The organism is Pseudoalteromonas sp. UCD-33C, assembly GCF_001306895.1.
In the GTDB taxonomy this organism is placed as follows: Bacteria; Pseudomonadota; Gammaproteobacteria; order Enterobacterales; family Alteromonadaceae; genus Pseudoalteromonas.
Genome location: NZ_LJTB01000001.1, coordinates 633826 through 691496 on the forward strand (window position 1 = coordinate 633826; position 57671 = coordinate 691496).

The 57671-nt window shown below is 40.9% G+C and carries 58 protein-coding genes, 4 tRNA genes and 1 riboswitch (2 of these 63 only partly in view); of the genes, 22 read left to right on the plus strand and 40 right to left on the minus strand.

The window, feature by feature from the left end; genetic code table 11:
- Together AOG26_RS02805 and AOG26_RS02810 are read right to left on the minus strand one after the other, a co-directional pair.
- Window positions 1–223: the 5' portion of a hypothetical protein gene (locus AOG26_RS02805; protein ID WP_130166181.1), read on the minus strand. Its footprint begins 200 nt before the window's first position; 223 of the gene's 423 nt are visible here — the first part of the coding sequence; the start codon lies at window positions 221–223; its stop codon lies off the left edge, out of view.
- Between the two features lie 155 nt (window positions 224–378).
- Window positions 379–999, minus strand: coding sequence for a MarC family protein (locus AOG26_RS02810; protein WP_054561119.1), 621 nt, complete (start codon window positions 997–999; stop codon window positions 379–381).
- A 94-nt stretch (window positions 1000–1093) separates the two neighbouring features.
- On the opposite strand from AOG26_RS02810, the gene AOG26_RS02815 reads away from it, so the two are divergent.
- The 3 genes from AOG26_RS02815 to AOG26_RS02825 all read left to right on the plus strand — a co-directional run bounded on the left by AOG26_RS02815 (window position 1094) and on the right by AOG26_RS02825 (window position 2491).
- A complete protein-coding gene (locus AOG26_RS02815) occupies window positions 1094–1528 on the plus strand; it encodes a transcriptional repressor (protein WP_054554141.1) in 435 nt (144 codons plus the stop codon).
- A gap of 73 nt (window positions 1529–1601) precedes the next feature.
- The gene (locus tag AOG26_RS02820) at window positions 1602–2069 is read left to right on the plus strand and encodes a chemotaxis protein CheX (RefSeq protein ID WP_054554140.1); all 468 of its coding nucleotides are present in this window, start codon (window positions 1602–1604) and stop codon (window positions 2067–2069) included.
- Window positions 2066–2491 carry a secondary thiamine-phosphate synthase enzyme YjbQ gene (locus AOG26_RS02825; RefSeq protein WP_054561120.1) on the plus strand — a complete coding sequence of 142 codons (426 nt, stop codon included), beginning with the start codon at window positions 2066–2068 and terminating at the stop codon, window positions 2489–2491. The genes AOG26_RS02820 and AOG26_RS02825 overlap by 4 nt, the downstream gene beginning before the upstream one ends.
- Window positions 2492–2561: 70 nt before the next feature.
- Here the strand turns inward: AOG26_RS02825 and AOG26_RS02830 are convergent.
- The 4 genes from AOG26_RS02830 to orn form a co-directional block, all read right to left on the minus strand.
- Window positions 2562–2637 (minus strand) — tRNA-Gly (locus tag AOG26_RS02830).
- 92 nt (window positions 2638–2729) lie between these two features.
- Window positions 2730–2805, minus strand: a tRNA-Gly gene (locus AOG26_RS02835).
- A gap of 85 nt (window positions 2806–2890) precedes the next feature.
- Window positions 2891–2966: transfer RNA gene (locus AOG26_RS02840), tRNA-Gly, on the minus strand.
- A 259-nt stretch (window positions 2967–3225) separates the two neighbouring features.
- Window positions 3226–3771, minus strand: a complete 546-nt coding sequence (gene orn, locus AOG26_RS02845; RefSeq protein ID WP_054554138.1) for an oligoribonuclease — start codon at window positions 3769–3771, stop codon at window positions 3226–3228.
- A gap of 122 nt (window positions 3772–3893) precedes the next feature.
- On the opposite strand from orn, the gene rsgA reads away from it, so the two are divergent.
- Entirely contained in the window at window positions 3894–4952 is a 1059-nt protein-coding gene (gene rsgA, locus AOG26_RS02850) for a small ribosomal subunit biogenesis GTPase RsgA (protein WP_054561121.1), read from the plus strand.
- An 18-nt stretch (window positions 4953–4970) separates the two neighbouring features.
- Window positions 4971–5837, plus strand: coding sequence for an archaetidylserine decarboxylase (gene asd / locus AOG26_RS02855; protein WP_200907852.1), 867 nt, complete (start codon window positions 4971–4973; stop codon window positions 5835–5837).
- A gap of 64 nt (window positions 5838–5901) precedes the next feature.
- On the opposite strand, the gene AOG26_RS02860 is transcribed toward asd, so the two are convergent.
- The 8 genes from AOG26_RS02860 to AOG26_RS02895 form a co-directional block, all read right to left on the minus strand.
- On the minus strand, window positions 5902–6657 hold the full coding sequence (locus tag AOG26_RS02860; RefSeq protein ID WP_054561122.1) for a HesA/MoeB/ThiF family protein: 756 nt from the start codon (window positions 6655–6657) through the stop codon (window positions 5902–5904).
- A 1-nt stretch (window position 6658) separates the two neighbouring features.
- Window positions 6659–8182 (minus strand): thiamine phosphate synthase, encoded by a 1524-nt coding sequence (gene thiE, locus AOG26_RS02865; RefSeq protein WP_054561123.1) that lies wholly within the window; start codon window positions 8180–8182, stop codon window positions 6659–6661.
- A gap of 15 nt (window positions 8183–8197) precedes the next feature.
- The gene (locus tag AOG26_RS02870) at window positions 8198–8980 is read right to left on the minus strand and encodes a thiazole synthase (protein WP_054561124.1); all 783 of its coding nucleotides are present in this window, start codon (window positions 8978–8980) and stop codon (window positions 8198–8200) included.
- A 1-nt stretch (window position 8981) separates the two neighbouring features.
- Entirely contained in the window at window positions 8982–9179 is a 198-nt protein-coding gene (thiS, locus tag AOG26_RS02875) for a sulfur carrier protein ThiS (RefSeq protein ID WP_171041525.1), read from the minus strand.
- Between the two features lie 2 nt (window positions 9180–9181).
- On the minus strand, window positions 9182–10192 hold the full coding sequence (locus tag AOG26_RS02880) for an FAD-dependent oxidoreductase (protein WP_054561126.1): 1011 nt from the start codon (window positions 10190–10192) through the stop codon (window positions 9182–9184).
- A 72-nt stretch (window positions 10193–10264) separates the two neighbouring features.
- Window positions 10265–12217 (minus strand): phosphomethylpyrimidine synthase ThiC, encoded by a 1953-nt coding sequence (gene thiC / locus AOG26_RS02885; RefSeq protein ID WP_054561127.1) that lies wholly within the window; start codon window positions 12215–12217, stop codon window positions 10265–10267.
- Window positions 12218–12361: 144 nt separating this feature from the next.
- Window positions 12362–12463: riboswitch (TPP riboswitch) on the minus strand.
- A gap of 64 nt (window positions 12464–12527) precedes the next feature.
- A complete protein-coding gene (locus AOG26_RS02890; RefSeq protein ID WP_327077984.1) occupies window positions 12528–12887 on the minus strand; it encodes an META domain-containing protein in 360 nt (119 codons plus the stop codon).
- Between the two features lie 166 nt (window positions 12888–13053).
- On the minus strand, window positions 13054–13443 hold the full coding sequence (locus AOG26_RS02895; RefSeq protein ID WP_054561129.1) for an acyl-CoA thioesterase: 390 nt from the start codon (window positions 13441–13443) through the stop codon (window positions 13054–13056).
- 123 nt (window positions 13444–13566) lie between these two features.
- Here AOG26_RS02895 and AOG26_RS02900 point away from each other — a divergent pair, with 123 nt between their 5' ends.
- The gene (locus AOG26_RS02900; RefSeq protein ID WP_054561130.1) at window positions 13567–15666 is read left to right on the plus strand and encodes a TonB-dependent receptor; all 2100 of its coding nucleotides are present in this window, start codon (window positions 13567–13569) and stop codon (window positions 15664–15666) included.
- 75 nt (window positions 15667–15741) lie between these two features.
- On the opposite strand, the gene epmA is transcribed toward AOG26_RS02900, so the two are convergent.
- Both epmA and efp read right to left on the minus strand, forming a co-directional pair.
- Complete coding sequence (gene epmA, locus AOG26_RS02905) at window positions 15742–16716, minus strand: elongation factor P--(R)-beta-lysine ligase (RefSeq protein WP_054561131.1); 975 nt, start codon at window positions 16714–16716, stop codon at window positions 15742–15744.
- Between the two features lie 67 nt (window positions 16717–16783).
- Window positions 16784–17350: an elongation factor P gene (gene efp, locus AOG26_RS02910; RefSeq protein WP_054554126.1), complete on the minus strand. Its 567-nt coding sequence runs from the start codon at window positions 17348–17350 to the stop codon at window positions 16784–16786.
- A 41-nt stretch (window positions 17351–17391) separates the two neighbouring features.
- Between efp and epmB the strand changes: the two genes are divergently transcribed.
- Window positions 17392–18405 carry an EF-P beta-lysylation protein EpmB gene (epmB, locus tag AOG26_RS02915; RefSeq protein WP_054561132.1) on the plus strand — a complete coding sequence of 338 codons (1014 nt, stop codon included), beginning with the start codon at window positions 17392–17394 and terminating at the stop codon, window positions 18403–18405.
- Here the strand turns inward: epmB and AOG26_RS02920 are convergent.
- Window positions 18402–18614 carry a hypothetical protein gene (locus AOG26_RS02920; protein WP_054561133.1) on the minus strand — a complete coding sequence of 71 codons (213 nt, stop codon included), beginning with the start codon at window positions 18612–18614 and terminating at the stop codon, window positions 18402–18404. The genes epmB and AOG26_RS02920 overlap by 4 nt on opposite strands.
- A 72-nt stretch (window positions 18615–18686) precedes the next feature.
- On the opposite strand from AOG26_RS02920, the gene AOG26_RS02925 reads away from it, so the two are divergent.
- The gene (locus AOG26_RS02925; protein WP_054561134.1) at window positions 18687–18977 is read left to right on the plus strand and encodes a hypothetical protein; all 291 of its coding nucleotides are present in this window, start codon (window positions 18687–18689) and stop codon (window positions 18975–18977) included.
- 183 nt (window positions 18978–19160) lie between these two features.
- Here the strand turns inward: AOG26_RS02925 and AOG26_RS02930 are convergent, their stop codons facing one another.
- Complete coding sequence (locus tag AOG26_RS02930; protein ID WP_054561135.1) at window positions 19161–19664, minus strand: DUF3016 domain-containing protein; 504 nt, start codon at window positions 19662–19664, stop codon at window positions 19161–19163.
- 230 nt (window positions 19665–19894) lie between these two features.
- Here AOG26_RS02930 and galE point away from each other — a divergent pair, with 230 nt between their 5' ends.
- Window positions 19895–20908, plus strand: coding sequence for a UDP-glucose 4-epimerase GalE (gene galE / locus AOG26_RS02935; protein ID WP_054561136.1), 1014 nt, complete (start codon window positions 19895–19897; stop codon window positions 20906–20908).
- A 241-nt stretch (window positions 20909–21149) separates the two neighbouring features.
- Here galE and AOG26_RS02940 read toward each other — a convergent pair whose 3' ends face one another.
- From AOG26_RS02940 to AOG26_RS02950, 3 genes are read right to left on the minus strand one after another with little or no spacing between them, the layout of a single operon-like run.
- Window positions 21150–21719 carry a hypothetical protein gene (locus AOG26_RS02940; protein ID WP_054561137.1) on the minus strand — a complete coding sequence of 190 codons (570 nt, stop codon included), beginning with the start codon at window positions 21717–21719 and terminating at the stop codon, window positions 21150–21152.
- Between the two features lie 5 nt (window positions 21720–21724).
- A complete protein-coding gene (locus AOG26_RS02945; RefSeq protein ID WP_054561138.1) occupies window positions 21725–22228 on the minus strand; it encodes an RNA polymerase sigma factor in 504 nt (167 codons plus the stop codon).
- A 21-nt stretch (window positions 22229–22249) separates the two neighbouring features.
- Window positions 22250–22957: a hypothetical protein gene (locus AOG26_RS02950; protein ID WP_054561139.1), complete on the minus strand. Its 708-nt coding sequence runs from the start codon at window positions 22955–22957 to the stop codon at window positions 22250–22252.
- A gap of 467 nt (window positions 22958–23424) precedes the next feature.
- Here AOG26_RS02950 and AOG26_RS02955 point away from each other — a divergent pair, with 467 nt between their 5' ends.
- Complete coding sequence (locus tag AOG26_RS02955) at window positions 23425–24741, plus strand: tyrosine-type recombinase/integrase (RefSeq protein ID WP_054561140.1); 1317 nt, start codon at window positions 23425–23427, stop codon at window positions 24739–24741.
- Window positions 24742–24807: 66 nt separating this feature from the next.
- On the opposite strand, the gene AOG26_RS02960 is transcribed toward AOG26_RS02955, so the two are convergent.
- From AOG26_RS02960 to AOG26_RS02980, 5 genes are all read right to left on the minus strand, one after another.
- The gene (locus AOG26_RS02960; protein WP_054561141.1) at window positions 24808–25557 is read right to left on the minus strand and encodes an NYN domain-containing protein; all 750 of its coding nucleotides are present in this window, start codon (window positions 25555–25557) and stop codon (window positions 24808–24810) included.
- A 607-nt stretch (window positions 25558–26164) separates the two neighbouring features.
- Window positions 26165–26953: a replication initiator protein A gene (locus tag AOG26_RS02965; protein WP_054561142.1), complete on the minus strand. Its 789-nt coding sequence runs from the start codon at window positions 26951–26953 to the stop codon at window positions 26165–26167.
- Between the two features lie 8 nt (window positions 26954–26961).
- Window positions 26962–27162, minus strand: a complete 201-nt coding sequence (locus AOG26_RS02970; RefSeq protein WP_033032042.1) for a helix-turn-helix transcriptional regulator — start codon at window positions 27160–27162, stop codon at window positions 26962–26964.
- Between the two features lie 517 nt (window positions 27163–27679).
- The gene (locus AOG26_RS02975) at window positions 27680–28057 is read right to left on the minus strand and encodes a hypothetical protein (RefSeq protein ID WP_054561143.1); all 378 of its coding nucleotides are present in this window, start codon (window positions 28055–28057) and stop codon (window positions 27680–27682) included.
- Between the two features lie 60 nt (window positions 28058–28117).
- A complete protein-coding gene (locus tag AOG26_RS02980) occupies window positions 28118–28327 on the minus strand; it encodes a hypothetical protein (protein ID WP_054561144.1) in 210 nt (69 codons plus the stop codon).
- Window positions 28328–28441: 114 nt separating this feature from the next.
- Here AOG26_RS02980 and AOG26_RS02985 point away from each other — a divergent pair, with 114 nt between their 5' ends.
- The 4 genes from AOG26_RS02985 (at window position 28442) to AOG26_RS03000 (ending at window position 32636) form a co-directional block, all read left to right on the plus strand.
- Window positions 28442–28708 (plus strand): helix-turn-helix domain-containing protein, encoded by a 267-nt coding sequence (locus AOG26_RS02985; RefSeq protein WP_054561145.1) that lies wholly within the window; start codon window positions 28442–28444, stop codon window positions 28706–28708.
- Between the two features lie 127 nt (window positions 28709–28835).
- Window positions 28836–29993 (plus strand): metallophosphoesterase family protein, encoded by a 1158-nt coding sequence (locus AOG26_RS02990; protein WP_054561146.1) that lies wholly within the window; start codon window positions 28836–28838, stop codon window positions 29991–29993.
- Complete coding sequence (locus AOG26_RS02995; protein WP_054561147.1) at window positions 29990–31747, plus strand: ORC-CDC6 family AAA ATPase; 1758 nt, start codon at window positions 29990–29992, stop codon at window positions 31745–31747. The genes AOG26_RS02990 and AOG26_RS02995 overlap by 4 nt, the downstream gene beginning before the upstream one ends.
- The gene (locus AOG26_RS03000) at window positions 31734–32636 is read left to right on the plus strand and encodes a hypothetical protein (RefSeq protein ID WP_054561148.1); all 903 of its coding nucleotides are present in this window, start codon (window positions 31734–31736) and stop codon (window positions 32634–32636) included. Before AOG26_RS02995 ends, AOG26_RS03000 begins: the two co-directional genes overlap by 14 nt.
- A 108-nt stretch (window positions 32637–32744) precedes the next feature.
- Here the strand turns inward: AOG26_RS03000 and AOG26_RS03005 are convergent, their stop codons facing one another.
- Window positions 32745–33521 carry a phage integrase N-terminal domain-containing protein gene (locus AOG26_RS03005; RefSeq protein ID WP_054561149.1) on the minus strand — a complete coding sequence of 259 codons (777 nt, stop codon included), beginning with the start codon at window positions 33519–33521 and terminating at the stop codon, window positions 32745–32747.
- 504 nt (window positions 33522–34025) lie between these two features.
- Between AOG26_RS03005 and AOG26_RS03010 the strand changes: the two genes are divergently transcribed.
- Window positions 34026–34715 carry a hypothetical protein gene (locus AOG26_RS03010; RefSeq protein ID WP_054561150.1) on the plus strand — a complete coding sequence of 230 codons (690 nt, stop codon included), beginning with the start codon at window positions 34026–34028 and terminating at the stop codon, window positions 34713–34715.
- 75 nt (window positions 34716–34790) lie between these two features.
- Here AOG26_RS03010 and AOG26_RS03015 read toward each other — a convergent pair.
- Window positions 34791–34867: transfer RNA gene (locus AOG26_RS03015), tRNA-Ile, on the minus strand.
- Window positions 34868–35141: 274 nt separating this feature from the next.
- Here AOG26_RS03015 and hemN point away from each other — a divergent pair.
- Window positions 35142–36515, plus strand: coding sequence for an oxygen-independent coproporphyrinogen III oxidase (gene hemN / locus AOG26_RS03020; RefSeq protein ID WP_054561151.1), 1374 nt, complete (start codon window positions 35142–35144; stop codon window positions 36513–36515).
- A 62-nt stretch (window positions 36516–36577) separates the two neighbouring features.
- Here hemN and AOG26_RS03025 read toward each other — a convergent pair whose 3' ends face one another.
- From AOG26_RS03025 to AOG26_RS03035, 3 genes are all read right to left on the minus strand, one after another.
- Complete coding sequence (locus AOG26_RS03025) at window positions 36578–37093, minus strand: DUF2489 domain-containing protein (RefSeq protein ID WP_054561152.1); 516 nt, start codon at window positions 37091–37093, stop codon at window positions 36578–36580.
- Window positions 37090–37689, minus strand: a complete 600-nt coding sequence (gene yihI / locus AOG26_RS03030) for a Der GTPase-activating protein YihI (protein WP_054552854.1) — start codon at window positions 37687–37689, stop codon at window positions 37090–37092. The genes AOG26_RS03025 and yihI overlap by 4 nt, the downstream gene beginning before the upstream one ends.
- 751 nt (window positions 37690–38440) lie before the next feature.
- A complete protein-coding gene (locus tag AOG26_RS03035; RefSeq protein WP_054561153.1) occupies window positions 38441–39073 on the minus strand; it encodes a c-type cytochrome in 633 nt (210 codons plus the stop codon).
- 283 nt (window positions 39074–39356) lie between these two features.
- On the opposite strand from AOG26_RS03035, the gene yihA reads away from it, so the two are divergent.
- Complete coding sequence (gene yihA / locus AOG26_RS03040) at window positions 39357–40004, plus strand: ribosome biogenesis GTP-binding protein YihA/YsxC (RefSeq protein WP_054561154.1); 648 nt, start codon at window positions 39357–39359, stop codon at window positions 40002–40004.
- A gap of 4 nt (window positions 40005–40008) precedes the next feature.
- Here yihA and AOG26_RS03045 read toward each other — a convergent pair whose 3' ends face one another.
- Together AOG26_RS03045 and AOG26_RS03050 are read right to left on the minus strand one after the other, a co-directional pair.
- Complete coding sequence (locus AOG26_RS03045) at window positions 40009–40527, minus strand: DUF1285 domain-containing protein (protein WP_054561155.1); 519 nt, start codon at window positions 40525–40527, stop codon at window positions 40009–40011.
- On the minus strand, window positions 40527–41114 hold the full coding sequence (locus AOG26_RS03050) for a YceI family protein (protein ID WP_054561156.1): 588 nt from the start codon (window positions 41112–41114) through the stop codon (window positions 40527–40529). The genes AOG26_RS03045 and AOG26_RS03050 overlap by 1 nt, the downstream gene beginning before the upstream one ends.
- A gap of 423 nt (window positions 41115–41537) precedes the next feature.
- Here AOG26_RS03050 and AOG26_RS03055 point away from each other — a divergent pair, with 423 nt between their 5' ends.
- Entirely contained in the window at window positions 41538–42458 is a 921-nt protein-coding gene (locus tag AOG26_RS03055; RefSeq protein WP_054561157.1) for a lipase family alpha/beta hydrolase, read from the plus strand.
- A gap of 175 nt (window positions 42459–42633) precedes the next feature.
- On the opposite strand, the gene polA is transcribed toward AOG26_RS03055, so the two are convergent.
- Complete coding sequence (gene polA, locus AOG26_RS03060; RefSeq protein ID WP_054561158.1) at window positions 42634–45369, minus strand: DNA polymerase I; 2736 nt, start codon at window positions 45367–45369, stop codon at window positions 42634–42636.
- A gap of 511 nt (window positions 45370–45880) precedes the next feature.
- On the opposite strand from polA, the gene elbB reads away from it, so the two are divergent.
- The 3 genes from elbB to AOG26_RS03075 all read left to right on the plus strand — a co-directional run bounded on the left by elbB (window position 45881) and on the right by AOG26_RS03075 (window position 49871).
- Entirely contained in the window at window positions 45881–46531 is a 651-nt protein-coding gene (gene elbB / locus AOG26_RS03065) for an isoprenoid biosynthesis glyoxalase ElbB (protein ID WP_054561159.1), read from the plus strand.
- Window positions 46532–46713: 182 nt separating this feature from the next.
- Window positions 46714–47106 (plus strand): c-type cytochrome, encoded by a 393-nt coding sequence (locus AOG26_RS03070; protein WP_054561160.1) that lies wholly within the window; start codon window positions 46714–46716, stop codon window positions 47104–47106.
- Window positions 47107–47306: 200 nt separating this feature from the next.
- A complete protein-coding gene (locus AOG26_RS03075) occupies window positions 47307–49871 on the plus strand; it encodes a bifunctional diguanylate cyclase/phosphodiesterase (protein ID WP_054561161.1) in 2565 nt (854 codons plus the stop codon).
- On the opposite strand, the gene rep is transcribed toward AOG26_RS03075, so the two are convergent.
- Window positions 49861–51873, minus strand: coding sequence for a DNA helicase Rep (gene rep, locus AOG26_RS03080; RefSeq protein WP_054561162.1), 2013 nt, complete (start codon window positions 51871–51873; stop codon window positions 49861–49863). The genes AOG26_RS03075 and rep overlap by 11 nt on opposite strands.
- A 111-nt stretch (window positions 51874–51984) precedes the next feature.
- Here rep and ubiK point away from each other — a divergent pair, with 111 nt between their 5' ends.
- Entirely contained in the window at window positions 51985–52248 is a 264-nt protein-coding gene (gene ubiK, locus AOG26_RS03085) for a ubiquinone biosynthesis accessory factor UbiK (protein ID WP_054561163.1), read from the plus strand.
- Window positions 52249–52298: 50 nt separating this feature from the next.
- Here ubiK and can read toward each other — a convergent pair whose 3' ends face one another.
- The 5 genes from can to ilvD form a co-directional block, all read right to left on the minus strand.
- The gene (gene can / locus AOG26_RS03090) at window positions 52299–52961 is read right to left on the minus strand and encodes a carbonate dehydratase (RefSeq protein ID WP_054561164.1); all 663 of its coding nucleotides are present in this window, start codon (window positions 52959–52961) and stop codon (window positions 52299–52301) included.
- A gap of 18 nt (window positions 52962–52979) precedes the next feature.
- A complete protein-coding gene (locus AOG26_RS03095; protein WP_054561165.1) occupies window positions 52980–54158 on the minus strand; it encodes a methyltransferase in 1179 nt (392 codons plus the stop codon).
- A gap of 49 nt (window positions 54159–54207) precedes the next feature.
- A complete protein-coding gene (locus tag AOG26_RS03100) occupies window positions 54208–55203 on the minus strand; it encodes an ABC transporter substrate-binding protein (RefSeq protein ID WP_054561205.1) in 996 nt (331 codons plus the stop codon).
- A gap of 140 nt (window positions 55204–55343) precedes the next feature.
- Entirely contained in the window at window positions 55344–56894 is a 1551-nt protein-coding gene (ilvA, locus tag AOG26_RS03105; RefSeq protein ID WP_054561166.1) for a threonine ammonia-lyase, biosynthetic, read from the minus strand.
- A 2-nt stretch (window positions 56895–56896) separates the two neighbouring features.
- Window positions 56897–57671, minus strand: the end of a protein-coding gene (gene ilvD / locus AOG26_RS03110) for a dihydroxy-acid dehydratase (RefSeq protein ID WP_054561167.1). Its footprint extends 1082 nt past the window's final position; the window shows 775 of its 1857 coding nt (coding positions 1083–1857); its start codon lies off the right edge, out of view — the gene reads right to left on this strand; it ends in the stop codon at window positions 56897–56899.

Consider the following 57671-nt stretch of genomic DNA (forward strand, 5'->3'; position numbering starts at 1 on the left):
ATTCACTAAAGAAGGTACCATCTGCACGTACATTTGGATTACTGTCAGACACAGACTGCAGGAGCGTGCCTTTCTTTAAATCACTTTTACGAAGTGAGAAGCTGTATTCCGCCACATTGGCATGACCAACAATTACGGTTACTGCGCTTTCACCATTAATTTTAAAATCATGATCTGTTACTTCGATAACTTTTAGCTTACCACTATCATAGGTCGGCTCCATGCAAGCACCTAAACTAAAAATCAGAAAAACAGATAAGACGACATTTTTGATTAGCATTCTTTGTTCCTTAAATTTTATATTGCCTTCTTTAAAGTTAGATAAAAGAAGGCAATTATTCAAAGTTTAAATCACTGAAAATGCACTTTAAATTAAAACTAGCCGACAACACTCAAACCGAAGTAGTGAGCGATACCGCCTAAGATATTGGTAACCGCTACTGACGATAAAATTAAGCCCATCACCCGACTGATAATGCTCGCGCCACTATCACCAATTAACTTATGAACATGCGTGGCAAGCAGTAATAAAACCAATACAATTACTAGTACAGAAAGCATAATTGATGAGGTTATAAGTTGCTCATACCAAGTGTATTCGGTATTTCGAGTCATCAGTACTGCACCAAGCATAGCACCGGGGCTGGCAATAGAAGGAATCGCCAACGGAAAAATAGCGGTTTCGGTGCTATCTCGAACACTTTTGATTTCTGTTTCTGGTTTACTTTCACCGAAGATCATCGACAGAGCAAACAGTAATAATACGATACCTCCGGCAATCTGAAATGCCGAAAGTGGAATATTGATCGCGTTTAAAAGTAACTCGCCCGCAACAACAAAAAATAATAGCACTAATGCCGAAACACCAACCGCTTTTAATGCAACTTTGCGCTTAAATTTGGCGTCATCCCAGCGTGTAACAGCAATAAAAACAGGCACGGTCCCGATAGGATCAATGACGGCAAAAAAGAAAATGAATGCAGCTAGCAATTCATTCATTAAGAAAACTCCCTGAAAACGTGTTAGTGAATAAAAACACTGCAACTACAATACAGTATGTTAGTATATCACGGTAGCGTAAGGATAAGAGAAGATGAATATAGAATCACTCGTCAGTAAAGCAAAACAAGTATGCGATAATCGTGGTGCACGTTTCACACCTATCCGTGAAAAAGTATTCCGCCTATTAGCTAGTGCGCAAGGTGGTGTGGGTGCTTATGACCTATTAGAACAACTCAAATTAACTGAGTCAGGCGCAAAACCTGCCACTATTTATCGAGCGCTCGATTTCTTATCGGAACTTGGCTTTATTCATAAAATTGAAAGCACCAACTCATTTATGCTGTGCCATCATTTCGATCACATTCACCCTGTACAGTTATTAATTTGTGACAGCTGTGGTTATGTAAAAGAATTACATTCAACAGTAATTTCTCATGAACTTAATAACTTAGCAGCAGAAAGTGGGTTTATTGTCTCAGGACAAACAATTGAAGCGCACGGTAAATGCGAAAAATGCAAAGAATAAGTGCGGTGTTTGAAACAACCACTACACTTAAAGTATGATTAACAGCATTTCGAAACCTAAGGGAAAATAAATAATGAATGTGGAGTTCATCAACCCTTTTTTATCATCATTATTAAATGTTTTGAGCACTATGGCTCAAACAGAATTAAAGCCGGGCAAACCTAGTTTAAAGAAAGACGAACTAGCCCGTGGCGATGTATCAGGTTTGATTGGTATGGTTGGCCCACAAACTAAAGGTTCACTTTCAATCACCTTTGATGAAAATCTAGCACTGACGATTATGGAAAGAATGCTAGGTGAACGCCCTGATACGGTGAACGAAGAAGTAACCGACATGGTAGGTGAAATTACTAACATGGTGACAGGTGGCGCTAAAAACTTACTTGGCGAAAAAGGCTATGAGTTTGATATGGCAACGCCAGTTGTAGTGTCTGGTAAGGGACATACAATTGCACATAAATGTGAAGGCGCCAAGGTGTTAATTCCATTCACGTCTGCTGATGGTAACGCCAATATTGAAGTTAGCTTTGATAAACTATGAGCTGGCAGCAAAAAACCATTCAATTGAAGCCTCGCTCACGAGGCTTTCACATCATTGATGACGAGCTACTTCGTCAACTTCCAGAAATAGCACAATACAAAGTCGGCTTATTACACCTATTCATTCAACACACTTCTGCAAGCTTAACTATTAACGAAAATGCAGATCCTACAGTAAGAATGGATATGGAAAGTCACTTCAATCATTTTGTGCCAGAACGACAAAGTTATTACCGCCATGATTATGAAGGTGATGACGACATGCCAGCCCACATAAAAAGCAGTACACTAGGTGCTGAGCTCACTATTCCAATTAACCAAGGCCGTTTAATGCTAGGTACTTGGCAAGGTATCTATTTAGGTGAACACCGAGATCATGGTGGCGCTAGACGTATTATCGCGACTGTTCAAGGCCAGATCTAAAACTAGCTGTAAGCTGTAAGCAAAACTTGGCTTTATATTTAAGAAAGTGTTTTTGGGATTTTTTAGAGATTGGAGCGGCACACGAGGCTCGAACTCGTGACCTCAACCTTGGCAAGGTTGCGCTCTACCAACTGAGCTAGTGCCGCATAAATAAGTTGTAAGCTGCAAGTTTCTAGTTTCAAGCTAATGCTTTCAACTTTCCCCTTGAAACTTAAGCCAATTTCTTTTGGTGAGAAATTGGAGCGGCACACGAGGCTCGAACTCGTGACCTCAACCTTGGCAAGGTTGCGCTCTACCAACTGAGCTAGTGCCGCACAATAAGTTACTAGTTTTAAGTTACAAGCTTCAAGTTAGTTACTTTCCCCTTGAAACTTAAGCCAATTTCTTTTGGTGAGAAATTGGAGCGGCACACGAGGCTCGAACTCGTGACCTCAACCTTGGCAAGGTTGCGCTCTACCAACTGAGCTAGTGCCGCATTCAAAAGTAGTCAGTAATTTGTCCGTTGGCGCACAACCTGAAGGTTGCGGTAAAACGTTCTGGCAACTGAGCTAGTGCCGCATTCAAAAGTAGTCAGTAATTTGTCCGTTGGCGCACAACCTGAAGGTTGCGGTAAAACGTTCTGGCAACTGAGCTAGTGCCGCATTCAATTACTTAGAGACATACCAACCCCGCGGGGGTTAACGTCTTAAGCGGGGCAGGATTCTACAATAATCCGATGTGTTTGCAAATGTTTTTTACAAATTAAAGAATTTTTCTTGGTAAACCTTTAATTCCATGATCGAATCTTTGATATCGTCGAGGGCTAGATGTGAGCCTTTTTTGTTCACTTGCGCTAATACGTCAGGTTTCCAACGACGTGCAAGTTCTTTAACGGTACTCACATCAAGGTTACGGTAGTGAAAGTAGTCTTCCAATTCAGGCATGTACTTATTCATAAAACGGCGGTCTTGGCCGATAGAATTACCACACATAGGTGAAGCACCCGCAGGTACCCATTGCTTTAGAAATGCCAATGTTTGATCAATAGCATCTTGTTCAGTGAATGTGCTTGCTTTACAACGAGCTGTTAAACCAGATTGACCGTGCTGAGTCGTGCACCACTCGTCCATGCCATCAAGCAGTTCATCGCTTTGATGAATAGCAATAACAGGGCCTTCAGCCAAGATGTTTAAATCACTGTCGGTGACAACAGTGGCAATTTCGAGTATTTTATCTGTTGCCGGTTCGAGGCCTGTCATTTCCAGGTCGAGCCAGATAAGATTTGATTTATGAAAAGACATAGTTACCTTAGCGGTGCTTTCCTTTAGATCCAACGCATTTAGATATATCATATTAGTATCATCAGTCGACCTAAAGCTTTTTTTTCAAAAAGCCCGACATTTACTCAAGTTATAGGCCAAAAGTGGCAAAACAAAAGAAATTAAGTAAAGGCCAATCGCGTCGAATTAAGGCCAATCATCAAAAACGCCTCTCTAATGCAGATAAAAAGCAACAGAAAGGGGCAACTGTGCAATGGCAAAATGACAATTTAGGCCCTGCCGAAAATGCGGTTGTGATCAGTCGATTTGGCCAACATGCCGATATCGAAACCGAATCAGGCGAAGTATTGCGCTGTAATATACGCAGAACAGTATCGAGCCTTGTATGTGGTGATGAAGTTATTTTTCGCCGTGCAAAAGTTAGCGAAGGCGACTTAGCAGGCGTTATTGAAGCAACCCATGAGCGTCGCTCACAACTAACACGACCTGATTTTTATGACGGCGTGAAAGTCGTCGCTGCCAATATCGACCAAATTTTAATGGTCTCTGCAGTACTCCCTGAGTTTACGCCAAACATTATCGACCGCTATTTAGTTGCCTGTGAAGACATGGGGATTGAGCCTATTTTAGTGCTTAATAAAATAGATTTAATTGACGATGAAGGCCTTGCTTTTATTGATGAAATTCTCGATATCTATCGCGACCTTGGTTATCAAGTACTATTAGTCAGTAATAAAACCGGTCAAGGCATTGCTGAGCTTAAACAAAAACTGGTCGATAAAAACAGCATTTTTGTTGGTCAAAGTGGTGTGGGTAAATCAACCTTAGTAAACACTGTACTGCCAGATGCAGACATCCTAACCCAAGAAGTCTCTGAGAACAGCGGCCTTGGTCAACACACAACAACCGTATCGCGATTACACCATTTACCAAGTGGTGGTAACCTAATCGACTCACCAGGAATTCGTGAGTTTGGCTTATGGCATTTAGATGTTGAGCGCGTTACATGGTGCTTTAAAGAGTTCCGTGATTTTATTGGTGGCTGTCGTTTTCGCGATTGTAAGCATTTAAACGATCCAGGCTGTATAATTCGCCAAGCTGTTGATGATGGTGAAATTTCAGAACTTCGTTTTGACAGTTACCACCGAATTTTAGAAACTATGGCCGACGGCCGTGCTGGTGCACGCGCTCCTCGCGTATAACTATTTAGGAAATAACAAGTGAGTTTAGATAAATTCAAAATTGCTATGCAATATGCCATGCCAAAACATTTCATTTCGCGCATGGTTGGCAAGTTAGCAGCAGCAAAAGCGGGTGGCTTAACAACGGCCTTAATTAAATTGTTTATCAAACAATACAAAATTGACATGAGTGAGGCTAAATACCCAGATCCAGCTCATTACAAAACTTTTAATGAGTTTTTCACTCGCCCATTAAAAGAAGGTATTCGTCCACTTGCTGAAGAAAGCGACATTATTGCTCACCCAGTTGATGGTGCAATTAGCCAATTAGGCGATGTAGTAGACGGTCAAATCATCCAAGCAAAAGGCCATGACTACAGCTTACAAGCACTCCTTGGTGGCAAAGAAGAAGACACAGCGCCGTTTTTAGGCGGTAAATTTGCCACTATTTATTTAGCGCCTAAAGATTACCACCGTATTCACATGCCTGTTGATGGTACGCTGAGCAAAATGATCTACGTACCGGGTGATTTATTTTCGGTAAATCCGTTAACAGCGCAAAATGTACCTAACCTATTTGCTCGTAACGAGCGTGTTGTGGCTATCTTTGAGACTGAAATTGGCCCGCTAGCCATGGTACTTGTTGGTGCAACAATTGTTGCTAGCATCGAGACTATTTGGGCAGGCACAGTCACGCCACCAGCAGGTAAAGATGTATTTAGTTGGAATTACCCAACCACAGGTGACAACGCGATTACTCTGAAGAAGGGTGAAGAAATGGGTCGCTTTAAGTTAGGCTCGACCGTTATTTTAGCCTGGGGTGCAAATCAAGCTGATTTCTTATCAGATCAACACCCAGAAACAGTGACGCGCATGGGCACACCATTTGCGAAAATTAACGACTAATAAGTACAATTTAGCAAACCACTTGAGCAAAAGTGGTTTGCTTAAAATTCACTATAAATCGCGCCTACACTCCACGATTACACTCTGAGCATTCACTATCTTTTTGAATATTAAAGCGCTGCTGTATTAGTGTTAGCCCGTCAAATTGAATAAATTCGCTGCCCGTTTTATGGCCAAGCAATATATTGATAGCCAATAAACTTTGCATGCTTCCCATAACACCCAGTAACGGGCTCAATACCCCAGCATTGTCACAATTAAGCGCTGTTTGCTCCTTCGTTTGCGGGAATATACAACCATAGCAAGGGCTCTGTTCATCACGAAAATCAAAACTCATCACCTGCCCCTGCGTTGCAATAGCTGCAGCTGATACAAGTGGGATAGATTTAGCTAAACAATAGCGATTAACCAAATAGCGGGTAGCAAAGTTATCACTGCAATCGAGGATGATGTCAGCACCTTCAAGTAACTCAGCACAGTTACTTTCATCAAGCTTTTGGCATAGAGGCTTAACCGTAATTTGATTATTTAAACTGCTTAACACCTTGGCAGCCGCCTGTGTTTTTGCCTGCCCCATGTGGTTTACTTTATAGAGTATTTGTCGCTGTAGATTTGAAAGCTCAACTTTATCGTCGTCAATCAAAGTGAGCGTTCCTATTCCTGCTGCCGCTAAATAAAACAGTGCTGGTGAGCCAAGCCCACCAGCTCCAACAACCACAATATGTGCAGCCTTTAACTTTTGCTGCCCCGCATGCCCCACCTCTTTTAATAGCAAGTGGCGGCTATAACGAATTTGCTCTTTGTCGCTTAACGCGCTCATATTATGACTGACCTTCGACCAGCTGTTTTAACTTGGCAATGGCTGCTTGGTAGTCTTCGGCTTCAGTAATCGCACGCACTACGGCAACACTGCCAACACCCGTGCTCGCAACTTGCTCAGCACGTGATAAATCAATCCCGCCAATTGCAACCGTTGGATAATCGGCCATCAACGGCACAAATTTTTCTAGCTTTTCTAAGCCCTGAATTTGCCCAGTCATGTCTTTGGTTGTGGTTGGATAAATAGCACCAAACGCCATATAACTTGGTCTGTAATTATGTGCACGCAGCATCTCATAAAAGCCATGAGTCGACACACCTAAGCGTAACCCCGCCTCTTTTATGGCAATTAAATTAGCGGTTTGTAAGTCTTCTTGCCCTAAATGCACACCATAAGCGCCGTGCTTAATCGCCAATTGCCAATAATCATTGATATACACCTGCGCATCGTACTTCTGCCCCAGCATAACCGCACTTGCAATCGACTCTTCGAGTGTTGCATCGTCTGCATTTTTCATTCTTAATTGAACTGTTTTAACCCCTTCGGCTAAACACTTCTCTAACCAATCAACTGTATCTACAACGGCATACAGCCCAAGCTGTTTAGAGTCGCACTCGGCAAAACCTGCGGCCATGGTAAAATCAACCGGGCAATCAAAGTCGAGTTCATCACCTAGCCAACTTCCCGCCTCGATGACTTGTGGGTAATCTGCTAGATTTGTTGGAAAGCAAGTGTGCGCAACGGGGCCAATCCCTTCACCATATCGAACCGCTGCTTTTAATCCTTGGTTTATATAGGCTTTTGCTAAAATAAAGGCATCTTTGAGTGGATACTGTTTAGATAAACACGCTGCAATAACAGAAGCCATACTGCATCCAGTACCGTGACTATGCGGAGTTTGAATTTTTTCGTTACCAAGCCAATATTCCTGCTCACCTTGCACGCAGTAATCAATGCAATAGCCACTTGGGTAATCCCAATGACCCCCTTTGATAATCACCGCTTTTGCACCAAAGTCAGTTAACTTTTCTGCGGCTTCTTTCACTGCGCTTGGGCCAATCAAATAAACACCTGTTAATAGCTGCGTTTCGTGGGTGTTCGGTGTTACTACATCGACTAATGGCAATAAGCACTCTTTAATGGCACTAACAGTATCTTCTTCTGTTAATAAATCACCACTTGAGGCAATGGCAACCGGATCATAAACAACCAAAGGCGGCTCTGCCCAAGTTGCTTTGTAATGTTTTAAATGCTCACTAATAAGCTGTATTTGCTGCACATTGGCAAGCATGCCAATTTTAATCACACTGGCAGGCATATCACTGGCTAAGGCTAATAGTTGCGACTCAATCACTTCTGTTGAAATCGGGTTAAGTGCTTCTACACCTAAACTATTTTGTGCCGTTAAAGCAGTAATAACCGTACAGCCATGTACATTAAAACTTTGCATTGACTTGATGTCGGCTTGAATTCCTGCACCGCCGCCCGAATCTGAGCCAGCTATGGTCCATACAACCTGATTCATGTTATTCCTCACATTTTATTCTTGATGCCAAAATGGCATTCCGAGCGTCGGCGTTGATGGGCTTGCTACGTCTTTTTCTGGCATCGCTTTAGCCAAATAGCTATATCGCCCCGCTTCAACCGCACTCTTAAACGCTTTACTCATCGTTACTGGGCAACCTGCACCTGCAATTGCCGAATTTAATAATACGGCATCATACCCTAATTCAAGCGCTTGACAGGCATGAGATGGTAAACCTAAGCCCGCATCAACAATTAAAGTATGGTTAGGCAAGCGCTCACGGATCATTTTCAAGTTGTAAGGATTCAGTAAGCCTTTACCCGTGCCAATCGGTGCCCCCCAAGGCATAAGTACTTCGCAGCCTAAGTCAGCGAGGCGCTGACACAGCACTAAATCATCTGTGCAATAAGGTAAAACTTTAAAGCCATCGGCCAATAAAATTTTAGTGGCTTCGAGCAGTGCGATTGGATCGGGCTGTAAATTATATTCATCACCAATCAACTCTAACTTGATCCAATCAGTGGCAAACACTTCGCGGCACATTTGTGCCAAGGTCACCGCTTCTTTCACACTATGACAACCCGCCGTATTAGGCAGCACCTTTAACCCGGTGTTTTTTATCAATTGCCAAAAATCATCACCCGCAGCAACGCTTTGCTGACGTCTTAATGAAACCGTGACAATCTCAGCCTGTGAGGCCACTATCGAATCCTGCATAACACTAGGTGAAGGATACAATGCTGAGCCTATCAGTAACCGACTCGTAAACTGCTCACCATAAACCGAAAAACTATCCATCTTAGCCTCCTTGAATTGGCGACAATAACTCAATGCTGTCGCCTTCGTTGAGGGTTTTAGCATCGCATTGACTGCGCGGTACAAAGTCACCATTAACGGCAACCGCAAATGGAGGTCTTGCGCCAAACTGGCTCAACGCCTGAGTGAGCGATGTATTGTCGTTCACTGTAACTGACTGACCATTAATTAAAATATTCATTTTTATCCTTTAGCAATTAAGCTCACTGCGTCATCAACCACCTGAGGCGCGAGTAAATAGCCATGACGGTACAAGCCATTAATACTGATCACTCGACCTTGCTTTGTGACTTTCGGGCGGTTGTCTGCAAACGCTGGACGAAGCCCTGATTGCAAGCTCTCGATACGCCCTTCAGCAAAGCCGCTATGCACGGTATAAGCAGCAGACAATAACTCCAGCGTCGAGCGCACGGTGACTTTACCGCGGTCTTGCGATTCGATTTCAGTCGCACCAATCACAAATTGATGATTTGGCTTAGGAGCAATATAAATTGGGTAACGCGGATGCATCAGTCGTATCGGTCTGGTTAGGTTCACCTCTGGTGCATATAAACGCGCCACCTCCCCTCTTACTCCACGCAGTAAGGGTTCAGCCTGTTTAGCACCCAAGCCGCGACAATCAAATACATAATCATAGCTTTGCCCATTCACTTGATGGGCGTTCAATTCAACTTTACAGCCAAAGTTAAATTGCACTCCTTGCGAGGTAAGCTTTTTAAAACTAGCGCAATAAAATGCCTGATTATCGAGCTGCCCTTCACAAGGTAAATACACACCTTGATGGAAACGCCCAGCTAGTTCTGGCTCAAGATCAGTGATTTGAGTGCCAACCAATGCCTGTGCCTGATAGCTTTCAAGCGGTTTTAAGCGGCTCACAAAACTTTGTAAATCGCCCTTATCTTGCTGATGAGCAACCACTAAACTGCCTGTTTGTTGAAAATACACAGCGTCATCGAGCTCACGTAAAATTTGCTGCCAACGAATGATGCTATTAAGCCCTTGTAGAGCTAAATCCTGTTCACAAAGGACTGATTCTGCAAGGGGTGCCAACATCGCTGCAGCAACGCTACCGGCACTGTTGCTAGCATGTTCATCATCTTGTTCAAACACACTTAACTGATGCTCTTTAGCAAGTGCTAATGCAGTTAAACGGCCAGTTAAACCAAAGCCCAATATCGCTATCTTTAATGACATAAACTTTCTAGGCCTAAGCTCTAGGCCCTAGGTAAATACCCAGAGCCTATCGCTGATGCCTAGCTCCATCAATTAAACTGCTTTGTGGTAAATCTCAGAGCCTGTTTTTTTGAACTCGTCTGATTTCGCTTTCATTTCGGCTTCAACATCGACCATTTTGATTTCGATAGCATCACCTACGTTATTCGGATCTATGCCTCTTGCTTCAAGATCTTTGGCGTAATCACGCACTTCTTGAGTGATCTTCATCGAGCAGAACTTAGGGCCACACATAGAGCAGAAATGTGCAATCTTGCCTGATTCTTGTGGCAATGTTTCGTCGTGATATTCGCGGGCGCGTTCAGGGTCTAAACCTAGGTTAAATTGGTCGTGCCAACGGAACTCAAAGCGCGCTTTTGATAATGCGTTGTCACGCTCTTGCGCACCCGGGTGGCCTTTTGCCAAATCGGCAGCATGAGCAGCAATTTTGTAAGTGATTAAACCTTCTTTAACGTCTTCTTTGTTAGGTAAGCCTAAATGCTCTTTAGGGGTTACATAACAAAGCATAGCGCAGCCGTACCAAGCAATTTGCGCAGCGCCAATACCTGATGTGAAATGATCGTACCCCGGTGCAATATCCGTGGTTAATGGACCAAGCGTGTAAAACGGTGCTTCTTCACAGTGTTTTAGCTGCTCTTCCATATTCTCTTTGATCATATGCATTGGCACATGGCCTGGGCCTTCGATGAACACTTGTACATCATGTTTCCAAGCAAGTTTTGTCAACTCACCTAAAGTACGTAATTCGCTGAATTGGGCTTCGTCATTAGCATCGGCAATAGAGCCCGGACGCAAGCCATCACCTAATGAAAAACACACATCATACTGTTTTAAAATTTCACAGATTTCTTCAAAATGCGTGTATAAGAAGTTTTCTTTATGGTGCGCTAAACACCATTTCGCCATGATTGAGCCACCACGGGAAACAATACCGGTAACACGCTTTGCTGTCATCGGCACGTAACGCAACAATACGCCAGCGTGAATGGTAAAGTAATCAACACCCTGTTCTGCTTGTTCAATCAAGGTATCACGGAAAATCTCCCACGTTAGGTCTTCAGCCACACCATTTACTTTTTCAAGCGCTTGGTAAATTGGTACGGTACCAATTGGTACTGGCGAGTTACGCACCACCCATTCACGGGTTTCGTGAATATAACGGCCCGTTGATAAGTCCATCACCGTGTCGGCGCCCCAACGAGTCGACCACACCATTTTTTCTACTTCTTCTTCGATTGATGATGTGACCGATGAATTACCAATATTCGCGTTCACCTTAACTAAGAAGTTTCGGCCAATGATCATCGGCTCAGTTTCAGGATGGTTGATGTTGTTAGGAAGCACGGCGCGGCCACGGGCAATTTCATCACGCACAAATTCAGGGGTAATAAAATCAGGAATGCTAGCGCCAAACGATTCGCCTTTGTGCTGGGCTGCTAGTAACTCTTCACGAATTTTAGCGCGTCCCATGTTTTCACGAATTGCGACATATTCCATTTCAGGCGTCACAATGCCTTGTCGCGCATAATGCATTTGGGTCACGTTTTTACCCGCTTTTGCACGGCGGATCTTTGGTAGATGTTCAAAGCGGATATGATCTAACCCTTCATCTGCCATTCGCTGTTGAGAAAACTGCGAAGTCACTGAGTCTAAAATTTCAGTGTCGCCGCGGCTTTCAATCCACTTTTCGCGGTATTTTTCAAGACCCTTGCGCACATCAAGTTGAAAATCTGGGTCAGTATATGGACCTGATGTATCGTAAACACGAATTGGCGCGTTAGGCTCAAATACAGGGTTCTCTTCAGTGCCACCGATAAAAGTATCGCTGAGAGTGATTTCACGCATCCCTACTCGTACATTGTCTTGTGTACCTTCTACATAAACTTTATGAGAATTAGGAAACGGTTGCCCCGTTAAGTTATAAATATAATCTGATGCAGCCGCGCGGACTTCGCGGCGAGATGGTTTAGTTGTTGTGTTTGACATGACTTACCTCATTGCTTTAAGGGTTGTCTTGTCAGATATTGCAAATGCAATAGAGAGTGGCAAACGCCATTGGATCGTCAATAAGCTAATTGCTTACTAGTGCAGCCTGTGCCGCTTATGCCCCAAAATTTGGCGCACAAGCGCCCAGTGAGGCAGCTTGTTCCCTACGCAGGTGTTAGCCTGATCAGGTTCACGGATCCCGCTTTCGCGATCTCAGCCTTATTTAAGGCACTCCGACAAGTATAAATTCGTTTCTTTTAAAACGCCCTGAGTGTACGTCAGTTAAAAAATTGCTGCAAGCTCAGCCACTTTAGTTTTTTGCAATGAAGGTAAAATGGTGCTCGCCTTGTAGGGTAAGTTGCTCACCAGTTAAAGTAATGGCTGCGCCTTCTTTTAGCGCTGACAGTAATTGCTGCTCAAGCGCATCAACTTGCTCACCACAAGATTTACGTGTCATACCTAACTTATTTACTGTTAGCGTATCTTCGCTGAGCGCACCTTCACCAAAAAATTTATTACAGCCAGCAAAGCCGTTAACCTGCATCGCTTCGATAAAACGCAGCGAGGCTGTTTGGGATACAGGAATGGCTAAACCATTCACTTTTGATAATTGCCACTGTGTATATTTTAATTGCTCACTAGTGACTGTCCCTGTCGATGAGCAGCCCATGCAAAATAATACTAAAAGGAGGGGCAAGGCTACTAACTTCATATTTTTTTACGATTCAAATTTCAATATAGTAATAATAACAACATTTAACGCAATTGATCGTTAAAAAAACATGTTTTATCTGTAAAAAATTGTTCTAAGTTAGCTTTTTAAATAACAACGCAGACTATTTGAATAAGTTATCGACTTCTTCTGGTAAAAAAGGACGACCTTTTTCATTTACCGACGTGCCAATCACCAAAGCTTGCAGCATCACTTTATCATCATGTTTACGATACACCGTTTGCCTAAAAGCAAACTTTAAACGGCTGATACGCTCAGGCTCAACTGCAACGTAAAACTCATCGCCCGGCACTAGTGATGCCTTGTAATCCATTTCGCTTCGCAGCACGACAAGGTTTACTTTTTCTCTTGCTAGCTTTGCAAAGTCGATACCTTGAGCATGTAAAAACTCATGGCGAGCATGCTCTAGGTAATTAAAATAAACACTGTTATTAACAATGCCTTGTAAATCACACTCATAATCACGCACTTTAAAGTCTACTTTAAAGGTCATAGTCGTATTCCTAATCAATTTACGTATAATTGCCTGCGTTTATACCATAAAAATTGATTTTATAGCCATTTGGCTAGCTAGGTTGCTAGAATAGCAGTCCCGAAAATGGAGTTAAGAATCCGCATGAAACGACGTTTATCATTATTATCTGCTGCCATCCTGCCTTTATTTGCAGCATCTTCGATTGCTTACGCTGAAGACGGTGATCTAGAAACGATTGAAGTTACCGGTGATTTCAAAAGAGAAAGCATTCAAACCCTTAGTGCTAGCGCAAGCTTGTTTTCAGATCATGAAATCAATCAACGCGGTGCAAAGTTTTTAGATGAGATGCTTGCTAGTGCAGCGAATGTAAACTTTACCTCTGGTGCATCTCGAGGTCGTTTCGTGCAAATTCGTGGTGTTGGTTTACGCTCACAGTTTGTTGACCCTATTAATCCTTCAGTTGGCTTAGTGATCGACGGTATTAACTACTCTGGTTTAGGCGGCAGTTCACTGTTATTTGATATCGACCAAGTTGAAATTTATCGCGGCCCACAAGGGACTCGCTTTGGTGCTGATGCCTTAGCTGGCATGATTCAAATGGAATCTGCAACACCCACTCTTGACCCAAGTGTGAAAATACAATTAGGTGCGGGCAACTACAACAGCTATGAAGCAGGTATTGCCGCAGGTACGGGTATTACCGACGACACAGCAGTACGCGCCAGCATTTATCAACGTGAGTCTGATGGGTATGTAGAAAACCGTTATTTAGGTGAAGATACCCAGCAACAAGATGAGCTTGTTTCTCGCTTTAAGTTACACAGCCAATTGACCGAGCATTTGCGTACTGAACTGAATGTACATTACATCGATATAAATAACGGCTATGACGCATTCACACTAGATAACAGCCGTTACAGTGTTGCTGATGAGCCAGGCCAAGACAACCAAGAAAGCATTGCGGTTGGCCTAGCAAACATATACACCGGCTTTGACTTTTTTGATGTTAGCTTAAACCTATCTGGTATCGACAGCGAGCTGTTATACAGCTATGACGAAGACTGGGTGTGTAATGATGAAGCCCAACCTGAGTTATGTGCTGCTGGCTTGCATGATTGGGGTTATAGCTCAACAGATGCTTACTTTCGCGATCGCCAAGATCAAGCGGCTGAGCTGCAATTTAGTGGTAAATCTGGTGAGTGGGTCGCAGGCATTTACTATCAAGGCCGCGAAGTTGACTTAGAACGTCAATACACTTGGCTTGCGCAACCATTTACCTCAAATTATGAAACCAGCAATATTGCTGCATACGGTCAATTAGCAACACCTATCGGCCCAAAAACAACCTTAATCACAGGTTTACGTGTTGAGCAGTATCAAGGCGACTACATTGACAATAACGGTTTTATTGAAGAAACCGATGATGTAATGGTGGGCGGTAAGCTTGCACTTGAATACCAAGTTATTGATCGCACCATGATCTACACCAGCATTACTCGTGGCTATAAAGCTGGCGGTATTAACTCTGAAGCTTTAGCAAAAGCAAAAGACGAAGGCTTAAACCTAGATGCTGATTTCTTTGTTAATCACACATCATTTGCCCCTGAATATCTATGGAGCGGTGAGTTTGGTGTGAAAGGAAGCTCTTTGGACGATAAGTTTGTGTTACGTCTTGCCGCTTTCTACATGTACCGTGAAGATATGCAGCTAAAATCGTGGCAAGTTGAAGGCCAAAAATTCACAGGTTATATCGATAACGCCAGCTCTGGCGAAAACTATGGTTTAGAAATTGAAGGCAGCTTCCAAGCTACTGACAATTTACTACTAACGGGTAGTGCAGGTTATCTACATACAGAAATCAATGACTTTGTTGCGCAATCAGGCCTAGATCAAGATGGTCGAGATCAAGCACAAGCTCCTAAATACCAATATGCATTCACTGCGCGTTATAACTTTACGCCAGCACTTTACGCATCAATTGGTATAGAAGGCAAAGACGATTACTACTTCTCTGATAGCCATAACTCACAAGCACCTAGCAGCAACTTAGTGAATGCTTCATTTGGTTATGAAAGTGATAATTGGAGCATTAATGCATGGGCACGTAACTTATTTGACGAAGACGTACCGACTCGTGGTTTTGAGTTTGGTAACGACCCATTAGACGGTTACACCACTCATACATACACACAACTTGGCGAACCTATGGTTGCCGGTGTGACATTTATTTACGAGCTATAAGCAATTTGGTGCTAGGTTTTTTACCTAGCACCCAAACACCTAGAGCCTAGAGCCTAGAGCCTAGAGCCAAATAAGTTAAGCCCTTTCAACATCAAAGGCGAGTACGTCTTTAATCTTTTGCTTATTTGTTGCCAGCATAATGAGTCGATCTATACCCAGCGCGACACCCGCACATTGTGGTAAGCCATGCTCTAGTGCAGCTATTAAACGCTCATCCATTGGCACTTGTTTTAATCCATTCGCTTCACGGTACTGATTATCTTCACTAAAACGAGCTGCTTGCTCTTTGCCATTGGTCAGCTCATTAAAGCCGTTTGCCAGTTCCATATTTTTAAAATATAACTCAAAGCGCCCTGCTACTCGCTCATCGTGCTGACAAATTTGCGCAAGAGCGGCTTGCGATGCAGGAAAATGATAAACGAAACAAGGCTTTTCTTGGCCAATCGTTGGCTCAACCTTCATACAAAATAATAGCTGTAACAAGGTATCGCGATGTGTTTCATTCGCGGCAATATCGGCAAAGCCCTGCTCTGTTGCTAGTTGCTGCAATGTGCTGATATCAGCAGTTAAAGGATCAACACCTAAGGCGTTCATAAAGGCTTGCTGATAAGTGAGTCGCTCTGCGCTTTCTACGCCAAGCACCAATTGCATAAGCTCATCCATTTCATCCATAAGCGCAAATTCATCAAAACCAGGACGATACCATTCAAGCATTGTAAATTCAGGATTATGATGACTACCCGCCTCTTCATTACGAAAAGCTTTGCATAGCTGGAAAATAGCCCCAGAGCCTGCAGCAAGTAAACGCTTCATGGCAAACTCAGGTGACGTTTGCAAATAAAGTGGTAGGCCACCAGCATGACCAGGACCAACAAACTCGGTACTAAATGTCGCTAAATGCACATCGGTTACACTGGCCGCACTTAAGCTTGGCGTTTCAACCTCCATAACATCACGATCATAAAAGAACTCGCGAATACGGCGGATGATAGCGGCACGGTGGCGTAAAGTTTCAATATCGGCGCTTGGTTGCCAAAGGACATTAGACATAAAGTGTTTCCCAAAAAAAATCCCAGCAGAAGCTGGGATTTTATAATAAATTGCTTAACAAAGCCTGTTACTTAACACGGCTCACGTATTCACCGCTACGTGTATCAACTTTGATCACTTCGCCGATTTGTACGAATAGAGGAACACGAACAACAGCACCTGTGCTTAATGTTGCTGGTTTACCGCCAGTACCCGCTGTATCACCTTTTAGACCTGGATCTGTTTCAGTAATTTCTAATTCAACGAAGTTTGGTGGAGTCACAGCGATTGGGCTACCGTTCCAAAGCGTGATTGTACAAACGTCATTTTCAACTAACCATTTTGCATTGTCGCCAAGCGCTTTTTCGTCAGCAGCGATTTGCTCAAATGTTTCGTTGTTCATGAAGTGCCAGAACTCACCGTCAGTGTATAGATACGCTAAATCTGTATCCATTACGTCTGCACCTTCAACTGATTCACCTGACTTGAATGTTTTTTCTAGTACTTTACCTGTGATAAGTTTACGAATACGAACACGGTTAAACGCCTGGCCTTTACCTGGTTTTACCATTTCATTTTCTAAGATGCTGCAAGGTTCGCCATCTAACATAATTTTTAGGCCGCCCTTGAACTCATTGGTGCTATAATTCGCCATCGTTTCCTCTGTCTAAATAATTTCGAGTAATCTACGTGTCAATGATACAAAGAAATGAAGTAAATTTGCATAAAAACTGGCAAAAAGAATTGGCAAATGTTGTCACTTGTCCTGAACGCTTGCTAGAAATGCTAGGATTATCAAGCAAAGTAGACGAAAAAGACCTCAAAGCACGCAGTCTTTTTCCTGTCCGCGTGCCACTGCCTTTTATCAAAAAAATGCGTTATGGCGACATAAACGACCCTCTTTTGCTGCAAGTGATGCCAAGACACCAAGAGTTTTTAGCAAAAACAGGTTACGACAAAGATCCTCTAAAAGAGCAAGATAACAACCAACCTGGTTTGTTACACAAGTATCGCTCTCGGGTTTTAGTGATGTTTAAAACCGGCTGTGCTGTAAATTGCCGTTATTGTTTTAGACGCCATTTTCCTTATCAAGAAAACCAATTAAACAAACGCAGCTTGATTGACGCACTGGCTTACATAAAAGCAGACAGCAATATCAACGAGGTCATTTTAAGTGGTGGCGATCCATTGATGGCCAAAGACGATGCTGTTAGTTGGTTTATGGATGAGTTAGAGCAGCTTCCGCAAATTAAACGCATGCGTATTCACAGCCGCTTACCTGTTGTGATCCCAGCAAGAATTACCGATGAGCTATGTGCACGCTTTGCTGCATCGCCCTTAAAGGTGGTGTTTATAAATCATATCAATCACGCTAACGAAATTGATGATGACTTTAAAACGGCCATGCAAAAGTTAAAAGCTGCAGGGGTTACGTTATTAAATCAGGCGGTGTTACTAAAAGATGTGAATGATTCTGTCGAGTCACAAGTTGCACTTAGTGAAGCGCTATTTGAGGCAGATATACTTCCTTACTACTTACATCTACTAGATAAAGTTGAGGGTGCTAGCCATTTTGACATAGCTGAAAGTCAGGCACGGGAAATCGTGACGGCTATGCTAACTGCATTACCGGGGTTTTTGGTTCCTAAGCTGGTGCGCGAGATCGGCGGCGAAAAAAGTAAAACGCCTATCGATCTCAATCTAAGTTAAACGTATACGTTTACGTTGTTACCTAGTGTCGCAGTTACCGACTTAGCAGGTGTTTGTGCAGCACTGGTGTTCATTGCTGCGCCTTCGATAAGTGCAAGTGCCGCAGCACCATCAGCCTTTTGCTGTTTTTTAGCAAGCGATGCGCTGTAAACTTCTGCGCTTTCGCCACCGCTACTCATTACGGGTAAGTTTGATCCTGATATATTCATAGTTCATTACCTGACTTTTTAAGACAATCCACGTACTATATCGGCATTGCAGTCTAAAGCTTTAGGAAAAAAATGGATTCAATTATTGAACAACTCAATGCTAACCTAAAAATCGTTTACCGTCAGGCACTTGATGCTGATAAAAAATTAGATGATTTACAGCAGCAAGGCCATGGCAAATTCACAGCCTTATTTGCAAAAGATGCTGGCTTTGATTTTGAAGCAAAACGCTTTAAACCTTACGTTCTCGATGTTGCTGCTGATGTAGAAAGCTTAAGCAACGACGGTATGGACGAAGAAAAACTGAAAAAAACCGTTATTAAACTGCAACAGTTACTACAACTGTTAGCGACGTTTAAGTAACGTAGAAGCCTCTATTTTATTTATTGTAAATAGAGGCTATCGCGCGAAATAAATTTCACGTCTACATGTGGGAGCAGCTTTGGCCGTTAATTGTTTTTCGGCGTTAAACGCCTCCCACGATATAGGTCTTTTACAAGACCCACAAACAACGCAGCTCAACTTAAAACTGACGGCTGACAGCTATCATTCACCCAAATTTAACGACGGCAGTAACTCATCTTCAAACCAATCAGTGATTAAGCGCTTGTCGTAATAATAGGCTTCATCGCGCCCCATTTTCATGCGATCCATGAAGCCCATGTCTTTAAGCTTTACATCGTTTGCTTCACTTATCACTTTACCGTCTTTGTCGGTAATCGAATAATTTAGGTCGATACGCGGAAAATAAATTGGCTTAACGATACGTAATTCATTCATAGTACCAAAACGCACATCACCCGCTAGGTCGAGCTCAGTCACTTCAACATTGAAGGTGTAGCCTTCAGGTAACTTTTCAGCAAGTTTATTAAAGTGTTTTTCAAAATTCTTTGCCACATTTTTATGAAATGAACCTTTCGGTGAGTTGTTACCAGGTTCTACATCGCGGTAATCGTTAAAGTCATGCCATTTAACTTTTGCTTCTCCTGCGTGAGCAAAAGCAGGTAGTGCAATGACCATTGCTAAGGCAATTTTTTTTACTGTATTCATCTGTTTCTCCACTTAACAGGTATAGCTAATGATTAAATTTTAGCTGCTGACAATTAACTATAGCTTAATATCTAAACACTTAGGTGTAACCAATATGGTGCAAAATGTAATCAAAAACAAGCGATTCATGTTTTTGCTTTATCGCCGTAAATCACAATTAATTCATGTAATTTAGGCCGAAATGTGATGAAATAAGGCTAATTCAACCAGGTATAGTTCATGGATATTTTATGACCATTTTAGTCACCGGCGGAGCCGGATACATCGGTTCTCACACCGTATTAGAGTTATTACAACAAGGTACTGACGTTGTTGTACTCGATAACTTAAGCAATTCATCAAATGAGTCACTGGCTCGGGTAAAACAAATTACTGGCAAAGACGTCACGTTTTATCAAGGTGATATTTTAGATAGAGCCTGTTTAGACAAAATCTTCAGTGAACACACGATTGATAGTGTTATTCACTTCGCAGGTTTAAAAGCGGTTGGTGAATCGGTTGTAAAACCTATCGAGTATTATCAAAACAACGTACAAGGTACACTGACTCTGGTTGATGCAATGCGTGATGCTGGCGTATTTAAGTTAGTATTTAGCTCATCAGCAACGGTATACGGTGACCCAGCAAGTTTGCCAATTCGTGAAGACTTCCCAGTTGGTGGCACGACTAACCCTTATGGCACATCAAAGCTTATGGTTGAAATGATGCTGCAAGATATCGCGAAATCAGATGAACGCTTTGCCTTTGTTATTTTACGTTACTTTAACCCTGTCGGCGCACATGAATCTGGTCTTATTGGTGAAGACCCTAATGGTATTCCTAACAACTTATTACCTTATATTTCGCAAGTCGCTGTGGGTAAGCTAGAAAAGTTAGGTGTATTTGGGGATGACTACGATACTGTAGATGGTACGGGTGTTCGTGACTATATCCATGTCGTCGATTTAGCATTAGGTCACTTAAAAGCACTTACCCGAATTGCAAGTGATACAGGTGCGCACGTATTTAACCTAGGCACAGGTAATGGTTATTCAGTACTGCAAATGGTTACCGCTTTTGAGAAAGCCAGTGGTCAAGCCGTTCCATACCAAATTTCGCCGCGCCGAGCTGGCGATATTGCAGCTTGCTACGCAGCACCAGAAAAAGCGTTAAAAGAGCTTGGCTGGCAAGCTGAGCGTGGTATCGATGAGATGATGCAGGATACATGGCGCTGGCAAAGCAATAACCCGAACGGTTACAAATAGTCAAAGTCATTATAAGGCCGATGTTCACACATCGGCTTTTTAATTTGATGAGGCTTTCTTAAGCTGCGCAATACCCCAGAAAAGTATCCCTGCCCCCGTGCACGATAAGAAAAAGAACAACCCTAAGCCGACAGGCGATCCCCAAAACAAAATACTGTATAAAACTTCCATCTCTATATCCTTTATTATTATTTGAATTGTAAGTTATATAAGTTTTAGGAATAGCTCGTCAAGTCGCACATCAGCGCATCGCTTGAATACTCTCAAGCGCTACAGCTAGCTGTGCTTTTAGTTTTTTATAGCGTACATAAACAGCCAGCACGATAATGCCATTAACACCAAGCTGGATAAGCCATAGGCTGTATGTTTTAAACATAACCATATTAAACAAGGCAACGATTAACAAAGCGCACCAAAGCACAACGCAGCCAATAAAACTCACATGCCAGTAATGAATTTGATGCTTCAGTTGGCTTTCTTTAAAATTAAGCATTGCATTAACGTCTAACGTTTCTGCTCGCCAAAGCTTTCGTCTTAAACGGTATGACCAAATTCCAAAACCTAAAGGAATAGGTACTAATAGCGCAAACATAATGGTTTCATAGGTATTTTTTGCCTCAAACAACATGGCGTAAATACAAAATACGGTTACCACAACACCTAAAAATGAGTCGATTAACCCTTTTAGCTTTAACTTAGTTCGCGACTTTTGCGTTTGTGCAATTAACGCTTCACTATCCACTTTCGGCGTTGCCTGCACGAATGCCTGCTGCCACTTAGCTAATTGATCATCTGCTTCGAATTTATCCACTTTATTTACTCCATTAGGCTCGCAAGTTGTTGTCTTGCCCTACTTACACGTTTAGCCACGGCATCTTCAGACAGTCCCAGTGTTTGAGCTATCTCACTTTGATTAAACCCTTCAAGCTGTAAAGCAAGCACCTGCCGATATTTCAGCGTTAATTTACGAAGGGCAGCCATTAAATCTAAACTGTCGTCTGGTGATTTATGCGTACTTAAGGCTTGGGTGTAATCAATACTTTCAGAGCTTGCCACCTCTTTGCGGTTTTGCTCTTTTATCACATGATCAACCGCTTTATTGTGAGCTATTCGGGCAATATAGGTTTTTATGCTGGCATCGCCACGAAAGGCAACATCGGGTGATGAGTCATTACTTTCAAAAGCGCGCCAAACAGCCAACGACATCTCTTGAATTAGCTCATCTTGTAGCGCTTGATTGATCTCGTAAGTTGCAGCAACACGCGCCAACAGCGGCGCGTATTCATTCAGCAATGTGTTTATTTGAACATCAGCTTTCACTGTACTTCCATGTTTTTATTATTATTTGAACAAACGATTATAGGCACAAAAGTAGGTACATGCTAATACCGGCCCTACCAACAACATAGGTAAAAGACTATAAGGGGCAGTAAAGGTAACGAGCATATTAATCAAACAAAGCATGCTTAATGGTTTAATCACCTTTAGTGCCGTTGTAATGCCTTCTTTAACAGCTGCACTAAGCGAAGCATTGTTTAAAAGTAACAGAGGTACCACAAACATAAGCAACATATTTACAGGAACAATTGATACAAACATGACCCCTATGCGCCAGCGCTCAACATCAACAAACTGACCTGACAATAAAGCCGATAACTGCTCACTACCAATCAAAGTACTCCCAACAGCAAATTGCACCAGCGCCAATAAAATACCAACAACTGACCACACGGCAACTCGCCCCCACTTCGCCCATGTTGCATTGTGCTTAAATGAAAAGCCTTGCTGATTATTCAGGTTAAACAACAATGGCCACACCGTTGCCATTAACATAGGCGCTAACCATTTTGATACAGTTAAACCTGTAGGTGCAGGTAATAGCTGCACTAAACCTGGCACAATAGCGAACAGCGTCATAAGTAAAAAAAGTTTAAACGGTGCTTTTTTAAATAGCCCCCACCCTTCTTTTAACCAAACAGCAGCATCACTAAATGGTGCATTTGTTGAATCAAGTTTTAGCGTATTCACAGTTGATGTTGTAGTCGTCATGAGTTTGTCCTTTTCGTAAAAATAGATACATAAGACACTGCCTATCGCTAACACCTAATAGGAACAACTTCGTGTCATTTGCAGCTATAGACGAGACAAACACAGAAAACCTGACAAAATATTTTTAAAAAATTAAAAATAATTTTATTTCGTTGAATTTTAAAGATAAAAAAGAGGTGGAACAATAGTGGAACGCAGCTGCTTAAGATAGATTTAAGCTTTGATTTTTGGGTTTTAGGATTTTTACAGAAAGAAAATGGTGGCCCCTCCCAGACTTGAACTGGGGACCTAACGATTATGAGTTGCAAAACAAGGACTTACTACTAGTTACTTTTTGATATAACTATTTACTAATTTTCATAGCCATATCATAGGGTTATTGAATAACTCCTACCTCTGATGCATAAATCATTATGTATTTCAGAACGTTAAATTTTACGTTCAAAGTAGCACAGAGGTAGCACCAGATGTCATACACCAAATTTCGCTTCACAGAATTGTCGCTTGAAAAGATAGAATCAAACGGTAAACGCACTCGCTATTATGACAATCTATTGTCAGGACTCATTTTAGATGTGAGCGTAGCAGGTAAGAAGTCATTTAGAGTTTATAAAAAGATACCAGGAAGAGACACCCCTATTAATGTCACCCTTGGGTACTTTCCATCAATTACACTCGATGATGCAAGGCGAATGGCTAGAAAGGTAATGGCAGATATAGCCGAGGGTATTAATCCTAATGACCTTAAGCGCCAGTTTAGAGCTGCTTCGATTACTCTGAAAGAAGCTTTTGATTCATACATCGAATCTAGAGATCTTAAGCCTATAACTGAAAGAGGGTATCAACAAAAAATAGATTGCTACCTATCTGATTGGCATAACAAACGTCTAGCCGATATTAATCAAACAATGATTTTAAAACGCCAAAGAGAAATCACCTCAAGAAGCCCTGCTCAGGCAAATTACACCATGCGCCTAATGCGTGCTTTATTTAACTTTGCTAAAGCTGAATACAAATCTTCAGAAGGTCGTTCATTATTTCCAGAAAATCCTGTAGATGCTCTTTCTGAAAAACGAAGCTGGAATAATGTAAAGCGTAAAACAACAAGACTGCGCCGTTCACAACTAAAACCATTCATAGACGCGCTATATGAAGTTAGAAATGAAGCTGCCAAGTATCGTCAAAATAGCCGCGTTGCTTTTTGTGATTACCTAGAATTTTTAACCTTTTCAGGCCTGAGAAGGTCTGAGCTACTGCAACTTCCTTGGTCACAAGTACACCTTGAAGATAGGATATTCATTTTAGAAGATACAAAAAATGGCTTGGACGTCGAGTTTCCTATTACAGATCGATTAGCTGAGATATTTAATCGACGAAAAGAATACAAAGTATCTGACTATGTGTTTGGGACAAACAGTAAAAAAGGCTACCTCACTGATCCTAAAAAAACATTGAAACATGTATGCCAGATTGCTGGAGTAAAAATCACTTCGCATGATTTGCGCCGTACATTTACATCAATGGCTGAGAGTAGCGGAGTATCAGGATACCTCCTGAAACGCCTTCTAAACCATATTACAGATAAAAGTGATGTAACTGCTGGCTATTTAATTTTAACCGCTGAGGAGCTTAAAGAACCCGCAGAAAAGGTAACCGAAACAATTGCCAAATATGCCGGTTTGATTGAACAAGAGCCAGAAAATAAAATGAGTGAAATGAAAAGTCTGTTGGCAAGCTTAACTAAGGAACAGAAGGTTGAGTTACTGAGTAGCTTAATGGAATAAAGAGATAAAAAATAACACTATAAATACAAGGGTATGATTACAAGATTATTTACGTAACCGTACCTACTACTCTCTGTTCCACCAATTTGGTCGTTGACTTGGCTCACATTGAAGAGTGTCTTTTAAAATAGAGACAATATCATAAGACCTTTTACCGTCAACATGACATTCTAAATCTTGATCAACATTTCCGTATAAAGGATCTAGCACAACGTCCATTCCATGTGTTCGAGCTAATTTAGCCGCAGGTACAAAATCAGCATCACTTGCCATCAAAACAATTGTGTCTGCAAATTTTCGCAAAGTAACAGTTGTTATATCAATACCGAGACGTGTATCAACACCTTTCTGTTTTACGTCCAAGTAAAAATCGCTCGGAGAAAGATTAGTAACATCGATATCTCCCTTAATTAATTTTTTTTGTGCCTCTTCATTTAAAATCCATCGTTTATGGTTTGCAAGCTTACCCATACGAAGGGCTAACTTTCTAGACGATTGTAACTTAGAGTGAAAACTTTTTTGAAATTCAACACTTGGCTCTCTCTTAAAATTTCTTGTTCTACAAGTTTCTTCTAAGTTTTGAGGTACAGGTTCACGATACTGACCATCAAAAGGAGGAGCATCATAGTAATAGATTCTATATGTGTCGGTTCTTTCTAAGTCTTGTTTGTGTTTACTAACAAGTCTGTATAGGACGGATTGGAGTGCGTCGGGTGTGAGTGGAAAATTATCCACATCAAAAAATGTGCGATGAAAGTAAGTTACTCTGCGTTTAAAATACCCACCATCAATAAAGAATGCTATTTTTCGATTCATTCTATCCCTTAAACGTAAAAAGCTCAGGACCGTGGATACTCCTTAATAAATTTGAGCATGCACCGTGCTGAGCCGTGATGTAATCATCGTAAATTACCAGCTACTTGTAAAGAGAAAACCAACTGGTCGGATGAGTTAACTTAATTTGCTCATAAACAAACTAAAAGTATTCTATTACATCGTTCATATCTCATAAAGTAATAAATTAACTACCCTCAATTCAGTAGGTAGCTGAAATTAATTGATTTAGAGGAGCCCGCATCACTATAAATAACACTAAACCCCATATCCGAAACCAAAGTTTCATAGTTACCAAAGTAACTAATCTATAATTTAACTAAAAACTGAAACGATAGCTGCAAGGTTTATTTCTTTATTTATAAATACGTTTAACGCTTTTCCCTGTTTAGAACACTCAGAATACAGCTAATACAAGGGCTGCAAGGGACATAAAAAATCAAAAGTACGAATCAAAAAAGTTAAAGGTACGACGGCTTTCATCAAAAGTACGATGTTATTCAAGATCAAAAGTACGATGTTATTCAAGATCAAAAGTACGATGTTATTCAAGTTCAAAAGTACGACACTAACCAGTGTTTTACCCTGTTTATAAAAGTTCGGAGTTCAGTTTCGCGAGTTCCATCCTTCCACTTCCAGTATCACGAAAAATATATAAGCTGTCGCCTTCCACCTTCAATCGATAATCGAGTATTTTTTCTATCTTTTTTAGCCGCTTTTTTAAATCTGACAATGACGATCTAATACCAATTCTTTCTCGCAAATTATCTAGCTTTATAACTTGCTTAGAAGGTCTACCGCAGCGCTTCCGGCAAACTTCATAAAGTCTGCGATCAAATGGTTTGGATAATTGAAAGTAATCTTCATGTAATGTTAATACATCATTGTCATCAACCGTCTCAATGAGCCAATCGGGCAATGTTACTTGCCAGCAACTTAAACCACTACCGTCGATTAACTTAAAGCCTTCGATTAGGCCCATACTTTCCAAAAACCTTCGACCATTAAACTTATAATCAGTCGTAATTAAAGTTCCTGCGAGTCGATATAAAGCCTTCTCAACAAGTTTGTATTCTTTTCCTGATGTTCCTCTCCCTGTTGCCTTTAGGAGGTCATAAGTGTTGAATCGAACCGTGTTACTGAGCTCTAACTTAGCATTTTTTGCAGCCATGATATGACTCAAGCAATAAATGAGTACTTCTTTATCTTTGATGGTTGCTCGACCCAGGACGCTTGGAACGATTTTTATCGATACACCTTTATATGAAAAATCCAAAACACCTTTAGACTTTCCGTCTAATGCAAACACAGGCCACACCATTGAAAACATATCTGATTTCAAATTGACATGAGTCATTTTGCACTCGAAATACGCCATAACTAGCGTTACTTGTTTCTTGGTTGAGAAGCTAACCAGTTGTGAAAATCTTCAACAGGGAAAAGTAATCGAGCGCCAATTTTAATATGCGGTGGTAATGGGTAATTTCCACAACCTTGTTTGTTCTTAGAGATTTGATTAAAAAGAGCTTGTTTGCTGATAAAAAGTAAGTCAGCTACTTCTTCTGAACGATAAAATACCTTTTCCATTTTATTGACCTCAAAGCGTAAGCGTTGAGCTCAATTATTAGCTCAACACATTATTAATTAGTTGAGCAACAATGGTAATTAAGTGGTCAGAAAGTTGCTCAGAAAAGCTAGGGGAACTTTCGGGGGGTTTTTGATGTTTTAGGGGAAAAGCAACATAACTTAGCAACTCTAAAAAATTAACCATTTGATTTTTATATTTATTATTTTTTTAAATGGGGATTGGCTAATAAAAATACCTACAAAAAAATTTACTTGATAAGCTTTTTAAGTAGGCTTTTGGAGAAGCTCTATGCAATATCATTTAGATTTAAGATAAAACAAAATAGCGAAGAAGATCACAAGACTTAGAATCAAAGCGCAACCAACTAACAAAGGAGCCATATCTAAATCCTGCCTTCTTTAATTGCTGCAAAAAGATCATTTTTCAGCTTGTCATAGCGTCGAGTAGCGCGAATCGCTAACACCATTAAAATCCACATTTGAAACCATTCGTATAATGTCATGACAGCAATCTCTGCTAATGCTTTGCATTTGAGTATAGAAAAGATCCTTCCCAATTACACAAAGCAATAATCCACTCACTAATATTTTGTTGTTTCTGCTCATTACTACCCATGAACGGGAAGGTAATTTTTTTGCTTCGAGATTTGAAATGACTGAAAGGCTCTAACCTAATATCCCAAACTTCACCTATTTCATTTGTTACATCGAAAGCCAACGCTTTTTGAGAAATCAAAGCAAAAAACATTTCTTGCTCTGATTGCACTTCTTTCTCAAATGATAGCCCTAATGGTTCACATTCAGCTTCGATACCTGCCAAGCGGCTCTGAAACTCAACGACTACAGGGATGAAAGGCCTTAGCTCAACATTTTTATATAGCTCTAAAAGTAGCATTACATTACTCCTTAAAATTAGGCATGCCTAATTTTGATCACTGTCCTATTCTTTAAGTGATTAGTAATAGGTGTCGTAAAGTTCACCACGTGATTGTGCATCCTCAGCTTCTTCACGCGACATAAATTCACCATCAGCGATAATATTGCCCATACCATCATTCAATTGGTCTAGTTGCTCGTTTTCGTTCGACGACTGCTCATCGCTTGTAAATATACTTACCAACAAGTAGATAGTCCCGACTAATACACACACAAATGTTTCAAGCATATTCATTCCTCTCCAAATTCAAATTACCACGGAAACAAAAGCTAAGGATTCCTTAGTATCTAGATTCAATTAAAGCTAAGAAACTCTTAGTTTTCAAGCTAAGAACAATAAATAATGAAAACTAATGACGAATCACCATTTCCAAAACGCTTAAAAGAGGCAAGAAAAGCCAAAGGGCTATCGCAAAAACAGTTGGGGATTTTAGCTGGAATGGATGAATTTACTGCATCGGCAAGAATGAACCAATACGAAAAAGGCGTACATGCCCCAGACTTCAAAACAGTGAAAGCACTTGCTGATATTTTAGAGGTGCCAACTGCCTACTTGTATTGCATTGAAGATAAGTTAGCAGTGCAGATTTTAATTTGGCTCATAAAATAATAAGAATTTAAAGATAGAGTAAGTTTTTCAAGAATAATTTAACAGTTTACACTTCTTAAGGCTAAACGTACTATAAAGAGCGCTTTAAAATAATCAGAAAACTAAAGGAATAGTCAGTACAGTGCGAATGCTAATACTTTCAGATTTACATGCTACATTTGAATCAAGCGATCAGAAAAATTCCAGACTATCCTTCAAAGATAAAGAAAGCGAGTTCGGCCGACGGTTTATTCATTACTGTAAATCATTAAATCTCAATATTGACTTTTTAGTGTGTCCTGGAGATATATCAAATCAAGGCTGCGGGGACTCTTTCGAGAATGGTTGGAGGTTTTTGAACCAAGTAAGCAATGAGTTAAATATTAAGGAAATCCTGTGCGTTCCAGGTAATCATGACCTTCAATCCCGTCCAGGAACAAACTTTTCGCCATTACATTCAGTTAAGTTCTGCGAACCAAGTTTCCCCTCAAACGACTTCGAAACCAATACCCATTTTTGGGGCTGGAATTGGAGCCATATAGAAGCAAAAAGTTTTAATTGTGTATTACTTAATTCAAGTGCATACCATGGTTTTTCAACAGAATATAAGCATGGCCGCGTTGCTCCAGAGACAATAAAACAACTATCTAATTTCATAAAAAGCGATGATTTTAAAGAAAAACCTTTCAACCTTTTACTTTGCCACCATCATCCGGTTAAGCGTGAGGATGTTGATTTTGAATCTGATTATGAAGTAATGGATGGAGGTCAAGCACTTTTAAACGAAATAGAAAGAGAAAGCTCAGAACCTTGGTTAGTAATTCATGGGCACAAACATTTTGCTAGCATATTTAGAGCTCAGTCCGGAGGTTTTACAGCTCCATTAATTTTCTCCGCGGGCAGTTTTAGTGCGAAACTTTACCCTGAGATAGAGACCAGAACTGCCAATCAGTTTTATATTCTAGACATTGATCTCGAAGCAACTTCAGAAAATGAACGTCTAATTGGTACATTCGAAGCGCACTCTTGGGATGTCGATAATAACTGGCACCCCTCTTCCAGTGAAAACCTTCCACATAAAGGTGGTTTTGGTACAGATATATCTCCTAAAAATATAATATTTAAAATTAAAGAGCTATTAGAAATTGAACCATATTTAGATGAGAATAGCTTGCAACCAATTTATGAAATGCTAACTCATTATACCCCGACAGAATTCAAGGAACTCTTAAAGAAACTCACCAAAGCAAATCTTGAATATGACATTTCAGAACACAAATTGATCCAAGTGGCGTTAAAAAAATGATTGAACAAATCCAAAACTTTAATAAATCCTTTAATGCTAAATCTACTTCTAAGCAAAATTTAACCGAAAGCTTTATCCCAAATGGCCACTTTGACAGGTTAACTTCTCCTAATCATACAATAATGATAGGTCCAAGAGGGAGTGGAAAAACAACATTACTTAGAATGTGTGAGTTAGAAGCCCTTGATATTTGGAGTGGAACAAAGTCTGATAAATATAGATCTAGAATAGACTTTACAGGTGTCTTTATCCCTACAGATAGGTTTTGGAAAGCGCAATACGATCTGTTTAGAGAAAAATTTAAAGAAGATGCACTACTTAAGAAGTTACTATTATCTTCTTTCACTTACCATATTTTAGAGTGTTTCTCTAACACCCTAATTTATAGGACATTAATGATAAAAGATAAAAAAAGCTATTTCAGACATATAAATTTATCAAAGCATGATGAAGTTGAAATGGTGGAACAGTTAAGCTGTTTATGGTGTGTAGAGACTAAAATACCATCATTAAGAGGCTTAGCTATCGCTCTTGCACTGAAAAAGCATGAAATATCTTCATTTTTATCTTCCTCTGACGGAACAAAACAGTCAAACAAAGTACCTAAATTTGCTGATTCAAATATAATATCTTTACTAGATGCAAGTATCCAAATTGTAAACATCTACTTTGCTGACTCTGATGGGAAGTGGGCCTTTTTATTCGATGAATTAGAGCTTGCACCAGACAGCTTTGTTCAGCCACTTATTGACAATATGCGTGGAGGACCTCAAAACCTCATTTTGAAATTGGCACTATCGCCATACCACAAAGATGTATCTATAACGCATAATTCATACAGTAGTATGCACAAACAAGATTTATCGTTTATTAACTTAAGTGGAGTTAGAGAGGATGGGTTGGAATTCGCTAAGACATTAACAAATAATATCTTTAAAAAACAAAATCTTACAAACCCAATTAACAGTTACTTTGAAACCATTGATATCGATAGAGATAAAGAGTTTTCAGAGCTGTGTGAAAGAGATCAAAGCTTTTACAATTATTGCCAAAAGCAAGGAATTCTTGGAAAAAGCTATGCAGACCTAACACAAAACCAACAAGCTGCTTTTAGAAGAATTCAGTTTAATGTTCATTTAAGGAACTATTACAAGCGGCCAAGAAAAAGAGCTTCACATTACTACACTGGCTTCGAAAATATCTGCAAGCTACTAGATTATAACCCTAGGATGCTTGTTGGCGTGATGAGTATTTTCTCTTCTATAGCAAAGGTCGAAGGCATAATTAAGGTTCATCGACAACTCAAATGCATTGACGATTATTACCAATCTTTTAAGGCATTACTAAATACTATCGCGGTAGACTCCAATGAAAAAAACTTTAAATCCCTTTATGATGTGATCACTAAAATCGCTAGTTTTTTTGAACAACAAATACATGGACAAGTTTTTTCTCCGGACCCTAGGGGAACTATAACCTTTGATCACGAATTTAATGCTAACTACATGGAAGCTATAGGCTTAGCATTAAATGCAGGAGCCTTAGTGATAGAAAAAAATGATACCGACTCTTTTCATGATACTAACGCACTAACTAGTTCTAGATGTCGGTTATCTTATATTTTTTCCCCGAAGTTTAAATTATTGACAAATGTTCAACCTCCTATTGATCTAGATGAAATTTTACACAAAAGAGAGATCAGAGTTTTTGACTTATTTGCTGGACAAGGAAGTTTTAATTATGAAGCTAATTAATCAGCCCTATATTTGTGATTTTGATCTGTCTGTTTATTGCTTAGGCTATGAAACTAGATCTGTTACAGCATATGAAAAATACAAAATTTTATCTAAAAAGAATATTGTACTTGGTTACAATTCGAACAAGGATGTATTGAATTATCAATCTAATAAGCGTTTTTTTTCACAGGCTGAAATTATTGAGACCGAATGTAGCGGTATACCTAATTACCTAAATCCTATAATTAATAAATTAAATGAAGAAGTGGAAGAGCCAAAGGTACTTGTGGATATCACCGTAATGACAAGACACAGGTTAGCCACTGTATTATTTTGCCTTTTAAATGGACTGAAAAAAAAGTCTACATTAACAATATGTTACAATGCTTCAAAATATGTATCTCCCCCAAGTGAACTCCAACCAGTAAGAAAGGTAGGAGCTCTCATTCATCAATTAAGCGGTAACTTAGGCGATTTGTCTAGCTCAACTGCCGTAATTTTTGGTCTTGGTTATGAACATTTAAAAGCTTTAGGCGTATATAATTACCTTGACCCAGATTTAGCTTATACATTTATCCCAACAAGTGACAATACCCAGTTTGAAATTGATGTAAGAGAAAATAATAAATCATTAATTGAAAATATAATTAATAAAAATATACATACATATAATGTCTATAACCCTCTAGATCTGTATATTGACTTAAAGTCATTAATACTTTCACTCAAAGAGGGCTCTAGAGTAGTTATAGTACCTCTTGGACCAAAAATCCTTGCAGCCATATCTTTAATTATAAGTATGGAAATGGATTTAGAAATTCCTGTTTGGCGAGTTTCTTCTCTTCATTCTGAAGAGCCCATAGATCGAGTTGCAGATAGAGAGGTGCTTCAAACAATATCACTCTAGACAATTAATATATTAGCTTGGAGTTATATGTAAAAAGCAAGACCCTTAATTAGGGACGGAATTATAATTAACTCTAAAACTTTTTATTTCTAATTGAATACAAACATACTAACTACCCAGATATGTATACGTAATACTAAAGCGCTCATGTCCAAGCTCACGGCTAATTATCATTCGTGCCTTGTAATCTAGCTCCCGCTCTTTGCCTATTAAATGCATACGTCGCGGTCCACCATTAGCGGGGCATTGCCAACCAGTTAGTTCTAGATAACGTTGACGGGCATAGTGATGGCGTAAGCCATGATTTTTACTAAGTCCTACCTTATTAGTTTCGCGCTCATAGCGGCGCATTTGATCCACGTAGCGGTCTGTCGCGCGAATTAATGATGAGCGTGTAAAAGAGCGAACTTCATCAAGCAGGGAGCGCTGTGACTCTTTCAGGATAGGCAAGGAGCGGGGTTTACCACCTTTAGTCCATGAGCCTTTTAAGCGAATATAATTACCTTGATCTGCATAGCTGACATTGAACTTTATTGCCTCTTCTCGGCGTAGCCCGAACTCTTGTTGTAAGCGCAGTGAAAACCTTACATAAGGGCAATTAATCTGGGCATGCTTCTGCATATCTAGCTCCTTGGATTTACCCAGAGGACTATTGCGTACCTTATCAATACCGTATTCATCATTAGTACGACCGACTACATTACGTTTACCGACTTTGTCTGCCCACCATCTAATGGCCGACATTCGATTTTTGATAGTCTTATTTGCAAGCTTTTGATCTTGCCAATGCTTTACTAAAGCATTTACATGTTTAGGTTTTAACCCTTTTGCATCTTTTAGCTTAAAGCCAAAGCCATGAAGCTGTTTAGCAACAAGATTAAAAATGCTCTTTCTATTTTGTTAAAGCCACTTAATTAGTGAGTAACTAAAAAAGTTGTCATAAGACACATGGGCTGGCTGATCTAAAGCAAACAAGCAAAGCAGCGCTGAGTCTGTTGATTCAAGGCGCAGACTATAGTGGTTTTGGTAATTATTAATCAGGCTCTGTTGAACCTGACAGCTACGGTTGTAGCTCCTCTTGACGTGTCGAGGGCAGTTGGTAAACGCCCGTTTTCTTGTTTGCTCAAATTGAGCTAGTTCATGTTTAAACTAGCATATTGATCTTAGATTGCAAGTAGCTATTTCTTCAGGTGGATGCCCTTCCCTCTTCTGGCCTTTCGATTTTGCGGTTGGATAATAGGTCTCAAGGCATCATGAGCAGTGGCCTTGAGATAGGCGACTCTGTGAGTCGTCCCTACCTCTTCGAGTAGGTACGACTTATTCAAAGTTTAGAATTGCGCTTAATGTTACCCCAGTGCAAAATAGGAATATTTATAATAGGGAAGTTACATGTCTAAAAGAAATCACCAGAATATTTTTACGTTAACCAATATAGCGGCATCAATTTCGTTATTCGTACCGATATTTTACATAGTCGGCCATCTCTACCTTCAAGGTTATTTAAGTGTCTACAATCAATCTGTGGACTCTCTTTCATTACCATTTGAATCTATTCTGATGAAGTCATTTTATGTGATATCAGGATCAATTATTCAGCTTTTTATATCTTTTGTAGATAACATCATTTACTTTTTTTCCTTTGCTGCTTTTATTTTTGTTTATTCTGTAATCATTATATTTACTGCCTCTCACTCAGAGAAAATGAAAAAGAAAATAGAGGAAAAGAAAGTAAGTCTAAGAAAAAGTAATTTATTCAATTATGGATTCGTACCAACAGCAATAGCAATAATCTCTGCCGGTGGACCATTCTTATTGCTAACTGCCTTAGCTGCAATTTTGATGGCTATTTGGAGTAGTTACTCATATGGGGAAAGGCTAGCAAAAGAAGAAATTACGGATTTTGCATATTGTAAAGAAAAACAAAAGGCTGTTTGCACTACAATAATTGAATCAAATGGTATAAAAACAGTAGGAGTTTTAATAGCTTCAAGCGATAAATTTATTGCGCTTTACACAGGTCAAAAGGTAGTACTTATAAACAATCAGAATTTAAAAATTGAAACCAAGCCTAGAGTATAACTATACTAAAAGTAGCACAGAGGTAGCACAGAGTAATTTCAGTTAGTAGGTGGTTACTTGGGAAGCTTGTAAAAATGGTGGCCCCTCCCAGACTTGAACTGGGGACCTAACGATTATGAGTCGTGTGCTCTAACCAACTGAGCTAAGGGGCCATTGTATTAGCGAAAGCTAAATTTTTTTGATGCGTTTAGCAGGTTTAACTGACTAAAGCGGGATGCAGTATAAAAAGTTTTTGTAACCTTGTCACTAGCAAAACCCTTTATTTTAACAATCACTAAATCAACTGCTCAAATAGTAAACTCTTTGTTTTTACAACGACCTTAAAGCATGCCGATTAGTTTCTAGCCTCCGACATTGTTCTAGATCAAATAGCTAAACCACTAAACTCGTTAAAATAGCCGCTCAATCAATTGCGGAGTGCTGACTGTGATAAATTTACCAAGCTGGGATCAATCTCTGATCAACAAGTACAATATTTCTGGGCCTCGATATACATCTTACCCAACAGCATTGTCTTTAGCTGATGGTTATAACCAACAAGATATGATTAACGCAATTGCGGCATCGAAAAGCCGTTCTTTATCCTTGTATATCCATATCCCTTTTTGCAGTCAGCTTTGCTATTACTGTGGTTGTAATAAGGTCATCACGCGTCATCAATCTAAAGCCGATTTATACCTAGATAATTTAGCGCTTGAAATTGCTGAGCAAGCAACGCTTTTTGCCGATTATAACGTTGAGCAACTGCATTTAGGGGGTGGTACGCCAACGTTCTTATCGGCAGAGCAAATGAGCCGCTTAATGGCGTTGGTTGAGCAGCATTTTAATTTTGCTGATGATGCCGAGCGCGGTATTGAGATTGACCCTCGTTCTTTAGCTGATGGCATGCTAGTTCACCTACGTAAGCTTGGCTTCAATCGTGTTTCGTTTGGTATTCAAGATTTCAATGATGATGTGCAACTGGCAGTTAACCGCCCGCAAAGCGTGCAATCTGTAAAAGGTTTAATTAGTGAGGCTCGTGAACTTGGCTTTAAATCTATTAATGCCGATATGATTTACGGTTTGCCACTGCAAACACCAGAGAGCTTTAAAGAGACGATTGCACAGCTGATAGAGTTAAATCCTGATCGCGTGTCGGTATTTAACTATGCTCACTTACCAGATAGATTCGCTGCTCAGCGTAAAATTAAAGACGCTGACTTACCATCTGCGGGCGATAAGCTCACTATGTTCAAAAATACCCTTGAGCAGATGTTAGCGGCGGGTTATCAGTTTATTGGTATGGACCACTTTGCCCGCAAAGACAATGAATTGGCAATTGCACAAAACGCAGGTCAGTTACACCGTAATTTCCAAGGTTACACAACGCATGGCCAATGTGACTTATTAGGTTTGGGTGTGTCATCTATTTCGCAAATAGGCAATGCCATTTTACAAAACGAAAAAGAGTTAAAGCACTATTACAAAGCTGTGCAAGAAGGCTATGGCAGTGCAATCTGTAAAGGTGTTGCTTTAACTGATGACGATACGTTACGTGCAGCGGTTATCAAACAATTGATTTGTCAGTTTGAGCTGGATATTCCAGCAATCGAAAAGCAGTTTAATATCAATTTTGCCAGTTACTTCTGCGAGGCACTACAGGCACTCGACCCATTACTAGCTGATGGCTTGGTGTCTGTGAGCCAAGATAAGATCACAGTAACAGCTCGCGGTAATTTATTTATTCGTATTATTTGTATGTGCTTTGATGCGCACCTACAACAACAAATCAAGCAAACTCGTTTCTCACGAGTTATCTAGCCCAACAAAAAGCAGAGCCTAAGCTCTGCTTTTTATTTTGTTTAATTCAACGATACGTCAACTTAATTGAATACTACGTTTTCGCTGCCTGGAGCGGCTTTAAACTCTTCAATTATACGTGCGCAATCTGCTTTGATTTCATCGCTATGCTGCTCTTCAGCACGCCAGCGAGCGGTGTCCATTTTAAAAATCTCTTTTTTAGAGTATTTCTTACGGGCATCGTGCGTTGGCATATCTTTTACGACTTCGTACATTTTAAATATGCCTGGGTAGCGCTCACTTAGCTCAAACTCTTCTGCAAAGCTGTATTGAGAGATCAACACCCAAATACGTAAGCAGCCTTCTGAGAACTCACATTGCTCTTCATTCATTGCACGGGCAATTAAATGAATGCTATCGGCTAACTTTGCATTACGCTTTGCTTTTGATGCCGCAAGCTTTTGCTCATGCTCAGCTTGCTTCTTGGCGATAAGCTTATTTTGCTCTTTTAGTTTATACAGAAGTTGTCCTGCATAAAACGCAAGCCCTGCGATAATTGCCGCACCAATTACGATGGCAATAATCAAGGTTGTGCTCATCGCTCATCCTCATCTTCGTCATCAAACCATTCATTGGCTAAGTCATCAGATAAGTACTTATCGAAGTCAGATTCACCTTCATCGTATGAATCATCTTCAAAGTCATCTTCGTACTCGTCTTCATCTTCAATGCCTAATAACTCGCAAAGTGCTTGGTGGCGAGCAATACGGCTATTGAAGTACTTAGCGTCTTTACCTGTTAATAACTCACCGCGCTCATGACGCTCAACCAGCTTAAGTAGACGCTCGTCATTCTCTAGCGCTTCTAACTCTTGCTCTGGTGTTAGTTCAGGCTCAGTCACTTTCTTAAGCTCAACCATAGGTTTTAAGTTGCGTTTCATTTCAACTTTCGGCTCAGCCTTAGGCGCAACTAAAGAAACCGGCTTTTTACTACCAACACGCTTATCTTTCGGTTGATTGTTTGCAGCAGTGTTTTCTGCATTTTGTGCATCAGGTGCATTTCGAGACCCAGGTTTAGCACCTTTGGTCTTTTTAACTCGCTGCTCTTTTAACGCGCGCATCTCTCTAAGCTTTTCTTTGCTCAGACGTACAGGACCATTCGATGGAATTTTACGCGACTTTTTCTTTCTACTCATATCTTGATCATCTCACTTAAGAGGTTGTGCACAACGCCTTTGTGGCATTGTAATGCTGGCATAACCAGAAGAATTCGATGTGCGGATGTGGTTGGTCAACTTGACGAACTGCGCACTTTTCATACTTTTAGTACAAACGGTGGCTATTGTAACAGGACAAATAAAAAGGCGGTAGAGAAAACATCTCTACCGCCTACTAATCTGAGCGCCAATTATCTGGACACTTCTCCCTTCGACTTTTTAGTCTTTATTATTTTTATTATTATTGTTTATCCATTTTGTTATTGTTTTAACCTTCCGTGTAGCATTCCATTTTGTTTTTATTATTAAACTTCCATGAGCTTTTATTATTCTCGGTCAATCCTGACGCTTTTTTGTTATTTCCTTTAGGACACCTAACCAGTGTCAACCCCTAAAGACTTGCCGCAGTCACTTTCCTTATTACATTGTCCATGTTGTTTTTGCTGTCTCAGCGACAGTGGTTAATTTACTCATTAATAATTTTGTTACAACTGATTTATATAATTTTTCTTACAGATAAGATATTGCAACAAGATCAACTTATTTAATAACAAAGAGTTATGTATAAAATTGAAATAAAAATAAGATTTAGCTTACAGCTCGATATGGACAATGTCTCACAAAGGCGTGGGAGATTTCGACATGCTTTAAATACAAAAAAAGCAGCTTGCGCTGCTTTTTTCACACTAATCACATTTTACTGCGGAGTATTTCTACCCGCAATCAGACTTTAGTGTAAGCCACCTAAGTATTTTGAAAGTACTTCGATGTCTTTGTCTGTTAGCTTTTTAGCGATGTCTTGCATCATACCGTTTAAGTCGTTATTACGCGTACCATCACGGAATTTTTCAAGTTGTGACTTGATGTATTCTGGATGTTGGAACGAAACTTTCGGGAATTTAGCTAGTGATGTACCGTTACCACGAGGACCGTGACACGCAGCACATGCTGGAATACCACGCTCTGCATCACCGGCTTTATAAAGCTGCTGACCTACTTCTACTACATCTTTAGGTGTTGTACCTTCAGACATATTTAAAGAAGAGAAGTAAGCTGCTAGGTCTTTCATATCTTGATCGCTAAGCGGCATAGCCATACCACTCATTACTGGATCCATACGACCTTCTTTGCCGCCAGATGTCATACCTAATTTAAACTCTTGTAATTGTTTATAGATATAATCTGCGTGTTGGCCTGCAATTTTAGGGTAGATATTAACCGGTGCATTACCGTCTGGGCCGTGACAAGCCGCACACGTTGCCGATTTCTCTTTACCTGCGTTTACATCGCCATCAAATGCTGTTGCGTTGCTTGCTGACAACGTACCAAGCAATATAGTTAAAGATAGTGCTATTTTTTTCATGGTGAATTCTCTGTTTCCGACCCTGTATCATCTACAATATGGATGTTGTGATTTCTATATTCTACACGATAATAAATTCTCTGGCACGTTTTCTGCCCACATTAAGCTCATAATTTATAGGGATTTGACTTAGATTAAGTTTATACCTAGTAATTTTCCTAATTTAAAGCCAATTTAGCACGCTTAAATACGCTTTTGAATGCTGCTTTAATAGTATAAAATACGTGCCTTAAGTGGAAATTAGCCACTGTTTGTTATTTTTTATAAAAGACTAGGAGAGCCTGTGCTCAAATCTCGTATCAAATACAATACTGCGTCCTTTGTTACCAGCGCACCTGATATCTCACGCTTACCTGCTGATACGGGGATTGAAGTCGCGTTTGCTGGTCGCTCTAATGCGGGTAAATCAAGTGCTTTAAACACGTTAACAGATCAAAAGTTAGCACGTACTTCTAAAACACCCGGCCGTACTCAGCTGATCAATACCTTTGAACTTGATGCCGATAAACGCCTTATCGACTTACCAGGCTATGGTTTTGCTAAAGTTCCTATCGAAATGAAGAAGAAATGGCAAAAGTCGCTAGGTGAATACTTACAAAAACGCCAAAGCTTAAAAGGTATCGTTGTTTTGATGGATATTCGCCACCCGTTAAAAGATTTAGACCGTGACTTAATCGACTGGGCGGTGGGCAGCGAAATTCCAGTGCTGGCACTATTAACTAAAGCCGACAAGCTAAAACAAGGCGCGCGTAAAGCTCAAGTTTTACAAGTTCGTCGTGAGTTAAGTAGTTTAGATGGTGATATTACAGTACATGCCTTCTCTTCACTAAAAGGCACAGGCTTACCTGAAGTTGCTAAAAAGCTCGATGAGTGGTTCTTAGGACCCATTGAAGCGCAAGCACCTGAGTCTGACGAACAACCAGAAGCTTAATCGCTTAGGCCAAGTAATAACGCTTGGCTAATGATTCTATATAGTAGCCCTGCTCATCTGAGCAGGCTATTTCGGCCCACTGATAATAAACATTTCTCGATACCCTCGCAGCCAAGCCATGTGCTAATTGAAGATAAGGCACACTGACACCTTCAAATTCTCTCAGTAATAGTGGTTGCTTTGCTGATACCAACCAAGCGCGCTGTAAATTATCGACACAACAAAGCGCAAGGCCTTGCTCTGTCTCTTCGAAACGCCAATCAACAATAATAAAAGGCACATCTTCGACTGTGATGGCCATTTTCTCGACGGGTGTTTTTAAAAAATAATTATCTGCTTCTTTGCAAAGCACAGAGGCAAAGAGTTTAACCATTGCCTCGCGCTTTATTTCACTGCCGGCATAAAACCACCGCCCTTGCGCATCAATCAATATAGGCACTTGCCCACAGTTTTGTGGCTGCCATTGATCAAAAGGTTTATCGGGTGCCTGAAGAGCGGCTTCTAAGTCAGCAAGTGATTGCATTACTTTTCTTTATCTAGCGTCAAAGAAAATGTTACAGGTACAGCTGTCGCAATTGATGGTAAACCCGCAAGTTTTTGTAACTCACTAATACCTTCTGTTACTTTGAAATCACTTGCATTAATAATCACCGGCGTAAACGATGAAACAGTAACATCGCCTTTCGGTGACATATTGGCAAGCACATCAATCGTTAGCTCTTTCTTGTTGCCATGGAAGTCTAATTCAGCTTTCAAACCTTTAAGCACATGTTGACCTGGTTTTAGCGTTAACAGCGCTTTGCTTAAATCAGCAGTTAACACTGCATTAGGGAATTTAGCTGTTTCAAATAACAACTTAGTCATGCGCTCATTACGGATAGGGATCAGAGTTTCAACCGATGTCAGGTCGATCATCAACTTAAATTGACCTTGTTCGTTAAGTGTACCCGACACCTTTTTGAAATGATGCGCTTCTGCAACTGAATTCTTTTTGATAGACACAAAGCTTACATTGCTTTGTTCATTATTAACTTGCCAGTTTGCGCTGGCTAAAGGGGCAACTAAAATACTCGATAATGAAAAGGCAGCAATTGCCATAGATTTAAACATAACGCATTCCTTCGAAAGTAAATGAGAATCACTTTGATGGTATCACTTGCGTATATTTGTGCAATGAATTGTATGATAAGAAAAGAAAAAGCGACTCACTCAACAAGGAGTGAGCCGTTATAGCAAACTGGGGAGAAGCTATCAATACGTTGCATCCTTTCAGATGCATCATCAACAGGATGTCCTACAGGATGAGGACGGCGCGGACTTTAGCAAATACCAGATTAAAAATAAATTGCATAACCGCAGAAACAACACAAATTGATAAACATATAACGAAACACTAAAACCATCTTTTCTTGTTTACTTGAAATTAACATTACAGCAAGCCGTAATTTAGGGTAAAGTGAATTATCGACACGCAAAAACAAGGCTTTTTTAAGGCTTGTTAGTGATAAAAATTGCAGTAGAAGAGTAAAAGGTATGAAAAAAATCCCCTTAATTTTATTTGCTACCTTACTTTTTTTAATGTCCCCCTACTGCCATGCAAAAAAAACAACGACACAATATCCGGTAATTTTAGTTCATGGGCTAATGGGGTTTGATAACCTACTCGGCCTCGATTATTTTTATAATGTTGCTACAAGTCTCAATCAAGAGGGTACCTTGGTGTTCACGCCAGCGGTCTCGGCTATTAATAGCTCTGAAGTACGGGGCGAACAGTTACTCACTCGCGTAAAAGCAATTTTAGCACTAACTGGCGCCAAAAAAGTAAACTTGATTGGCCATAGCCAAGGTGCGCAAACAGTGCGCTATGTTGCCTCAGTCAGGCCAGATTTAATTGCCTCAGTGACTAGTATTGGTGGTGCAAACTATGGCAGTGGCATTATTGATCTAATTAGTCAAAAACTACCTGCAAACTCTCAAGCTGAACATGCTGCTCAATTAGTATTTGATGCATTTGGTGGTGTTATTTCACTACTATCAGGTAACAGTGATTTACCACAAAACACAATGGGTGCATTAAATAGCTTAAGTACACAGGGTGCTCATACATTTAATCAAAAATATCCTGAAGGATTACCGCTAAATAAATGCGAGCAAGGTCAGCTAGTTGCCGAAAATGGGGTGTACTATTTTTCGTGGAGTGGTACAGCAGCACTCACCAATATACTGGACCCAACCGACTTGCCCATGCTGCTTGGTTCGTTACTTATTTTAGGCAAAGATGACGGCCTAGTATCGCGCTGTAGCAGCCATTTAGGACATGTCATCAAAGATGATTATGAAATGAACCACTTAGATGAAATTAATCAGTTTATTGGTTTACACAATTTTCGGGAAGTTGACCCTATTGAGCTTTATCGTCAACACGTAAAGCGGTTACAGGAGTTGGGGTTATAAAAAAGTTAGCAAGTTAGCAAGTTAGCAAGTTAGCAAGTTAGCAAGTTAGCAAGCCTAAATGACTTAGCTAACGCGTCAAGCAACTCGCTAATTTTACTCTTTCCCCTAGTAACTCGCTAACTTTTGGTCTGAAAGCTGACGGCTGATAGCTGACAGCTTTCATTTTTTGCGACTATTAGTGTGCCTGTTGCCAGTTGTCACCGCTGTCGGCTTCAACAATCAGAGGCACATCAAGAGTCGCGGCTTCTGACATTAGCTTACAAATTTCAGCTTTATAGTCGTCCACAGACTCTTCTTTAATTTCGAACACTAATTCATCGTGCACTTGCATTAGCAGCTTCACTGAACCTTCAGCTTGTGCATTTACCCACTGATGAACTTTAAGCATCGCTTTTTTGATGATATCAGCAGCAGTACCTTGCATTGGCGCGTTGATCGCAGCACGTTCAGCGGCTTTACGACGAGCACCGTTACGGGCATTGATTTCCGGTAAATGTAAGCGACGACCAAAAATCGTTTCTACATACCCTTTATCAGCTGCTTTTTCACGGGTTGTTTCCATGTACTCAAGTACGCCTGGGAAACGCTCGAAGTATTTATCAATATAATGCTGTGCTTCATGGCGTGGTACATCTAACTGACGTGATAAACCAAACGCCGACATGCCATAAATTAAACCGAAGTTAACCGCTTTCGCTTTACGACGCATATCGCTGGTAACCTCTTCAAGGCTAACCCCAAAGACTTCTGCAGCGGTTGCGCTGTGCACATCTAAACCATTCGCAAACGCAGTTAATAGGCCTTTATCTTGTGATAAATGCGCCATGATACGTAATTCAATTTGGCTGTAATCGGCAGCCACAATTTTATGGCCAGGTGCAGCAATAAAGGCTTCACGAATTCGACGGCCTTCTTCTGAACGAATTGGAATATTCTGTAAGTTAGGATCCGTTGAGCTTAAACGCCCTGTTGCTGTTACAGCTTGATGATAAGAGGTATGCACTCGCTTAGTGCGCTCATCAACCATTAGCGGAAGTCTATCTGTGTAAGTTGATTTAAGTTTAGATAAACCACGGTGCTCAATAACCACTTTTGGTAATGGATAATCATGAGCAAGTTCTTGCAATACTTCTTCTGCTGTCGAAGGTGCACCCTTAGGTGTTTTCTTGATAACAGGCAGCTCAAGTTTTTCAAACAAAATAGCTTGCAATTGTTTAGGTGAGCCTAAGTTAAATTTTTCACCTGCAATATCATAAGCTTCTTGCTCAAGCTCTAACAGGCGTTCACCTAAACGTTGGCTGTGAGCTGCCAGCATGTTGCTATCAATTGCAACACCAGTACGCTCAATATCAGAAAGCACTGTGACAAGTGGTAACTCAATATCTTCGAATACTGACTTCAACTGGCTATCGGCATCAATTTTTGGCCATAACACTTGGTGAAGACGTAGCGTTATATCGGCATCTTCAGCAGCATAAGGCGCCGCTTTTTCTAGCTCAATTTGGTTAAACGTTAACTGCTTTTTACCTTTACCGGCAATATCTTCAAAGCTGATATTCTTATGACCTAGGTATTTCAGTGCCAGTGAGTCCATATCATGGCGGCTACCTACACTATTAAATACATACGACTCCAACATAGTGTCGTATTTAATACCCTTTAACTCAAAGCCCGCATTCGCTAACACGCTTTTATCGTACTTAAGATTTTGCCCCACTTTCGCTTTGTTTTCGTCAGCTAAGATTGGGCCAATTTTTGCCATTACGGTTTCTAAGCTTAATTGCTCTGGCGCATCTGGGTAATCGTGAGCAACCGGAAGATAAGCCGCTTCACCCGCCTTAACAGCAAAGCTCATACCAACCAATTGCGCTTGCATATAATCAAGGCTGGTTGTTTCAGTATCAAAAGCAAATAATTCAGCGTCATTTAACTGCGCCACTAAGGTATCTAGCTGCTCTTCAGTTAAAATAGTTTCGTAGTGTGCATCAGCAACTTTTGGTAGTTCGTTAGCTTCAGTTGGCACATCTAAATGCGTGTCAGCGTCTTTAGGATTATCAAGTAGCTCAGCTAACCAACGGCGGAACTCACACTCACCATAAAGTGCAATCAGCTCGTCACGATTAGGCTCTTGCAGCTTAAAGGTTTCAAGATCTGACTCAACCTCAACATCACACTTAATTGTTGCTAATTCATAGCTAAGTGGCAGATGATCAAGTGCAGCAGCAAGTTTTTCACCAATCTTGCCTTTAATTTCACCTGCATGATCAATAACACCTTGCAATGATCCATATTTTTGTAGCCATTTCACTGCGGTTTTTGGACCACAGCCATCAACACCTGGGATGTTATCGACCTTATCACCCATTAAAGCAAGGTAATCAATGATCAACTCAGGACCAACGCCAAACTTTTCAACCACAGTCTCTGGATCTGAAATGCTATCTGTCATGGTATTGATCAGCGTTACATGCTCATTAACAAGCTGCGCCATATCTTTATCGCCAGTTGAGATCAGTACATGACGCTGCTGCTCTGACGCTATACGCGCAAAGGTACCAATAACATCGTCAGCCTCAACACCTTCAATACTAATCAGTGGGAAACCCATTGCTTTAATAATGTTATGCAGTGGTGCGATCTGTGTGCGTAAGTCATCCGGCATTGGCGGACGATTCGCTTTGTATTCACTGTACATGTCATTTCTGAAGGTTTTACCCTTGGCATCAAATACCACCACCATGTGCGACGGATCATATTGCTTGATCAAACTCTTAAGCATATTAACTACGCCATAGATTGCGCCTGTCGCTTCACCTTTTGAGTTAGTAAGGTGCGGTGGCGAATGGTATGCACGGAATAAATAAGAAGAACCATCTACAAGAATAAGTGGATTTTCAGGGATCTGAGCCATGGTGAAATTGGATCCTAATTGAATAACATTAAATTGTTTGTAAGCATGCCATAAGGCCATGAAGAAAACGACTGTGAATTATTAACCAATAAAGGTTTATGACAGAGCAAGCTGTGGATAACTTTGTAGATAACAGACAGAGCCTATTCTCCCGAAATGAAAAAACATTTAGGAAAATTTTATAAGTTCATGTTTTGATTTAAAAAAGATATTACGGCGTTCTTTTTTTATTATTTTTGTCCGATGTGGAAAACGGTTTTAGTAGCGATAACCTTTTGCTTATTCGATACCGAATTAACATCCCTTTTCATAACCGGAGGAGTATTCTAGCATAATGGATCAAAGATCATAGCGATCCTTTATACTTTTTTTTTCGTTAGTAATTTATAAAAAGGCATAAACGGCTATTCATCATGCTTTGCGAGTTATCAAGCGACGAAAATTTTTTATTTTGTCGCCATGCTCGTATCCTTGTTAAACTAAAGCTAGTCGCATTAAGGAGAGTTCAAAAATGAAAAAAGTTGCTGTAATTTTAGCTGGTTGCGGTGTTTACGATGGCGCAGAAATCAATGAAGCCGTATTAACCTTATTACATATCGCAAAAGCAGGCGCGAGCTATCAATGCTTCGCACCCGATATCGACCAAATGCACACCATTAATCACCTAACCGGTGAAGAAATGACTCCTAACCGTAATGTGTTAGTTGAAGCCGCACGTATTGCCCGTGGTGAAATTAAAGCGCTGACTGAGCTAAATGTAGATGAATTCGATGCCTTGATCGTACCAGGTGGCTTTGGGGCCGCGAAAAACCTATCTGACTTTGCTGTTAAAGGCGCAGATGCCCAAGTTCAAGGTGATGTACTGACAACTGCGAAGGGCTTTGTCGATGCCAACAAAGCAGCAGGTTATATATGTATTGCTCCTGCCATGCTGCCGCTTATTTATGGTAAAGGTGTAAAAACAACCATTGGTAACGATGCAGACACCGCCTCAGCTATAGAGCAACTTGGCGGAGCGCACCAAAGCTGTGCTGTGGATGATATCGTTGTCGATTCTCAGCATAAAGTGGTCACAACCCCAGCCTATATGTTGGCCCAAAGCATTTTAGATGCTGATGCGGGTATCGAAAAATTGGTTAACAAAGTATTAGAGCTTGCTTAAACATCAAGCTAGGAGCCAGTATTTAATGCTGGCTTTTCTTGCGCTAACGCAAAAAAATGACGGTTTTTCTCAAGAAAAAGCCTTTTAGATCATTTTATAAATTGTGGCTTAGCGTTATAATCGTTCTAATTTCCGTCAGATATCGTGATTGATCACGTTCAAATCGAAGTGAGCAAGGCAAAATGAAAAAACTATCAGCTGCATTATTACTGCTAGCAACAACGGCATATGCACAAGCGTATGACAACTCTTTGACTGAAGATGCAATTAAAAAGCGTCTAGCGCCAATTGGTTCTGTATATCTAGAAGGTGATAAAGCTGCGGTCGCTGCTGAACCTACAGGTCCTCGTTCTGGTGAACAAGTTTACCAAGCAGCATGTTTTGCTTGTCATGGTACTGGCGCACTAGGTGCACCTAAATCAGCTGATGATTGGGCTCCTCGTATTGCTAAAGGCATGGACACTCTACTTAACCATGCAATCAACGGTTTCAACGCGATGCCTCCTAAAGGTACGTGTATGGACTGTTCTGATGAAGAGATCAGCGCTGCTATCGATTTCATGACTAGCAAGTAACAGTTCAAAAACTAATACTAAGGGCTTAATTTTATTAAGCCTTTTTTTGTGCCTGCTTTTAGCCGCTAGACTAATGCTGTAGCCAAATACGCCCCATCATAAATTACTATTTTGTTAACATCTGTTACTTGACGATCTAATAAAAAAGTGGAACTATAAAGGACGAAATTTAAACAATAATAAGATCTGGTTCTAAATCATTGGAAGATTCAGCAACACACATTGATAAGCTAGAGCGAAAAAATGCTCGCTTAAAATCGCTTTTACAAAAGTATAAGCAATCACATCACTTGCAACATGCTCTTTTACAATTATCAGAGCAAGCAAGTACTGTTGCCGAATTAACTCTGCTCTACCCTGCTATCCACAACATTCTGCAAGACTATATCCCAAGTAAAAACTTCTTCGTTGTGTTGCATAACCCGGTTTACGATAACCTTGAGTTATCTTATTTCGCTGATGAAAAAGATGGTCTTTCAGTACCGTTAAAATATGAGCAGTACTTTAAAGAAGGCCTCACGGGTTACGTATTTAAACAAGGTAAAACCTGTTACTTTACCAAACAACAAACAGAGCAAGCGGTTGAACAAGGCTTACTTAAGTGCTTTGGTACGCCAGCTGAGCATTGGGTTGGAGTGCCCGTCTATCGCGATAAAGTCATTATTGGCGTCATGGTCGCGCAAAGCTATGACAATAAACAAGGCTATTCTGAGCAGCAAATTGAGTTGCTAGAGGCTATGTCATTATATTTAGCGACAGCAATTGAACGAGTAAAAAAACGTGAACTGCTCGAATCTGAAGTAAAAATTCGCACCCGTGCACTGACACAAAGTAACCAAGCACTTAACGACGAAATTCAACAACGTAAAAGTGCACTAGAACGTCAACAGATCTTATTTAAAATATCAGAGCTGGCAACACAAAGTAAAAACCTCGACGATGTATATCTGCATGTACATAACATTATAAAAAATATTACCTATGCAGATAACTTATACATCGCATTGTACGACCAACAATCACATTGGTTGAGTTTTCCTTACTGCGTCGATGAGTTTAACGACAATGGTAAACCAAGGCCATTTGCTAAAGGCTACAGTGAACTGGTGCTCAGCACTGAAAAATGCCAAGTCATAGATAGTGAAAGAGCAAAAGAGCTTATCAAGCTGGGCGTTATAGAAAGACCGGTTAATGTACCACCAGAGCGCACCGCGACGAGTTGGTTAGGTGCTCCGCTGAAAACCTCGCAAGGCGTTATAGGTCTCATTGTTTGCCAAGCTTATAACAATAAACATGAATTTAGTCAGGATGATTGTGAGCTAATCACCTTTGTATCGCATCAAATTGCTAATGTTATTCAAACTCACCTAGCAAACCAAGAGTTAAAGCTTAGTCACCAAAAGCTTGAGCACCGGGTCACTGAAAAAACCAAAGAACTTCGCCAAGCCAATATGCACCTGCAAATGCAAATTGAAGAGCGTAAAAAAATAGAGCAACAGCTGTATCACGATGCACACCATGACTCACTGACGAGCTTACCGAATCGCAGTTTATTCTTAACTCAACTTGAAAAAACATTGCAGCATTACCAGCGCTACCCAGAGCAGCAGTTTGCAGTGCTATTTATTGACCTTGATAAATTTAAAGACATCAACGATCACCTTGGTCACCAAGCAGGCGATCAATTTTTAATTGGTGTTGCCGAGTCTTTCTCGCATTGTATACGTGAGCACGATTTGCTTGCACGTTTAGGTGGTGATGAGTTTGTGATATTGCTCACTCACTTAACAGAACAACAGCAAGCCCAAGATGTTGCCAAACGTATTATCGAAATTATGAGAAAACCTTTCTGTATGAAGGGTCAGTGCATTCAAAGTGGTGCCAGTATTGGTATTACCTACTCAAAACCAAGCTACAAGCACACCGATGAAATTATACGTGATGCGGATGCAGCCATGTATTACGCGAAAAATGCAGGCCGTAATCGCTTTGAATGTTTCCATCCGCTGCTTAATGCCAGCAATGTACAGCATGATGCTGACAATATGCATCACTTAGATGATTTGCCTATGCACTTTAGAAGTGCCGAAATCATTACCTTGGATGAACAATCTCGCGCAGAGTCTTTACTCGAAGCATTTGGTGAACACCCAGTACTTGGTAGCACCAGCTTTGAAGTACTTAAGAAATTTGCGACCGATAGAGTACAGCACTTTGAGGTTGAACTTAATTTATTAAAACAAGCCTTCAGCTTAGTAAGTGACAGTAATCTAGAAAAAGTACTGTTCCCTTGCTCTGGTTTAGTCCTTGAACGTATTAATTTTCAAGCACTGTGTAAGCTATTAAAAGCCCACGATGCAAATAGAATGTGTTTATTATTCAATGAACAAGAAATTCGTTATGCATCAGCAGTACAAATTGAAAATTTAAAAAACTTGGTCGCACAAGGATTTTCGATTGGTTTAAATGAATTTGCTAAAGATCGCTGTGAGTTAAACTTACTAACAGAGTTCCAATTCGATTACTTGTTATTAAGTTCAACATTCAGTAAGCGTGTACTACAGCAAGAAAACTATCACCTACAACTGCAAGGTGTGCTGGCGATTACTAAGCTGCAAAATATCCAAGTAATCGCGAAAGGCCCGTCAATTTTTAACTACCGCACCTTACTCGATAAGCACGGATTGTCATTGTTTATTGGTAAGCAACATGCGCTGGCGCCCTTCGAACACGAAGCACCGAGCGCACAATTTATTACTTCTTAAGCATTGCTCTTAGATTAGCTACACGAGCTTGGCCTTTTTCCATGCGCTCAGCCTGCGAAGACGGTGGCTTTTTCGCTTCGAAGGCTAAATCATCTTGTGGTAACTCCTGTACAAAGCGACTGAGCTCAGTATCTGAAGTTTCACCAAATTGACGACGTAACTTAGCATAAGTCATTACCAGTTCTTGCTGAGCACGTGTGATACCTACATAAGCAAGACGACGCTCTTCTTCAACGTTATCTTCATCGATACTTACTTGGTGCGGTAACAAACCCTCTTCCATACCAACCATGAACACATACGGATACTCCAAACCTTTTGAAGCATGCAGTGTCAGTAATTGTACCGCGTCAGATTCGTCTTCTTCTTCGTTACGCTCAAGCATATCGCGCAGGGTCAGTTTACTAACCACTTCAGCAAGGTTCAGCGGTGGATTATCTGCGTCCCCTGTTAGCATGTCGGTGATCCAACGATAAAGCTCTGAAACGTTTTTCATACGCATTTCAGCGGCTTTTGCACTCGGTGATGACTCATAAAGGTATGCTTCGTAGTTAATTTGCCTAACTAACTCTTTCACAGCTTCAAGAGTATCGCCTCGAACCGCATTATCAGAAAGCTCAACCACCCAACGGGCAAAGCCAGCTAAGGCATTAAAACCACGGCCCTTTAATCTGTGCGCAAGCTCAGGCTCAAAACAGGCAGCAAATAAGCTGATATGCTTTTCATTAGCAAGGGTGCCGAGCTTTTCAAGTGTGACCGTACCAATCTCACGACGTGGCGTATTTACTATACGTAGAAAGGCATTGTCATCATCTTGGTTCACCAATAGGCGTAAATACGCCATGATATCTTTGATCTCTGAACGCGAGAAAAATGACATGCCGCCGCTGATTTTATAGGGAATGCGGTTGCTCATAAGTGCTTTTTCAAACACGCGTGCTTGGTGATTACCACGATATAAAATTGCGTAATCTTTATAACTAGTGCGTTTCATGAATTTATGAGAAATGATCTCTGCCACCACTCGCTCTGATTCATGCTCTTCATCACGACAACCAATCACTTTAATAGGCTCACCATAGCCAAGCTCACTGAATAGCTTTTTATCAAACTCGTGAGGGTTATTGGCAATCAAAATATTCGCCGCTTTTAGAATTCGCCCTGCGCTACGGTAGTTTTGTTCAAGCTTAATTAAACGTAGGCCCGGAAAATCTTTACTTAATAGCACAAGGTTTTGAGGCTTAGCACCGCGCCATGAATAAATTGATTGGTCGTCATCGCCTACCACGGTAAAACGAGCTCGTTCACCCACCAATAACTTAACCAGCTGATACTGACTGGTATTAGTATCTTGATACTCATCCACCAGCAAGTAACGAAAACGCTGTTGCCAACGCTCACGAGCAGTGGCATTTTGGCCCAGCAACAAAGTAGGGATCATGATCAGATCATCAAAATCTAGGGCGTTGTAAGCACGTAATTGATTTTGATAACGCGCATACAGCTGAGCAAACAAGGCTTTTTGCGGCTCACGGGCTTCGCGAACGGCACGCTCTGGTAGAATCAACTCGTTCTTCCAACTACCTATTTGCATCTTCAGTAGATTGAGTAAATCTTTGTCTTTTTTAAGTTCTTCTTCGGTCAGCTCAGCTAGTAACTGGTTGGTATCTTGATCATCAAACAACGAAAAACCAGGTTTAAAACCTAACGTCGTTAACTCTTTTTTGATGATCTCAAGCCCAAGGGTGTGAAACGTTGAAACCCATAAGCCTTTCGACTCTTGTTTACCCAGTGTTTGCGTTACACGCTCACGCATTTCTTTTGCCGCTTTATTGGTAAAGGTTACCGCTGCAATATTGCGCGCTTGATACTCACACTTTTGCACCAAGTAAGCGATTTTATTAGTAATAACACGCGTTTTACCAGATCCCGCACCGGCTAATACCAGGCACGGTCCACTGATATACTTTACCGCTTCATCTTGTTTTGGGTTGAGTTTCATAAGCCCCTAAAGAAATTATCCAAAGACAGGACGGGCAATTTTACCGTAATCACTACACTACGCCTAGCCAATAAGGTAAGATTGTTTTTTTACGTGACTCAAGGGACGAAGATGATCAACCCAGCAAAACTTGAAGAAATCGCTAAGCAAATTACTGACAACATGCCGCAAGGCGTGAAAAACCTTGCCGAAACAGTTGAAGGCAAAACAAAGCAAGCTATTCAAAACAAACTTGCTGAGATGGACTTTGTAAGCCGTGATGAGTTTGATATTCAAAGCCAAGTACTTATTCGTACTCGTGAAAAACTCACTGAGCTTGAAGAGAAAGTTGCATTGCTCGAGCAGCAACTTGCTAGCAAACAAGACGAACAATAAAAAAGGAGAGCGAATTAGCTCTCCTTTTTTCTACCTAGCTAGTTTTAGGTTTAGCTTTTTTCTGCCACACGTTCAAATACGCGCTTAACGGCAATACCGTAGGTATCACTGGCTTCTTCTGCACAAGTCACAACCGACTCTAAGTCATTAAGGTGACCATTTGCTAAGCCATACACCCAACCATGAATTGTTAACTCTTGGCCTTTCGCCCAAGCATCTTGCACAATGTTAGTACGGCACACATTACGTACTTGTTCGATAACGTTTAGTTCAATTAAGCTATTTAAACGCTCTTGCTCAGGTAATGCATTGAGTTGTTCGATGTGTTTTTCTTTTACATCACCTACGTGTCGTAACCAGTTATCAATTAAGCCAAAACGCGCTTCGTTTAATACTGCTTGAACACCACCACAGCCATAGTGGCCAACGACCATGATGTGCTTCACTTTCAGTACTTCAACAGCGTATTGCATTACCGAAAGACAGTTATGGTCGGTATGCACAACAACATTTGCCACGTTACGGTGAACAAATAGCTCACCCGGTAATAAGTCTACGATTTCGTTTGCAGGTACACGCGAGTCAGAACAACCGATCCACAGGTACTCTGGATTTTGCTGCATTGATAGAATTTTAAAAAACTCAGGATCATTTTCACTCGTACGCGCTGCCCAACGTTTATTATTCTCGAATAAATTTTTTAACTTTCTCATTGCGCCTCTTTACGGTATTTAATAATTAGCTTGGATCAAGATATTCCTTGGTGTCAGCTGCTTTTCGCAAAACGTACTAACTGTTACTTGATACCCTTGTTGTTGCAAATATAAAGCACGATCGAGCACGAGCCAAACTTCAATTGCCCTTCTGAACACATGTCGGACGAGTTCAACTCGCTCAGTAATCCTTTTGCGCTTTTTACCTATCTCTAAAAATTTATTATAATCAATGCCTTCTGGTAAAAATAATGATTTTTTCTCAGCTGCCCACAAACAAAATGAGCTAAACGAATCAGAGAAGATCGCTTTGTTCACTGATGGCACACTCACATAGTGCATTTCACCGGTCAGCGATTTACGTAGCGCATCAAATCCAAGACGCCATTCAACCTCTGTTTTTCTTACCTTATCAACTCGGCTCGGTGCTGTTACCGTTTCTTGCAGCGCCAGTTTTAAATCGCGATGAGTAAGTGCAAGTTGGCTTTGCTTGGCAGGCTCGCTCATTGCTTGATAGGCGTTATCTGTGAATAAATGATAACAGCACGGTGAAAAACTGATTTGCTGGGTTTTCGCTTTGCTTGCTTGCTGCATAAATGTTTGATGCAGGCGACCACAGGCATGTAAAGCAACAGCATGCTGCTGGCTTTCAAAAAAGTCATCTGTGTCATCGGTTAATACATCAGCTTGTGAAAACTGCATCGCCAATTGCTGTTGCTTAGCACTGTGTTGGCCTTGGTCGCACAAGTGTTGTTGTAGCTCAATGCTATGTACACGTGGTGCACCATTAAATGCCAACATGCGACCTAAATGCCCTTTACCTGCGCACCATTCTAGAACGGGCTGGTTTAATGGCTGCTGACTGATCGCTGCGACAAAGTCTTGTAGTTGCTCAAATTTACGGCCTTTAATGCCATTACTTATCCAAAACGGAAATTCATTACGGGCAGCACTTATCGCTGGCAACTCACACAATTCAGCCAGCTTTTCGATGTGTTCGATTTCATCAGTAAAATAACGATATAAAGCCTGCTGATCGGCATCAAGTTCACTCACTTGTTGGTCATCAAGCGCCCATAATAAGTTGGCTAATTCAGGCCAAGGAAGATCATCAAAATCAAATGCGGTACATTGCCAGTATTGGCGGGTTGAAAATAGCAGTGCATCTAAGGCAGCAAAGTGCTCGGCAAGTGTCATAACTACTTAGCGACAAGAAATAAAAAGCAGTATAACAGATTTATCTTATTTAACGTCGGTTACTACTGATCAAACGAATGTACAATGGCACACATGCAATACTTAAAATGATGGCTAGGATCAGCATCCAAGATAGCTCAAACCCTTCTGTTTGCTGTTGATCATACATAAAGCCATCAAAGGCCTGATCAAACTCATCCTGATCTAAGCCATATAAATCTGCAATCAAACGCCACTTTGCCATCGACATATTGCCAAGATTAATGCCCGGTGGTTGAATGTAGCTTGCTAACACATGGGCTTCATAGGCCAGCTCTTGTACGCTTTTATGGGTGGCATAGTGCTGCTTGGTTACATCGATGCTTTCTTCTAAGTGTAATAAGGCATACCGCCACCCTTTTAAGCTGGCACGATAAAAGCGCTCAACAACCTCAGGCTTTTTCGCTAAAAATTGCTCAGAGGTATATAAAATATCGCCATACACATTCAAACCAAACTTTTGCGGGCAAATGAGTCGGTGACCTACTCCTTGTAATGTCATCGTGTAAGGCTCATTGGTGACATAAACTTGCACCGCATCTAAATTACCGGCAAGCCACTCTTTAATACCGCCTTCATGGCTAGCTGCCATCAAGCTTTCTAGGCTCAATCCTGCGCGCTGTAACATCACCAGCAATTCAGCATTTTCTATTGAACCGATTTTACTTAGCTTTTTACCAGCAAAGTCTCTTGGCTGAAAAATATCTGAGTTATTTTTTACCATCCAGCAGTAAGGTGAAAACTGCAGTATGGCTCCAAGGGCAACAACCGGAGCGCCTTGCTGACGCTTTTGTAATATGCCTGAGTGAGTAATGGCAAAATCGGCTTTACCGCTTAGTACTTTAGGGAAGGTATCTGGGTGGTTTGGATCAGCAGGAATAATAGAGACATCAAGGCCAGCTTCCTTATAAAAGCCTTTTTCAGCAGCCATATAATAGCCTGCAAATTGAAACTGGTGAGTCCATTTTAATTGTAAGCTAACTTTATCAGCGCACTGCGCGCTCATAGTTAGTATTAAACAGATTACCCCTAATAGGCTTTTTATACCTTGCACGCATCATCCTTGCTTGAAACCGTGCATTAACTATAGGAAAAATAGAGAAAAAAACAAGGCTGCTAGTTAGCAGCCTTATTCAGGTTTTATAACTAATTAGCCACTTTCACTGCGCTCAACTCCTGACCTTGGCTGGTTAGGAACTGGGTGAAACATGGGTTGTTTGTTTCATCTTGAACGTTGTATCCCAAACGGTTCAAATGCTCATTGAATACTTCATAATCACTCGGTTCGATAGCAAAGGCCGCCAGCACATTACCAATAGCTCCACCATGGTTACGGTAATGGAATAAAGTAATATTCCAATTACTACCAAGGGTATCTAAGAATCGCGCCAGTGCACCTGGGTATTCAGGAAACTCAAAGCGTAATAAACGCTCATGAAGTTGAGCTGGCGCTTTACCACCCACCATATAACGAATATGCAATTTAGCCAGCTCGTTATCTGATAGATCGCAAAACGTGTAGTCATTTTCTGTCAGTGCTGCTTTTAACTCATCGAGCTCTTGCTGCCCTTGTCTTAAGGCAATACCAACAAAAATTTGCGCTTCGCCAGGGCCTGCATAACGGTAATTAAACTCGGTGATAGCTCTGCCACCTAATGAGTTACAAAACTGCTTAAAGCTACCCTTCTCTTCTTTAATAGTCACAGCAAGAAGTGCTTCGTTCTTTTCACCAAGTGCCGTTCGCTCTGCAACATAACGTAAGCGGTCAAAGTTTAAGTTTGCACCCGATAAAATCGCAGCTACGTTTAAGCCTTTAACACCATTTTGTTGGCACCACTTTTTAAGGCCCGCTGTTGATAGCGCCCCTGAAGGCTCCGCTATAGCACGAGTCGAAACAAAGATATCTTGCATTGCGGCGCAGATTTCGTCGCCCGTTACAGTGACCACTTCATCACAAAACTTTTGCGCTAAACGAAATGTTTCTGTGCCAATAACTTTTACGGCTACACCATCTGCAAAGCTACCAACACGGTCAAGCTCAACAGGCTTGCCTGCTTCAAGCGCTGCTTTTAGGCAAGCACTCTCATCAGCTTCAACACCAATGACTTTGATATCAGGACGTAACGACTTAATGTACACCGCCATGCCTGCTAGCAAACCACCACCGCCAACAGGAATAAAAACAGCATCAAGGTCATTCAATTGCTGCATTAATTCACGGGCAACGGTACCTTGGCCAACAATCACATCAGGATCATCAAACGGTGGCACAAACACCCCGTTACGCTGCTCTGTCAGCTCTAAAGCATGGGCTTTTGCCGCATCAAAATGATGGCCGTGTAATACCACTTCACCACCGAGTGAACGTACTGCATTCACTTTAATTTCAGGTGTGGTGACTGGCATCACAATCGTAGCTTTATGGCCTAAAAATGAAGCACTGAGTGCAACGCCTTGTGCATGGTTACCCGCTGAGGCTGTGATCACATCAGAACCTTTTGGCAACTTGCTCAGTTTATGAAATGCACCACGAAGCTTAAATGAATAAACCGGTTGTTGGTCTTCACGCTTTAACCACACATGGTTGCCTAGCCGTGCACTAAGATCAGCCATTTCGCTGACCTCAGTGACTTTTGCAAGGGGCTCCATGTTCGCTTGGATAATAGCGCGAAAATAATCGAGCTCTTGAGAAACCATAATTAACTAAGCTCCTCAAGTTTTGCTAAATCGCGAACAGCTCCTTTGTCTGCACTGGTTGCAAGTAACGCATAGGCTTTAAGTGCAGATGAAACATAACGGTCACGATCAAGTGGTTTATAAGCATCTTTACCGCGTGCTAGTTGCTTTTGTTTACGCGCTTCAAGCTCTTCATCAGACAGGGCTAGGGTGATTTCACGGGTTGCGATATCAATTACTATTTTATCCCCATTTTCAACATAGGCGATTGCACCACCACTTGCTGCTTCTGGTGAAACGTGACCAATTGATAAACCCGATGTACCACCCGAGAAACGACCATCGGTGATAAGCGCACACTTTTCACCTAAGCCCATTGATTTTAAGTAACTCGTTGGATACAGCATTTCTTGCATGCCTGGGCCGCCTTTTGGTCCTTCGTAACGAATCACAACAACGTCACCGGCTTTCACTTCGCCGTTAAGAATACCTTCTACCGAATCATCTTGTGATTCGTATACAACCGCAGGGCCTTCAAAGTGCAGCATTTCTTCAACTACACCGGCACTTTTAACAATACAGCCATCAAGGGCTAAGTTACCTGAAAGTACAGCTAAGCCACCATCTTGACGAAAGGCATTTTCAACACTGCGAATACAGCCGTTTTCACGGTCATTATCAAGTTCTGGCCAGCGGCACTCTTGGCTCATTGCTTTTGTAGTGCGGATACCCGCAGGGCCTGCTTTATAGAATTTTTGCGCTACTTCATTATTAGGATCGGTGGCATCCCATTTAGTC

What these genes read in the sequence shown, in the direction of transcription:
- AOG26_RS02810 (WP_054561119.1), bottom strand. Translation starts at nt 999, where the DNA reads ATGAATGAATTGCTAGCTGCATTCATTTTCTTTTTTGCCGTCATTGAT.
- AOG26_RS02815 (WP_054554141.1), top strand. Translation starts at nt 1,094, where the DNA reads ATGAATATAGAATCACTCGTCAGTAAAGCAAAACAAGTATGCGATAAT.
- AOG26_RS02820 (WP_054554140.1), top strand. Translation starts at nt 1,602, where the DNA reads ATGAATGTGGAGTTCATCAACCCTTTTTTATCATCATTATTAAATGTT.
- AOG26_RS02825 (WP_054561120.1), top strand. Translation starts at nt 2,066, where the DNA reads ATGAGCTGGCAGCAAAAAACCATTCAATTGAAGCCTCGCTCACGAGGC.
- orn (WP_054554138.1), bottom strand. Translation starts at nt 3,771, where the DNA reads ATGTCTTTTCATAAATCAAATCTTATCTGGCTCGACCTGGAAATGACA.
- AOG26_RS02860 (WP_054561122.1), bottom strand. Translation starts at nt 6,657, where the DNA reads ATGAGCGCGTTAAGCGACAAAGAGCAAATTCGTTATAGCCGCCACTTG.
- thiE (WP_054561123.1), bottom strand. Translation starts at nt 8,182, where the DNA reads ATGAATCAGGTTGTATGGACCATAGCTGGCTCAGATTCGGGCGGCGGT.
- AOG26_RS02870 (WP_054561124.1), bottom strand. Translation starts at nt 8,980, where the DNA reads ATGGATAGTTTTTCGGTTTATGGTGAGCAGTTTACGAGTCGGTTACTG.
- thiS (WP_171041525.1), bottom strand. Translation starts at nt 9,179, where the DNA reads ATGAATATTTTAATTAATGGTCAGTCAGTTACAGTGAACGACAATACA.
- AOG26_RS02880 (WP_054561126.1), bottom strand. Translation starts at nt 10,192, where the DNA reads ATGTCATTAAAGATAGCGATATTGGGCTTTGGTTTAACTGGCCGTTTA.
- thiC (WP_054561127.1), bottom strand. Translation starts at nt 12,217, where the DNA reads ATGTCAAACACAACAACTAAACCATCTCGCCGCGAAGTCCGCGCGGCT.
- AOG26_RS02890 (WP_327077984.1), bottom strand. Translation starts at nt 12,887, where the DNA reads ATGGGCTGCTCATCGACAGGGACAGTCACTAGTGAGCAATTAAAATAT.
- AOG26_RS02895 (WP_054561129.1), bottom strand. Translation starts at nt 13,443, where the DNA reads ATGACCTTTAAAGTAGACTTTAAAGTGCGTGATTATGAGTGTGATTTA.
- AOG26_RS02900 (WP_054561130.1), top strand. Translation starts at nt 13,567, where the DNA reads ATGAAACGACGTTTATCATTATTATCTGCTGCCATCCTGCCTTTATTT.
- epmA (WP_054561131.1), bottom strand. Translation starts at nt 16,716, where the DNA reads ATGTCTAATGTCCTTTGGCAACCAAGCGCCGATATTGAAACTTTACGC.
- efp (WP_054554126.1), bottom strand. Translation starts at nt 17,350, where the DNA reads ATGGCGAATTATAGCACCAATGAGTTCAAGGGCGGCCTAAAAATTATG.
- epmB (WP_054561132.1), top strand. Translation starts at nt 17,392, where the DNA reads ATGATACAAAGAAATGAAGTAAATTTGCATAAAAACTGGCAAAAAGAA.
- AOG26_RS02920 (WP_054561133.1), bottom strand. Translation starts at nt 18,614, where the DNA reads ATGAATATATCAGGATCAAACTTACCCGTAATGAGTAGCGGTGGCGAA.
- AOG26_RS02925 (WP_054561134.1), top strand. Translation starts at nt 18,687, where the DNA reads ATGGATTCAATTATTGAACAACTCAATGCTAACCTAAAAATCGTTTAC.
- AOG26_RS02930 (WP_054561135.1), bottom strand. Translation starts at nt 19,664, where the DNA reads ATGAATACAGTAAAAAAAATTGCCTTAGCAATGGTCATTGCACTACCT.
- galE (WP_054561136.1), top strand. Translation starts at nt 19,895, where the DNA reads ATGACCATTTTAGTCACCGGCGGAGCCGGATACATCGGTTCTCACACC.
- AOG26_RS02950 (WP_054561139.1), bottom strand. Translation starts at nt 22,957, where the DNA reads ATGACGACTACAACATCAACTGTGAATACGCTAAAACTTGATTCAACA.
- AOG26_RS02955 (WP_054561140.1), top strand. Translation starts at nt 23,425, where the DNA reads ATGTCATACACCAAATTTCGCTTCACAGAATTGTCGCTTGAAAAGATA.
- AOG26_RS02960 (WP_054561141.1), bottom strand. Translation starts at nt 25,557, where the DNA reads ATGAATCGAAAAATAGCATTCTTTATTGATGGTGGGTATTTTAAACGC.
- AOG26_RS02965 (WP_054561142.1), bottom strand. Translation starts at nt 26,953, where the DNA reads ATGGCGTATTTCGAGTGCAAAATGACTCATGTCAATTTGAAATCAGAT.
- AOG26_RS02970 (WP_033032042.1), bottom strand. Translation starts at nt 27,162, where the DNA reads ATGGAAAAGGTATTTTATCGTTCAGAAGAAGTAGCTGACTTACTTTTT.
- AOG26_RS02975 (WP_054561143.1), bottom strand. Translation starts at nt 28,057, where the DNA reads ATGCTACTTTTAGAGCTATATAAAAATGTTGAGCTAAGGCCTTTCATC.
- AOG26_RS02980 (WP_054561144.1), bottom strand. Translation starts at nt 28,327, where the DNA reads ATGCTTGAAACATTTGTGTGTGTATTAGTCGGGACTATCTACTTGTTG.
- AOG26_RS02985 (WP_054561145.1), top strand. Translation starts at nt 28,442, where the DNA reads ATGAAAACTAATGACGAATCACCATTTCCAAAACGCTTAAAAGAGGCA.
- AOG26_RS02990 (WP_054561146.1), top strand. Translation starts at nt 28,836, where the DNA reads ATGCTAATACTTTCAGATTTACATGCTACATTTGAATCAAGCGATCAG.
- AOG26_RS02995 (WP_054561147.1), top strand. Translation starts at nt 29,990, where the DNA reads ATGATTGAACAAATCCAAAACTTTAATAAATCCTTTAATGCTAAATCT.
- AOG26_RS03000 (WP_054561148.1), top strand. Translation starts at nt 31,734, where the DNA reads ATGAAGCTAATTAATCAGCCCTATATTTGTGATTTTGATCTGTCTGTT.
- AOG26_RS03010 (WP_054561150.1), top strand. Translation starts at nt 34,026, where the DNA reads ATGTCTAAAAGAAATCACCAGAATATTTTTACGTTAACCAATATAGCG.
- AOG26_RS03025 (WP_054561152.1), bottom strand. Translation starts at nt 37,093, where the DNA reads ATGAGCACAACCTTGATTATTGCCATCGTAATTGGTGCGGCAATTATC.
- yihI (WP_054552854.1), bottom strand. Translation starts at nt 37,689, where the DNA reads ATGAGTAGAAAGAAAAAGTCGCGTAAAATTCCATCGAATGGTCCTGTA.
- AOG26_RS03035 (WP_054561153.1), bottom strand. Translation starts at nt 39,073, where the DNA reads ATGAAAAAAATAGCACTATCTTTAACTATATTGCTTGGTACGTTGTCA.
- AOG26_RS03045 (WP_054561155.1), bottom strand. Translation starts at nt 40,527, where the DNA reads ATGCAATCACTTGCTGACTTAGAAGCCGCTCTTCAGGCACCCGATAAA.
- AOG26_RS03050 (WP_054561156.1), bottom strand. Translation starts at nt 41,114, where the DNA reads ATGTTTAAATCTATGGCAATTGCTGCCTTTTCATTATCGAGTATTTTA.
- AOG26_RS03055 (WP_054561157.1), top strand. Translation starts at nt 41,538, where the DNA reads ATGAAAAAAATCCCCTTAATTTTATTTGCTACCTTACTTTTTTTAATG.
- polA (WP_054561158.1), bottom strand. Translation starts at nt 45,369, where the DNA reads ATGGCTCAGATCCCTGAAAATCCACTTATTCTTGTAGATGGTTCTTCT.
- elbB (WP_054561159.1), top strand. Translation starts at nt 45,881, where the DNA reads ATGAAAAAAGTTGCTGTAATTTTAGCTGGTTGCGGTGTTTACGATGGC.
- AOG26_RS03070 (WP_054561160.1), top strand. Translation starts at nt 46,714, where the DNA reads ATGAAAAAACTATCAGCTGCATTATTACTGCTAGCAACAACGGCATAT.
- rep (WP_054561162.1), bottom strand. Translation starts at nt 51,873, where the DNA reads ATGAAACTCAACCCAAAACAAGATGAAGCGGTAAAGTATATCAGTGGA.
- ubiK (WP_054561163.1), top strand. Translation starts at nt 51,985, where the DNA reads ATGATCAACCCAGCAAAACTTGAAGAAATCGCTAAGCAAATTACTGAC.
- can (WP_054561164.1), bottom strand. Translation starts at nt 52,961, where the DNA reads ATGAGAAAGTTAAAAAATTTATTCGAGAATAATAAACGTTGGGCAGCG.
- AOG26_RS03095 (WP_054561165.1), bottom strand. Translation starts at nt 54,158, where the DNA reads ATGACACTTGCCGAGCACTTTGCTGCCTTAGATGCACTGCTATTTTCA.
- AOG26_RS03100 (WP_054561205.1), bottom strand. Translation starts at nt 55,203, where the DNA reads ATGAGCGCGCAGTGCGCTGATAAAGTTAGCTTACAATTAAAATGGACT.
- ilvA (WP_054561166.1), bottom strand. Translation starts at nt 56,894, where the DNA reads ATGGTTTCTCAAGAGCTCGATTATTTTCGCGCTATTATCCAAGCGAAC.